Raw genomic sequence first — 55,988 nt, 5'->3', positions numbered from 1 at the left:
GATCGTCAGGACCCATAGGGTCACGGAAACATCCACTGCGCCTCCGGCAGTCGTAACGGCAAATGTCAGCGTCGTCGCTGCCGGAGGTCTCTTCCACCCAAGGATGGGCCGACGCCCCGGGATCTGGCCTGATCCGTATTGACGGGTACGCCGCAGCAGACAGGGAGTACTCCCCTCCGTGCCGTCAACAGTACCCAATCACCAAGAATAGGTAAAGCGTCTGGCAAAAGAAGGATCAAAATCCCTGGTCAGAGGGCTTTACATGAACTTGGTGCGTGCGGCGGCCACCTGGCTGAGAACCTGCTGGAGGACCTGGCTGCCGGGTGGCACGAGCGTCGGCTCGTACGTCCACGCATGACCGACCCACGGGTCGGCGAGGTGATCGTCCGCCACCGGCGTCAGTCGCAGCAGCGAACGCCACAGGGGGTCGAGCAAAGGCCCGTAACCGGAGGAATCCTCCCGGTCGGCCACCATCATCAGGTGGACGCCGAAGGCCGGGCCCTCGTCGGCGAGGTAGCGCAGCTGGTTCACGGCCCGGTCGTCGAAGCCGTGCGGGAAGTCGTTGACGATCAGGAGCTGCTGGGAGGTGTCGAAGCCGGGCGGGAGGGAGTCGGCGGCGCCGCCCCGGACCGCCATCTGCACCAGGTCGACCCGCTGGGTGAGCCGGCCCAGCACGTCCGCCACGCCGGCGGCTCCGCGCGCCGGCGGGGCCGCGAGCACGCCCGCCTGCACGAGGGGCGCCAGTGCCTGCGCCCCCGAGCCCGCCGCGTCGATGACGTGGACGGTGAACTCGCCGGCCGGGTAGACGGCGAGCAGCCGGGCCGCGTGCGCGACCGCCGTCTCCATGGCGAGACGGCTCATGGCGTGGGAATCGGTGAACGAGCCGTCGGACGAGCCGGCCGCTCCGCTGTCGATCCACAGGCCGCGCTCCAGCGGCAGCCGGACCAGCATCGGGATGCGGATCCGGTCGGCCTCGGGAAGGTGGAGGTCGCCCAGGCGCAGGGCCATGGGGATCTCCATCGGCACCCGGTAGGCGTGCCACACCGGGTTGTCCCAGCGGGCGTACGCCGGCGGCAGGGCCGGTTCCACGACGTCGGCCTCGGCGGCGAGCTGGCTCACATCCCGGTCGAGGGCCTCCTGGGCCTGGGCGACGAGTTCTGCGTGCCGGGTCCGGGCCGCCTCGCGGGCGGCGTCGCCCTGCCCGCCGATCCGGCTGCGCGGGTCGGACAGGACCTGCTCCAGCTCCTTGTCCATGCGCGACTCGGCGAAGTCGACGGCGCTGCGGTAGGCGGCGGTGGTGCGGGCCAGGTCCTCGAACATGCCCCACACCTGGTTGTAGAGCCGCTCTTCCATGGACCAGCCGGTCGCGTCGCCCGCCACGGGCTGTGCGGGCTGCCCGGGGGCGGCCGGGGGCGCGACCGGCGGGGGCGGCGGCGGAGCGGCGTTCTGGCGGCGCGGGTGGCTGTAGTCGATCGGGCCGCCGGCCGTGGGCGCGGACGTCTGGGTGACGGCGTTGGGATCCGGCGCGGCGCCCGGGTACGACGGCTGCTGCGGCCCGGGCTGCCCGGGACCGCCGGGCGTCTGACCGCCGTACGGGGACATCGGTGGGACGGGACCGGGCTGAGGCGCGGTGCCGCCCTGGTCCGGACCGAGGGCGGGGGCCGCTGCCTGGCGGGAGCGGTCACCGTCCGCGGTGCGGGGCGGGGGCGCCTGCACCGAGCGGGCCAGCCCTTGGGCCACCGCGTCGTTGATGCCGCCGGCGAGCTGCTGGGCCTGCGGAAGGCCCTGGTCGGTGAGGAGTTCGGCGAGGCCGCCCGCGTAGCCCTGGCCGACGGCTCGCACCTTCCAGGCGCCCTGCCGGCGGTAGAGCTCCAGGGCCACGACGGCCGACTCGGCCTCCAGACCGGTGATGGTGTAGCTGGCGACCTCCCCGCCGTCGAGACCGGTGACGGCGACGAAGGGGGCCGCCACCGTGCCGAAACGGACCGGTCCCGGCCCCCCGACGGGCAGGGCGAGCAGCACGCCGACCCGGTGGACGGCCTCCGGCACGGCGTCGAGATCCACCGCGAGACGGTGGTCGGCGGCGGCCTGCCGGGGGACCTCGAGACCCGGCTGGGTGGGTGCGCCCGGGTGGGCCACCCACTCCACGCCGTGGATCCGGCCGTTCTCGTCGCCGAGTGCGGCCACGGCCACGACCGGCGTACCGGCCGAGATCCGGATCTCGAGACGGACCTGGGAGAGCGGGTGGTTCTGCCCCCGCACCAGCTCGGCCGTCATCGCCTTGGTCCCCCTGTGTCGTTGTGTGGAGTCGGGTGCTGCTCGCCGGGCCCCGCGACTCCGGGGCCCGGGTGCGCTCAGAGGACCGGCAGGATCGCCGGCATCAGGTCCTGGAACGTGCGGCCGTTGGCCGGGTTGCCCAGGGCCGTCATCGTCCAGCCCTGGCCGGAGCGGTGGACCTTGGCCATGATCTGGGCCGTGTACTGGCCGCCGCCGGCGAGCGTGTAGCGGGCGAGCTCCTGGCCGTTGGTCTCGTCGACCAGACGGCAGAAGGCGTTCTGCACTTCCTGGAAGGTCTGGCCCGTGAAGGAGTTCACGGTGAAGACGATCTGGTCGATGTGGACCGGGACCCGGGCGAGGTCGACGAGGATCGCCTCGTCGTCGCCGCCCTGGCCGACACCGCCGACGAGGTTGTCACCGGTGTGGCGCACCGAGCCGTCGTCGCTCACCAGGTGGCGGAAGAAGACGACGTCGACCGGCTGCTTGTCCGCGAACAGGACGGCGGAGGCGTCGAGGTCGATCTCCCGCGTGCGCGAACCGAACAGGCCGCGCCGGGGAGCCGCCTGCCAGCCGAGACCCATGCGAACCGCAGTCAGGCTGCCGCCGTCGTTCTTCTGCAGACTGATGGCCTGACCCTTGGTCATGTTGACGGTCACGCGCTGATTCCCCTCTCAACGTCCCCTGTTGCCGCGTGGTCGCGGTTGACCAGAACCCTACGCAGGGGCACTGACAGTGACGTACCCCGATCCGCACTTTGTGTCGGTCTTGCAACACTGCGCGTACGCGGCTCGTTGTCAGGCCAGGCCCGCCTCCTTCATCTGGCGCAGTTCCTTCTTCATCTCGGAGACCTCGTCGCGCAGCCGGGCCGCGATCTCGAACTGGAGCTCCGCGGCGGCGGCCCGCATCCGCGCGGTCAGCTCCTCGATCTGCCCGGCCAGTTCGGCCGCGGGACGGTCGGTCGGCACGGTCTCCGCGGCCTTGCCCTTGCCCTTGGCGGACTTGGCGCTTCCGGCCGCCTTGCCCAGGGACGGCACGGGCGCCTTGGTGCCCCCGCCGTCCTTCTTGGCCTTGCGGTAACCCGAGCCGAGCAGTTGCTCGGTGTCGATGTCCTCGCGGGCGATCTGGGCGACGATGTCGTTGATCTTCTTGCGGAGCGGCTGGGGGTCGATGCCTCGTTCCGTGTTGTACGCGATCTGCTTCTCGCGGCGCCGGTTGGTCTCCTCGATGGCCTTCTCCATCGCCGGGGTGATCTTGTCGGCGTACATGTGGACCTGGCCGGAGACGTTGCGCGCGGCGCGGCCGATGGTCTGGATCAGGGATGTGCCGGAGCGCAGGAAGCCCTCCTTGTCGGCGTCCAGGATCGCCACCAGGGACACCTCGGGCAGGTCGAGGCCCTCGCGCAGGAGGTTGATGCCGACCAGCACGTCGTACTCACCGGAGCGCAGTTCACGCAGCAGTTCGACCCGGCGCAGGGTGTCGACGTCGCTGTGCAGATAGCGGACCTGGATGCCCAGCTCCAGGAAGTAGTCCGTGAGGTCCTCGGCCATCTTCTTGGTGAGCGTGGTGACCAGGACGCGCTCGTCCTTCTCGGTGCGCTGCCTGATCTCGTGCACCAGGTCGTCGATCTGGCCCTCGGTGGGCTTGACGACGACCTCGGGGTCGACGAGGCCGGTGGGGCGGATGATCTGCTCGACGTAGCCGTCCGAGCGGGACATCTCGTAGGTGCCCGGGGTGGCCGACAGGTAGACCGTCTGGCCGATGCGCTCCTGGAACTCCTCCCACTTCAGGGGGCGGTTGTCGAGGGCGGAGGGCAGCCGGAAGCCGTGGTCGACGAGGGTGCGCTTGCGGGAGGCGTCGCCCTCGTACATGGCGCCGATCTGCGGGACGGTGACGTGGGACTCGTCGATGACGAGGAGGAAGTCGTCCGGGAAGTAGTCCAGCAGGGTGTTGGGCGGGGAGCCGGGCGAGCGGCCGTCGAAGTGCATCGAGTAGTTCTCCACGCCGGAGCAGCTGCCGATCTGGCGCAGCATCTCGATGTCGTAGGTGGTCCGCATACGCAGGCGCTGGGCCTCCAGCAGCTTGCCCTGCTTCTCCAGCTCCGTGAGGCGCTCGGCCAGTTCCTTCTCGATGTCGTTGACGGCCCGCTCCAGGCGCTCGGGTCCTGCGACGTAGTGGGAGGCCGGGAAGACGTACAGATGCTCGTCGTCGCTGATGATCTCGCCGGTGAGCGGGTGCAGGGTGGACAGCGCCTCGATCTCGTCGCCGAACATCTCGATGCGGACGGCCAGCTCCTCGTAGACCGGGAAGATCTCGATCGTGTCGCCGCGCACCCGGAAGGTGCCGCGGGTGAAGGCCATGTCGTTGCGCGTGTACTGGATGTCCACGAAGCGGCGCAGCAGCTCGTCGCGGTCGATCTCCTCGCCGACCTTGAGGGGGACCATGCGGTCCACGTACTCCTGCGGGGTGCCGAGGCCGTAGATGCAGGAGACCGAGGCGACCACGACGACGTCACGACGGGTGAGCAGCGAGTTCGTCGCGGAGTGGCGCAGGCGCTCGACCTCCTCGTTGATCGAGGAGTCCTTCTCGATGTAGGTGTCCGACTGCGGGACGTACGCCTCGGGCTGGTAGTAGTCGTAGTACGAGACGAAGTACTCGACGGCGTTGTTCGGGAGCAGCTCGCGGAACTCGTTCGCCAGCTGGGCGGCCAGCGTCTTGTTCGGCGCCATCACGAGCGTGGGGCGCTGGAGCTTCTCGATCATCCACGCGGTGGTGGCGGACTTGCCGGTGCCGGTCGCACCGAGCAGCACGACGTCCTTCTCGCCCGCCTCGATGCGCCGGGCGAGGTCGGCGATGGCTGTCGGCTGGTCGCCGTTCGGCTGGTAGGGGCTGACGACCTCGAAAGGCGCCACCGTGCGTTCGATCTTTGAAACGGGCCGCATGGGTTCCACCGTACGACCCCGCACTGACAATGGGCTCTGATCAGCGGTTCTGCGGCGCCCGGGACCCCCGGTGCTCCACGGTGCGACGGGGGCGGAAGCGCAGTCGGTGGGCGGAATGGCGGACGTGAGCGTGGGCGGGGATGCCCGGCTTGTGCTCGGCGGGGACGACGGTGGGCTTCCCCATGACCATCAGCGGGTCGAACATCACCACCACCCCAGCGAGGAGCAGGAAGGCGAGCGGGCCGATCAGCATGGGCGCGAGCAGTGTCGCGGGCGAGTCCCCCGTGGTGGGTTCGGCACTGCCGTGCAGGTGGACGCTGAGGGCGGCCATGCCCGTGTAGTGCATGCCGCTGACGGCGAGCCCCATGACGAGGCTTGCGCCCACGCTCCACAGGAAACCCCTGACCTGGCCGGCGGCCCACAGGGCGGCGGTGGCGGCGCCCATGGCGATGGCGACGGATATGCCCACGGTGACGGTGTTGTACTCCAGCCGGCCGTCGAGGCTCATGCTGGCCATGCCCAGGTAGTGCATCGACGCGATGCCCAGCCCGGTGATGGTGCCGCCGGTGAACAGGGCCGTACCGCGCGCGCCCCGGTAGCCGACGATGAAGATCCCGATGCCCACCATGATGATCGCGACCGCCAGGCTCGCGAAGGTCATCGCCTTGTCGTAGTGGATGGGGGTGCCGCGGACCGTGAACCCCATCATGGCGACGAAGTGCATGGTCCATATGCCGGAACCGATGGCGGCGGAGCCGAGGGCGAGCCAGCCGGGGCGCCAGGACTGGGCGACGAGCATGGATCTCGTGGTGCACCGCAGGCCCAGCGCGCCACCGAGGCAGGCCATGAAGTAGGCCACCAGGGGTGTGACCAGGCCGTAGCTGAATCCGTCGATCGTGCCCTGCATGCGCGGCTGCCCTTCCCGCCCTCGTACGTCCCGGAATTCCTGATGTGCGCCCCCTCCCAGGACCGCACGAGCGGTCAGGGTTGACGCAGAGAGTATGACCCCCACCGGAATGGTCGAACGACTTTCCGGCAAAGAAACACGGGCTTGCCGCAGTTGTGCGGTACCAGTGAGCGGAGTTGGGCGACCTCCGTTCGACGTGTGGCCATCCCGCATCCCTCTCGAGTTGACCCTCTGCTGTCACAGTTGTGCTGTCTGTGACATTGCCGTTCGCTCGTCGCGAGGAGTACGCATGCACGCGCGCGCTGTTGCCGCCTCGATCACCGCACTCCTGGGGACCGCCGCTCTCCTGTTCCCCGTCTCCCCCGCGCACGCCGCGGATGATGGCACGCCCCCGCTGGTCATCGGGCACCGGGGGGCCTCCGCGTACGCGCCCGAGAACACCCTGGCCTCCCTCGACAGGGCTGCGGAGCTGGGCATCCGCTGGGTGGAGAACGACGTGCAGCGAACGAGGGACGGAGAGCTGGTCGTCATCCACGACGACGACCTCCGGCGCACCACCGACGCCGAGGAGGTGTTTCCCGACCGGGCCCCCTGGAGGGTGGAGGACTTCACCGCCGCGGAGATCGCCCGTCTGGACGCGGGCAGCTGGTTCGATCCCGCGTACGCGGGTGTGCGCGTGCCGACGCTGGAGCAGTTCGTGCACCGTCTGGAGCGTCATCGCCAGAGGCTGCTCCTGGAGATCAAGAATCCGGAGCTGTATCCGGGCATCGAGCGGCAGACGCTGAAGGTCCTCGGCAACGAGGGCTGGCTCGACCGGTCGCACCTGACGGGCCGGCTGATCGTGCAGAGCTTCAGCGCGGACAGCGTGCGGACGGTGCACGAGCTGAAGCCCGGCGTGAAGACCGCCCTCCTGGGGACGCCACGGGTGGCGGAGCTGCTCGACTGCGCCGAGTTCGTCGATCAGATCAACCCCTCCTCCAGCTCGCTCACCCCGGCATACGTGTCCTCCGTGCAGGCGTTCGACGGGCCGCACGGCAAGCCGATGAAGGTCTTCACCTGGACGGTCGACGACGCGAAGACGGCCCGGCGGGTCGCCGGCTACGGGGTCGACGGCATCATCACGAACAGGCCGGACGTGGTGCGAGCGGCCCTGGGCGGCTGATCCGGCGTTCCGCACCGGCGGCGTTGTCAGTGGCGGGTCCTACTGTGGTCGCATGGAGAGCCGGAAGCAGATCGAGCCGCACGTCGTGTGGGCGGTCGTCGACAGCGGGATCGGGCCGTTGCTGCTCGCCGCGAGCCGGGGCGGGCTGGTCAACGTCGTGTTCCACGCCACGGAGGCGGTACGGGACCGGGCCGTCGAGCGGCTGGCGTCGCGGCTGGGCACCGAGCCCGTCGAGGCACCCGGCTCCCCGCTGCTGACCGAGGCGATACGTCAGTTCCGGGCGTACTTCGCGGGTGAGCGACGCGACTTCGACCTGCCTCTGGACTGGTCGTTGATCTCCGGTTTCAACCGGGCGGTCCTGCGCGAACTGGCCTCGGGCGTGCCGTACGGCCAGGTCGTCGGTTACGGCGACCTGGCCGGGCGCGTCGGCCAGCCGGGTGCCGCCCAGGCCGTGGGGATGGCGATGGGTGCCAATCCGCTGCCGGTGGTGGTGCCCTGTCACCGAGTGGTGGAGAGCGACGGCGGCATCGGCGGCTTCGGGGGCGGTCTGGAGACCAAGCGGAAGCTGCTCACCCTGGAAGGAGTGCTTCCCGAGCCGCTCTTTTGAAACTGCCGGCCCAGTGCAAGCCGATGGGTTCCGGGCTTGATCAGTCGTAGTGCCGGGCCTCGAAGACGTTGCCGTCCGGGTCGCGGAAGTAGAAGCTGCGCGTGGCCTTGCCCCGGGCGCCGAAGGAGCCCTGCGCGAGGTCCGACACCGGCACGGAGCGTTCTTCGAGACGACTGAGGAGCGCGTCGAAGTCGCCTCGGGGCAACGACAGGCAGACGTGGTTGACCGGGTGCCCCGCGCTGTCGGCGGAGCCGGGCAGCATCGTCATGTGTTCCGCGTAGCTCAGCGGCATGAGGTCGAGGATGGTCCCGCCGTTGACGCGCACGGAGGGGAACGGCGCCTCACCCGCCGTGAATTCCTGGAGCCGGACCGCCTCCAGTCCGACGGCCTTCTCGTAGAAGTCGGCGGCGGCGAGCGGGTCGCGCACCCAGAGGACGACATGGTCGAGACGAGGTGTGTGGTCCGTCATGTCCCCAGGCTCGTTGCCCACTCCGGCCGCCCGCAAGGGTTTGGCCCGGTCCGCCGCTCGCCAGAGATGAGGGAAGACGACCGACCGACTGGCAGGAGGCATGCGCGTGGTGCTGGTGGTGTCCGAAGAAGTGCGGGAGGCGATCGACGCGCGCCGCCCCGTCGTGGCCCTGGAATCCACGATCATCGCCCACGGGCTGCCGCGACCGCGCAACCTCCAGGTGGCGCTGGAGCTGGAGACGGCCGTACGGCAGGAGGGCGCTGTGCCCGCCACGATCGCCGTGCTGGACGGGCGCCCTTGTGTGGGCCTGGACAAGGAGCAGCTGGAGCGGGTCGCCAACGAAGACGGCATCCGCAAGCTCGGCCACCGCGACCTGCCGCTCGCGGTGGCGTCCGGGGCGAGCGGGGCGACGACGGTGTCGGCGACGGCGCTGCTGGCGGCGCTGGCGGGTGTACGGGTCTTCGCGACGGGTGGGCTCGGCGGGGTGCACCGGGAGTGGACGGCGACGCAGGACGAGTCGGCCGACCTGGGGCTGCTGGCGCGCACCCGCATCACGGTGGTGTGTGCCGGAGTGAAGTCGATCCTGGACGTGCCGGCGACCCTGCAGCGGCTGGAGACACTGGGGGTCGCCGTGGCCGGTTACGGCACCGACCGGTTCCCCGGCTTCTACCTCTCGGACTCCGGGCATCCGGTGGACTGGACGCTGGAGACGCCGGGGCAGGTGGCGGACGTCATGCGGGCCCAGGACGCGCTCGGCGGGCCGGAGTCGGCGCTGATCGTCGCCAACCCCGTGCCCGAGGACGAGCAGCTGGACCCGGACCTGCACGCCCGGGTGCTCGCAGAGGCGCTGCAGGCGTGCGCGGAGGAGGGCATCACCGGCCAGGCGGTCACTCCCTTCCTGCTCGACCACCTGGTGCGGCACACGGACGGCGCCTCCCTGAGCGCCAACCTGGCGGCGGTCCGGGGGAACGTACGCCTGGCGGCGCGCATCGCGGCGGCCTGGGCCCGGGGATGACGGCGGGCGGCGGCGCGGGGCCGGGAACGGGCTCCGGGAGCACGGGCGCCGCGGCGGGCCGGGGGCTGCTGGTCGTCGGTGACGTCATCACGGATGTCGTCGCGCGGCATCGGGGGCCGCTCGCCGCCGGCACGGACACGGCCGCCTCGATCCGGACGGTGGCCGGCGGGGCGGGCGCCAACGTGGCCTGCTGGGCGGCCCACCGGGGAGCGGCGGACGTACGGCTGCTCGGACGGGTCGGGGCGGATGCGGCGGCGTGGCACGAGCGGGAACTGGTCGCCCAGGGAGTGCGTCCGCGGCTCGTCGTGGACGCGCTGGCGCCGACCGGCACGGTGATCTGCATGGTCGACGGGGGCGCATCGTCGGAACGGACGTTCCTCACCGACAGCGGAGCGTCGGTGCGGCTCGGACCCGCGGACTGGTCGGACGTGCTGCTCGACGGCGTGGCCCGGCTGCACCTCTCGGGCTACCTGCTGTTCTCCGACCCGAGCCGGGCCCTGGTCACGGTGGCACTCGCAGCCGCACGCGCGCGGGGCGTGCCGGTGAGCCTGGACCCGGCGTCGGCCGGCTTCCTGGCGGAGCTGGGCGCCGAACGGTTCCTCGGTCTCGTCGAGGGCGTGGACGTGTTGCTTCCCAGCCGGGACGAGGCGTGCCTGCTGACGGGGCTGGCGGACGCGGCCGAGGCGGCGGCCGAGCTGAGCCTGCGGGTGCCGCTGGTCGTCGCCAAGCAGGGCCACGAGGGGGCTCTCGTGGCCCGCTCGGGGAAGGTGAACGCTCACGTCCCGGCCGTACCCGCGACCGCACGGGACACCACGGGGGCGGGTGACGCCTTCACCGGCGCGTTTCTCGCCGCCCTGCTCACGGGGGCCGGGCCGGAGGACGCGGCCGCGGAGGGTTGCAGGGCGGGCGCGCGAGCGGTGGAACAGGTGGGCGGCAGACCGCCCCTGCCGGGCTGACGACCCCGCCGGCTACTGCTCCTGCTTTCGCCCCCACGCCGAGATCATCGGTGCCGTCGTCAGATCGAGCGCACCGGACGCGACGTTCTCCAGGTGCCGGTCGATGTCCTGGTCCGTGGCGAGGCCGGCGGTGACGAGCTGGTCACGGATCTGACGGATCGTGACGGACTCAAGGGCCGCGCAGGCCGGCGAGGCGAGGGGGAAGTAGGCATCGGCCTGGACCCGGGTCAGTCCGGCGTTGCGGAGCAGCCGCGGCAGGGTGCGGCCGCAGGGCAGGTCGGTCCCGCGGTCGGTGAGCAGTCGGCGAAAGCCCTGCCGCAGCCGGTTCGCGAGCTGCTGCTCGGGGCCGTACTCGTCGGGGCAGAGAAGGGGCTGCAGCGCGGGGTCGGCGTCCTCGACGAGGAGGCGCCCGCCGGGACGCAGCGCCTTGGCCATGGACCGCAACGCCCCTTCCCGGTCGGCCACGTGGACGAGGGCGAGGCGGGCGTGCACCAGGTCGAAGTCCTCCCCCGGCGGCTCCTGCGCGCCGAGGTCGTGGAGCCGTACCTCGACCGGCGGCCGGGGGGCGGGGGCGAGCCGAGAGGTGTCGGTGTGGGTCACGACGACGCGTCCCGTCGGGCCGACCTTCTTGGCCAGCCAGCACACCACGGAGGTGCCGGCGCCGACCTCCCAGCACCGCCAGCCGGATCCGATGCCGAGCGCTTCGAGGTGCCGGAACGTCGTGGGGTCGAAGAGGGCGGCGAAGGCACTGAAGTGCTCGGCCGCCTCGGTCTGCCGGTTGGCCAGGAGGTACCCGTCGGTTAGCGTCATACGGCGATCATCCCATTTGCCCGACTTGCCCTCAGTCGTCGACGCTCCGGCAAGAGCACCGCGTCGGATGCTTTCCCGGCGGAGAACCATCGCTTTCGTGGCGGAGAACCCTGGAGCCTCCGGACCAGACCCCTAGCCGGACATGCGCCCGAACAGCTGCCTCCGCACGAGAACCACCCGGTCCGGACATGCGTCCATACGACAGGACCGCGGCGCCTGCATGTCCTTCGTCCACAGGCGGGAACTAAGCGGAACCCACCTTGTCCACAGGCTTACCCGCAGCTCACGCGGGGCTGGCAGACTGGCGGGCCAAGGCGCAGGAACGGCGCGAGAAGTTCCACGCAAGGAGAGCCGGATGTCCATGGCAGGGAATCTGCGGAAGGTCACGAGCCTCGGCGGGGTCGGTGGCCTGCGCAAGGTGGCTCGGCTGGCCCGGCGACATCCGCGCGTCGACCTGAGTCACCCGGCCCGGTCCCCCCTGGGCTCCTCGGTGGTGAACTGCGTGACGTACCGGGACGGCGTGCGCACCTCCGCGCGCGGCGATCTGGTGGACACCGTGGAGCGGGTGCGCAAGAGCCGGGAGGGCTTCGTCTGGCTCGGCCTGCACGAGCCCACGGACCAGGAGTTCGCGGGCATCGCGGAGCTCTTCGACCTGCACCCGCTGGCCGTGGAGGACGCGATCGAGGCCCATCAGCGGCCCAAGCTGGAGCGCTACGGCGAGACGCTCTTCGCGGTGTTCAAGACGGTCTGCTACGTCGAGCACGAGGAGCTGACGGCCACCAGCGAGGTGGTGAACACCGGCGAGATCATGGTGTTCGTCGGCGCGGACTTCGTGATCACCGTGCGGCACGGCCGGCACGGCTCGCTGGGCCCGCTGCGCGAGGAACTGGAGTCCGACCCCGGCCAGCTCGCCAAGGGCCCGTCGGCGGTGCTACACGCGCTCGCGGACCATGTGGTGGACGACTACCTGACGGTGACGGACTCCGTGCAGGCGGACATCGACCAGGTCGAGACGGACGTGTTCTCGGAGGCCGGTGCGCGCGCCGACCCGGGGCGCATCTACCAGCTCAAGCGTGAACTGCTGGAGCTGAAGCGGGCGGTCGTGCCGCTCAGCCGGCCGCTGGAGGATCTCGCCACCCGTCCGATCCGGGCGGTCGATCCGGAGATACAGGCGTACTTCCGCGACGTCTCGGACCATCTGCTGCGGGCGAAGGAACAGATCGCCGCCTTCGACGAACTGCTCAACTCCATCCTCCAGGCGCACCTCGCGCAGGTCACGGTCGCGCAGAACGAGGACATGCGGAAGATCACGGCGTGGGCCGCGATCGTCGCGGTGCCGACGATGGTCTGCGGGGTCTACGGCATGAACTTCGACCACATGCCGGAGCTGCACTGGCGGTACGGCTACGGCATGGTCATCGGCGTGATATCCGTCGCGTGCCTCGCCCTGTACCGGGGGTTCCGGCGCAGCGGCTGGCTCTGACACGTGCGTGCCTGCGAGGGTCCAAGGCTCGAGCGGGCGCCTGTGGAGCGATCCGGGCGGTCAGTGTCAGTGAGCGTGGTCAGTGGGTGCGGTCAGTGCATGGCGGTCGTCGCGTAGACGCTCTCCGCCCAGGAGGCGATCTGGTCCTTCGCCAGATGCCGGGCCAGGTCGGCTTCGCTGATCATGCCGACCAGGCGCTTGTCACGGATCACCGGCAGCCGGCGGATCTGGTGCTCCTGCATCTCGTGCAGCACCTCGCCGACATCGGCGTCCGCGTCGATCCAGCGGGGCGTGCCCTTGGCCATCTCGCCCGCGGTGATCCTGGCGGGGTCGTGGCCCACGGCGACGCAGCCGACGACGATGTCGCGGTCGGTGAGGATGCCGCAGAGCCGCTCGTTCTCGTCGCTGATGGGCAGGGCACCGACATTGAGCTCGCGCATCAGCTGGGCTGCGCGGTCGAGTGTCTCGTGAGCGGGGATCCACTGGGCGCCGCGGTGCATGATTTCTCCGGCGGTGGTCATGGAGTACCTCCCGGGGCCGGACGGCCGGCGCGGAGCGGGACGCACCGCGAGTCCCGGCGCCCTTCATTCTCGCCGCGCAGCCGGACGCCCGCACACGGAAGCCGACGACCGCCGGGCCGGCACCGGACAGAGGTCAGCACCTGACCCGAGTCGCCGGGGAACACCGGTCGGCACAGAACAGTTCGGCGCCGGGCACCGGCCGCGCCTCAGCCGTTCCACGCCGGATGACGCGGGTCGTCGGCCCGTACCAGGACGTCCGCCGTCCCCACCGGGTCCGTCTCGTGCTCGTAGCGCTCGAAGGCGGGGAGGGTCCAGTGCTCGGCCTCGGGGGTGCGGCGGCGCAGGGCGCCCCGGGAGAGGAGGACGTGGACGCTCAGATCGAAAGGGAACCAGTGCCGAAGGAGGAAGGGCCCGTGCATCAACAGCAGACCGCCGGGCTGGAGTTCGGTGTAGGGGCTGCGAGTGGCGCGGTCGGTGGCCGGGTCCCACAGGTCGGGCAGGACGCGGCCGTCACCGTCGGCTTCGAGCGGGCCGAACACCTCGCGCCACAGGGCGCCCGTGTCGTACCAGCCGCTGTAGTAGGCCTCGACGTCCTGGTGGCCGTACTCCAGCCGTACGGAAGCGGAACGCAGGAAGCCCTCGGTGCCGACGACGAGCGAGGAGCGGCCGCGCACACGCAGCGCCTCCGAAACCCGGTGGGCGAGGTCTCCGGGGCGGGCGGCCGGGGCGCCGTCGAAGGCGATGCGGGGCCAGGGACCGCCGTCGGCGGGCTTCAGATCGAGCAGGCGCTCGGCGAGCAGGTCGCCGAGCCGTTCCCAGGTGATCGCTTCGAGTCGCACACGACCCATGATGCGTCAGGCCGGAACAGGAGGCGTCCGGCCGGCCGACCTCTCGGCGGAGCAGCGGCCGGATCGCCTGGGTCCGTCCTGAAGTGCGCAGTTCGGGCTGCCGTCACGGGGAATGAATCAGGTATGGTCCCCCGCGCCTCGCTCCCGCCCCACACCGGACTCCTCGTCTTCCAGCCTCTCAAGCGGCGGTACTGCGCCGAGTGCCGACGGGGGCCACTGCCCCTGCTGGTCCTGGAGGACGGTGCCCCACGCTGCCTGGACTGCGCCGACCTGGCGCATCTGGTGTTCCTGCCGAGCGGCGACACCGCGCTGACGCGCAGATCGCGGGAGGAGAGCGCGCTGTCGGCGGTGGTCGTGCGGTTCGACCGGCGCAGGAGCCGGTACGAGCGGCAGGGTGTTCTGGTCGAGGAGGCGGCGCTGGCGCGGGCCGAGCAGCGGTGCCTCGCGGACGCCGAGGCGAGACGGCGACGCCGGGTGCGGGACGCGCGGCGGCGGGCGGCCCAGGACGCCTTGTTCGCCCAGGCGTTCGCGACGGAGATACTCCGGCTCTTTCCGGGGTGCCCGGCCGATCGGGCGCGGGCCATCGCCCTGCACGCCTCGGAGCGGGGCAGCGGACGGGTGGGCCGCAGCGCGGCGGGGCGTGCGCTGACCGAGGGTGCGGTGACCTCGGCGGTCGTGGCGTCCGTACGGCATGTGGACACGCCGTACGACCGGTTGCTGATGAGCGGTGTGCCGCGACACGAGGCGCGGCGGCGGATCGCGGCGGCGGTGGCGACGGTGCTGGGGGGATGGACCCGGGCAGGACTCGGTTCGACGGGGTGAGGTGCCCCGGCCCGCAGGAGCTGCCGCGCGTCCGCCCGGGCTGTTCTGCGGGCCGTGAGAAGAGGGCCGTGGGGGGAGGGCCGTCCGGTGGAGCTGGGACGTGTGCTGATGACCCCGCGCCGCTCGGTCATGGTCACTGTCCTCGTACGGAATTTCACTTGTGGCGAGGAAGAGCGCCGGGCAGGCTCCGGCTCGACGGGCGGGAGAGGACATGATCGACGGACCGTACTTCGTGCTGACGGTGCTGGGCGTGCTCGGGACCGGCCTGGTGGCCGGGGTGTTCTGCGGGTTCTCGACCTTCGTGATGCGGGGCCTCGGCATGTTGCCGCCCGCGCAGGGGGTGGCCGCGATGAACGCGATCAATGTGGCCGCGGTGGCTCCGCCGTTCATGATCGTGTTCCTCGGGTCGGCCGTGCTGTGCGCGGTGATCGCGGTGGTGACGTTCGTGCTGTGGCCGGACGAGGGAACGGTGGAACTGCTGGTGGGCAGCGCCCTGTACCTGTTCGGGTCGTTCGGGCTGACCATGGTCGCGAACGTGCCGCGCAACGACGCGCTGGCCGGGCTGGAGCCGGACACTCCGGAGGCGGCGGCGTACTGGCCCGTGTATCTGCGGGAGTGGACGCTGTGGAACCACGTCCGCACCGCCGCCTCGGCCGGGGCTGCGGTGGCCTACGTGCTGGCGCTCACCTGACGCCGGTGACTCACCGCATCCGGCGCCACGCGGCGACAGGCACCGGCCGGGAGGCGGACGTATCGTGGCGAAAGGAGTCCCGCAGGACACCACGCACGGCGCACGAAGCACGACCCACGACGCACGACCCACGACGCGACGCGCGAGGGGAGTGCGACCCGACGACGTACGGCCCGTCACACGCGCACGCAAGGAAGACGGCCATGGCCGATCCCAAGGGTTTCATGACCACGCCCCGCAAGGACTGGCCGCGCAGGCCGGTCGAGGAACGGGCACGGGACTGGGACGAGGTCTACGTCCCCGGGGCGCTGCTGCCGATCATCAGCGAGCAGGCTGACCGCTGCATGGACTGCGGCATCCCCTTCTGCCACGACGCCTGCCCGCTGGGCAATCTGATTCCCGAGTGGAACGACCTGGTCTCCCGCGAGGACTGGCGGGCGGCCTCCGACCGGCTGCACGCGACGAACAACTTCCCGGAGTTCACCGGCCGGTTGTGCCCGGCTCCGTGCGAGGCGGGGTGTGTGCTGGCGATCAACCAGCCGGCCGTCACCATCAAGAACGTCGAGTGCGCGATCGCCGACCGGGCGTGGGAGGAGGGCTTCACGCCGGCGAGGCCGCCGGAGCGGCTGTCCGGCAAGACGGTCGCGGTGATCGGTTCTGGGCCCACCGGGCTGGCGGCGGCCCAGCAGCTGACGCGGGCGGGGCACACGGTCGCCGTGTACGAGAGGGACGACCGGCTGGGCGGGCTGATGCGGTACGGCATCCCGGCGTTCAAGATGGAGAAGCACCATCTGGAGCGGCGGCTGGAGCAGATGCGGGCCGAGGGGACGAAGTTCCGGACGTCGACGGCGGTCGGGCGGGACATCGGCGCCGAGGAGTTGCGCACCCGCTACGACGCCGTCGTGCTCGCCACCGGGGCCACCGCCTGGCGTGAGCTGCAGGTGCCCGGGCGGGAGCTGACGGGGATCCACCAGGCGATGGAATACCTGCCGCTGGCCAACCGGGTGCGTGAAGGTGATCTGGAGACGTCTCCGCTGTCGGCCGCGGGGAAGCACGTGGTCATCGTCGGTGGCGGCGACACGGGGGCGGACTGTCTGGGTACGGCGGTCCGCGAGGGCGCGGCGTCCGTGACCCAGCTGGACATCTACGCGCTGCCGGACGTGGAGCGCGACGAGGACACCGAGCCCTGGCCGACGTACCCGATGCGGGTCTACCGGCTGTCCGCCGCTCATGAAGAGGCCCGTGACCTGCGGACCGCCCCGGTCGCGAACGCGGACGCGCGGCTGTTCGCGGCGTCCACGCTGCGCTTCGACGGCGACGCCCAGGGGCATGTGCGGTCGCTGCACCTGGTCGAGGTGGACGCGCGGCGCCGCCCGGTGGACGACACCGGGCGGACGCTCCCCGCCGACCTCGTGCTGCTCGCCCTCGGCTTCTCCGGGCCCGACCGGGGGGACGGGCTCGTCGACCAGCTGGGGCTGGAGATGGAGCCCCGCGGGACGATCGCGCGGGACTCCGGCTTCGCCACGAACGTGCCCGGGGTCTTCGCCGCGGGCGACGCGGCGCGGGGGCAGTCGCTCATCGTGTGGGCGATCGCCGAGGGGCGGGCGGTGGCGGCGGCCGTCGACCGTCATCTGACGGGCAGTTCGAGGCTGCCGGCGCCGATCGGACCGTACGACCGGCCCATGGCGGTGTAACGCGCCCGGCCTCCTCGGCCGCCCGGCCGTTCAGCCCCCGCAGGCTTCACCGCTCGTCCGTCCCCGCGACCTTCCCCGTCGACAGCGCCACCCGGTTCCACGTGTTGATCGTGCAGATCAGGGCGATGACCTGGGCCAGTTCGCGCTCGTCGAACCGCGCGGCCGCCTGCGCGTAGACGTCGTCCGGGACGCCGGCGTCGGCGACGAGCGTCAGCGCGTCCGTGAGGGCGAGGGCCGCCTGCTCCCGCTCGGAGAAGAAGTGACGGGCCTCGCGCCACACGGCGACCATGTGGAGCCGGTCCTCGCTCTCACCGGCCTTGCGGGCGTCGTTGGTGTGCATGTGGAGGCAGTACGCGCAGTGGTTGAGGTGCGAGGAACGGATCTGGATCAGCTCGACCAGGGCCGGGTCGAGGACGTCGCGGGCGGCGGCGTCGAAGGCGATGAGGGCCCGGAAGGCCTTGGGGGCCGAGGCGCCGAAATTCAGGCGGTTCGCGGCCACTTGAGTCTCGTGCGTGCTCGTGTTCGTCGTCATGTCCTTCAACCTACGAGCCGGAAAGACCCGCTGTAGGGTGCATTTCCATGGTGGATTCATGGGTCAATGCGGCGGAGCGGATCGGGTCCGACCTGCATCTGGAGCTGAGGGGGCCGGGCGGCCGCCGGGCTGCGCTGACCAGGGCCCTGCGCGAGGCCGTCCGCAGCGGGCGCCTCGCCCCGGGCACGCGGCTGCCGCCGTACCGATCCCTCGCGGCGGACCTCGGCGTCGCGCGCAACACGGTGGCGGACGCCTACGCGGAGCTCGTCGCGGAGGGCTGGCTCACCGCACGGCAGGGCTCGGGTACGCGAGTCGCGGAGCGCGCGGAGCCGTTGCGGCCGGCCGCTCGGGTGCCCGTGAAGGCACCTCCACGCGCGCGTGGTCCCCGGCACGACCTGACGCAGGGCACCCCGGACGCCTCGGCCTTCCCGCGCACCGCCTGGCTGACCTCCTACCGGCGGGCTCTCCAGCAGGCGCCCCGCGAGGTGTTCGGGCCGGGCGACCCCGCGGGGCGACCGGAACTGCGGGAAGCGCTCACGGAGTACCTGGCACGCGCGCGGGGGGTGCGGACCGCGCCGGACCGGATCGTGGTCTGCTCCGGTTTCGCGCACGCGCTGCGGCTGCTGTTCGGCGGCGGCGTCCTGCGCGGGCCTTTGGCGGTGGAGGCGTACGGGCTCGGGTTCCACCGGGACATCCTGCACACGGCCGGGGTGCGGACCGTGCCGCTCCCCCTTGACGAGAACGGTGCACAGGTCGACCGGTTGGGGCGCGAGCGGACCGTACTGCTCACGCCGGCACACCAGTTCCCGACCGGCGGTCCGCTGCACCCCGCGCGCCGGGCCGCCGTGATCGACTGGGCACGCGCGCGGGGCGGGCTGGTCCTGGAGGACGACTACGACGGGGAGTTCCGCTACGACCGCAAGCCGGTCGGCGCGATGCAGGGGCTCGACCCCGAGCACGTGATCCACGTCGGTTCGGTGAGCAAGAGCCTGTCGCCGGCGATCCGGCTGGGCTGGATGGTGCTCCCGGAGCGGTATGTCAGTGCCGTACTGGACGCCAAAGGCGAGCGCGAGGCGTGGGCGAGCGTCCTGGACCAGCTGAGCCTGGCGGACTTCATCGCCTCGGGGGCGTACGACCGGCACGTGCGGCGGATGCGGCAGCGCTACCGCGGCCGCCGGGACCGGCTCGTCGCGGCGCTCGCCGAGCACGCGCCGCACATCGAGGCCACCGGCATCGCGGCCGGACTGCACGCGGTGCTGCGGCTGCCGGCCGGCACCGAGGCGTCCGCGGTCAAGGCCGCCGCCTGGCAGGGCGTCGCCCTCGACGGTCTCGCGGCGTTCCGGCACCCGGAGACCGGCATGCCGGTGGGCGACGGGCTCGTCGTGGGGTACGCGACCCCCTCCGAGCACGCCTACGGGCCGGCCCTGGAGGCGCTGTGCGGTGCACTGCCGCCGCCGTGACCGGCCCGAAGCGGAAACCCTGGCGGACCCGGACGAGGCCTAGGCTTTGCGACCGATCGCCCCGTAGCCCGGGATCACCCCGTCGTCCTGTCCGGGCACGGGTTCGCCCAGCTCGGGGTGCCAGCGGTGGGGCACCTCGACGCCGGGCTCGACGAGTTCGAGGCCGTCGAAGAAGCGGGTGAACTCCTCGCGGGAGCGCAGGGCCAGCGTGACGCCGGCGGCGCGCAGCTTCTCGGTGGCCGCCTTCGACTCCTCCGGGGTGAAGTCGGCGGTGGCGTGGGTCATCACCAGGTAGCTGCCGGAGGGCAGTTCGGCGAGCAGCCGGCGGACCAGGTCGTGGGCGCCGTCCTCGTCGGAGACGAAGTGCAGCAGCGCGACCAGCGACAGCGCGACAGGGCGGCTGAAGTCCAGGACCTTCCTCGCGCCCTCCAGGATGGCGTCCGGATCGCGCACGTCGGCCTGGAGGTACTCGGGCACACCCTCGTCCGTGCCGCGCAGCAGGGCCGCCGCGTGGGCGAGGACGATGGGGTCGTTGTCGCAGTACACGACCCGGGCGCCGGGCGCCGACTCCTGGGCGACCTGGTGCAGGTTGGGCTCGGTCGGGATGCCCGTGCCGATGTCCAGGAACTGCCCTACGCCGTTGCGGGCCAGCCAGCGTGTGGCGCGGTGCATGAAGGCGCGGTTGACCCGGGCCATCACCGGGACCCTGGGGTCGAGGGTGAGCATCTGCCGGCCCATCTCCTCGTCGACCGGGTAGTTGTCCTTGCCGCCGAGGTACCAGTCGTACATCCGCGCGGGATGGGGTCTGGTCGTGTCGATCTGGACGGCCGACGTGGGGTCCTGCCCGGTCATGAGGCACTCCGTAAGGCGCATTGGGTGGTCAATTCAGCACCAGCGTAGGAAAGTCGAGGGCGAAGAACGGCGGGTACGCATCAGGACAGCAGGAAGTCCGCCGCGCCCGACTTCGCCCCCTCGATGAAGGCCGTCATCTCGTCGGTGGTGTAGATCAGCGCCGGTCCGTCGGGGTCGGTGGACTGGCGGAGGGCGATCCGGCCGTCGGCGAGTTTCATCGCCTCCAGGCAGTTGCCTCCGTTCCCGCCGCTCCACGGCTTGTGCCAGCCTTCGCTGCCCAAGTCGCGCGCGGGCATGCCGTTGTAGACCTGTTTGCGCGGCTTGATGCGATCCATTCACAGCTCCTTGCGGAGATCCCGGAGGATCTCCTTCGTGCGATGTGCCGTAGCGGCCTGCGCCGCCATGCGGTCCATGACCTCGAGGTGGGTCGCCACCTCGGTGCGCGCGTCGAGATAGACCGCGCCGGTCAGGTACTCGCTGTAGACCATGTCCGGAAGTTCGGGCATGGCGAATCGGAACAGCACGAACGGCCCGTACGTGCCCGGGTGCGGCCCATTGGCGAACGGGGCGATCTGCAGCGTCACGTTGGGCAGGTCCGTGGCGTCGAGCAGCTTGTCGATCTGGGCACGCATCACCTCCGGGCCGCCGGCCGGGCGCCGCAGCGCGGTCTCGTCCATCACGACCCACAGCCGCGGCGCGTCCTCGCGGGTGAGCAGGTCCTGGCGCTGCATGCGCAGGGCGACATGGCGCTCGATGTCATCGGGCCGGGTCTGGCCGATGGCGCCCGAGCGGAGCACCCCGCGCGCGTAGTCCTCGGTCTGCAGCAGCCCGGGGACGAAATGGGGCTCGTAGCTGCGGATGACGCTGGCCGCGCCCTCCAGGCTCACGTACATCGAGAACCAGCCGGGCAGGATGTCGTGGAAACGCTGCCACCAGCCGGGCCGGTTGGCCTCCTCGGCCAGCAGGACGAAGGCCTCGGCCTCCTCGTCGGAGATTCCGTAGGCCTTGAGGAGCAGTTGCAGGTAGGGGATTTTGAGCGCGACCTCGGCCATTTCCATGCGGCGGACCGTGGCGGGGGCGACGCGGAGGATGCGCGCGGCCTCTTCGCGCTTCATCCCGGCGCGTTCCCTCAGGTCCAACAGGCGGCGGCCGAGAACGACCTGACCGACCGTCGGTGCGGACCGCGGTTCACTCACGCTCCACCTCCAGGAAAGAGTTCTGACGAGCCGGTCACAAAAGAACGCTGACAGCCCGGCGACGCCATTCGAGGCCCTCTCGAAGAACTGATTCGAACAAAGGTTTCGAACGAATCTTCGATGGTCTCAACTGGCGTCGCGCGGGGTGCTGTTGCGAGCAGTGTGCCACGGCCTTCCAGACCGTCACACAGCACTCTGCAATTTTCAGAGTGACACTTGCCAAGTGTTCGCGGCGAGGCGATAGTGGCAAGCGTGATTCCGTCCGCGCCCTTAGGAACAGACGCCGCCTCAGGCCCTCCCGGGCTTGACGCCGCCACGGAAGAGGTCCCCCTCGGGGCCGCTGCCGAGCGCCGGTTCCGTTTCGAGCTGGCCGCACATCCGGGTTCTCCGGCGCAGGCCAGACGCCTGACCCGAGCCCGGCTGACGGGCTGGTCGGTGTGCGAGGACACGTGCGACAGCGCGGCCCTGGTGGTTTCCGAGCTGGTCACCAACGCCATCGTGCACACGGCGAGCACCCACATAGTGTGCGAGCTGCACGACGGTGACGACCTGGTGCGGATAGCCGTGCGCGACGAGGGCTGCGCCCCTGGCCAGCCCCACGCCGCCAGCCGGACACGGCCCGAGGAGGAGCACGGGAGGGGACTGCTCCTCGTCGACGCCCTGTGTCATTCCTGGGGTGCCCACGAGAACGGCCCCGGGCTGCTGGTCTGGGCCGAGCTGCCACGCACGGCGGACCTGTCGAACGATCCGGCCGGGCCCTGTGCCGACCTGGGCTGGGGCGCCCGCCCGAAGCGCGGCCCGTCCGACGACCCGGACGACGACGGAAGCCGCCAGGAGGCCCGCCACACGCGCGGAGCCCCGGAGGTCCCCCCGCAACAGCGCCGCCCGAAGCGGGGGCACGCATGAGTCCCGGGCCGGGAGGTCGCGTGCTGAACCTGGACACGCTGCTGCGCGTCCGCAGAGGGCTGCGGACACCCGGTCCGGCCCTGCGGCTGCCCGTGCCCGACGGCATGACGGCCCCGCTGGGCTGTGACGCGGTCGCCGTGCCCGCCGCTCTCGGCCCGCTGGTCATGCCGCGGCTGCCCCGCGTGGGCTGTGTCTACGCCGACGAGACGCACTGGTGGTGGCTGGTGCCGTCCGACTCCGACCACGCCCTGGAGTGGCCCGCCCCGGCGCGGTACGTCACCGGCGCGGCCGTCCCGGACCTGCCGGAGATCCCCGCCCTGATCCACCGCCCGGACGGCACCCTTCCGTACACCCCGCCCATTCCCCTCTATCTGGCCCTGTGCCGCGCGACGGGAACGGCACCGTCCTGGTCCCGTCCGGTCAGCGCGTAGACGGACCCGCCCGACCCAGCACGACCGACGTCGGCCCCACCGCTGTACACACGGCCCCGCACGACCGACCGTCACCCACTCCCCTCCGCGCCCCTGACCCGCACGACCGGCCTCCGCATCGCCGGCGTGCGCCTCCCTCGGGCTCCGGCCGCTCCCCTCGCCCCAGCGCATGGCCCCGGCCCCCCACCACCCCACACCCCCGCGCCGCCCCGCACCTCCCTCCGGCCGGGTCGTGCGCCCGCGCGCCTCCGGCGCCCCGGGCTACGCCCTGCCCGGGGTGGCGCCCGCCCCGCGATAGTGGCCGTTCGTTCAGGAGCGGGCCCGAGCGGGGGAGGTCGGTCGACCGTGGGGAAGAAGCGGACCGCGCCGGAGGTGTCCGAGTCGGAGCGGCTGCTCTTCGGCGGGCCGCTGCGCTACGACATGGGCTGGAACAGTCACGCCGACGCGTTCCTGGAGCTGAACTTCCGCGCCATGATCACCCGGTTGCCGTCCCTGCTCGCGGCCAGCCTCCGGCTCGCCCGGCAGGCAGACCGGGGCGCCGCGCGGATCGTGCTGGCCGCCGAGGCGGGCCGGGGCGTGGCGCAGGCGGTGAGCCTGCTCGCGGTGAACAGCGTGCTCGCCCGGCTGATGGGCGGCGGCCCGATCGACGAGAGGCTGCGCGGAGCCGTCCCCGCCCTGGTGACGGTGGCCGTCGTGATGTTCCTCGCGGCCCTGCTGCGGGCCGCGAGCACCTACGCCACCGGCCGGCTGGAGCCCAAGGTGGAGCGGGTGGCGACCGAGCAGTATCTGGAGCGGGCCGCGGCCGTGGAGCTGGCCGCGATCGAGGACCACGCCTTCCACAAGCTGCTGGACACCGCGCAGTACGGCGCCGCTTCAGCGCGCCGGATGATCTCCTACGGGACGCGCGTGATCAACGCGATGATCTCGCTGGTCGCGGCGGCGGGCGTACTGACCGTGCTGCACCCCGCCCTGCTGCCGCTGCTGATCACGATGGTCCTCCCGAGCGCCTGGAGCGCGCTGACCGTGGCCCGGCGCCGCTACGAGTCCTTCCACGCCTGGGTGCAGCACGCCCGCGCGGGCCGACTGCTCGGCAGCCTGCTGATCGAGCCCGAGGCGGCCCCGGAGATCCGGGTGCACGGGGTGGGATCCTTCCTGCTGCGGCACTTCCGCGCGATGTCGGAGACCGCCGAGGCCGAGCAGGCCCGCCTGGCGAGGCTCGCCGCGCGCACCGGTCTGATCGCGGCGGCGTGGACGGGCGTGGCGACGGTGGCGACGTACGCGACGCTGGGCGGGCTGCTGCTGGCGGGCGCGATGGCCCTGTCGGTGGCGGGTACGGCCGTGATCGCGATCCGGACCGGTTCGCAGAGCCTGGACACCCTGGTGGTGGAGGTCAACGCGCTGCACGAGGAGGCGCTCTTCGTCGGCGATCTGCACCGGCTGTACACCGAGGCGGACCAGTGGGCGATTCCGGCGGGCGGCACGCGGCTGCCGGAGGACCCGCGCGAGATCCGCTTCGAGAACGTCACCTTCCGCTATCCGGGCGAGTCCGCCCGCCCCGCCCTCGACGACGTGACGCTCACCCTGCCGCTGGGCCGGATCGTGGCCCTCGTCGGGGAGAACGGCTCCGGCAAGACCACCCTGGTCAAGCTGCTCGCCGGGCTCTACACGCCGGAGCGGGGGCGGATCCTGTGGGACGGCGTGGACGCGGCTGCCGCGGACCGGCACCTGCTGGCCGAGCGGATCGCGATGGTGGCGCAGGACTTCAAGCGGTGGCCGTTCACGGCCCGGGTGAACGTCGCCCTGGGACGTACGTCGGTGCCCGTGAGCGAGGACCGGCTGGCCGCGGCGATCGCCGAGGCCGGGGCGGAGCCGGTGGTCGCGGACCTGCCGCGCGGGCTGGACACGCTGCTCGCCCGCAACTTCAGCGGCGGGCACGAACTGTCGGGCGGCCAGTGGCAGCGGCTGGGGATCGCCCGGGCGGCCTACCGCAGGGGCCGCATCCTGATCGTGGACGAGCCGACGGCGGCCCTGGACGCCCGGGCCGAGCTGGAGGTCTTCGAGCGGATCCGCGCCCTGGCCGACAGCGGCCAGACGGTCGTACTGATCACGCACCGGCTGGCGTCCGTGCGGCACGCGGATCTGGTGCACGTCCTGGACCAGGGCCGGCTCGTGGAGTCGGGGACGCCGGACGAGCTGCTGGCGACCGGCGGGCTCTACGCCGAGCTGTACGCGCTCCAGGCGGAGCAGTTCGCCTCGTCACCCGCGCCGGTCAGGAAGGTGCCGGCCCCGAAGGCGGGCTGACGGCACGTGTCAGGCCACATGTCAGGCCGTGGCGTCGGCCGCGTCACCGCTGCGCACGATCACCAGGAACATGTCCGTGGCGAGGTCCATGACGACCTCGGCAGGCAGGCCCTCGCTGCGCCGCGCTTGCGCGAACTCCTCCGCAGGCCAGGAGCCACGCGGCCCACCGGCGGGAAAGCGCTCGAGCACCGTTCGCCCGTTCACCCTGCACCTCCATGTAGCGCTGTACTCGTAGAGTTAAACGCCAACCATGGGGTGAACGGCTCGCGAAGTGACGGTTCTGAGACGTACTTGACACGCGTTCACCGCCAAGTGTGACCAACCTCTCAGCCTCTTGGCGCATGTGTTCACTTTCCGTATCAGTCGTCGCACGGGTCGTGATACCGAAATGCTCACGTCCCACAGGCGCATCACAGCCGACGCGCGCCTCTCGGGTGCTGCGGGTGCCGTCGGGTGTCGTACCGCTGGATGCGTCGACCGTGGCCGCGGTCGACGAGCGCGGGCAGCCGGTCAGGTCGACCAGGGTGATGTCCGCCTTCCGGCCCGGCGCGATGCTGCCGATGCCGTCCCCGAGGCCCACGGCCCGGGCGCTCTGCAGGGTGGCGTGGTGCAGCGCCTGGCGGGAGGTCAGCCGGCAGGGATCGCCCTCGGCCGACTTCCGGACCAGCGAGAAGAGGGCCATGGACTTGCACACGTCGAGGTCATTGTCGGAAGCGGCGCCGTCGGTGGCGAGTCCGACGTCCACGCCGATGTCACGCAGGGCGTACGCGGGAGTGGTGTCGGGCCAGGCGAACTCGAGCCAGCCGCGGGGCGCGCTGGCGACGGCCACGCCGTTGCGTACGACGATCGCGGCGTCCTCCGCGAACCCGATCCGTTCTTGATCGTCGTGCACGAGGACGGTACATGCGCTGATGATGAGCTCGGCGGGACCATCCGCGGCAGAAGGCGTCACCACGCCGACGTACGACGACGTCGTAGGGCGGCATGAGCCGAACCGCACATCCCGTCACGGCTCTGTCGTGGGGCGGGCCGGGCGCGCACCCTGGCCTCACCACCCCGACTGTCGGCTTCTGAAAGGAGCCCGGCATGCTCCTCGGCACCTGGAACCTGGAGAATCTCTACCGGCCCGGCGGCCCGTACGGTCCGCAGGACGAGGCCGGGTACGAGGCGAAGCTCGCCGCGCTCGCCGCCGTGATCACGGAACTCGATCCGGCCCTGCTGGGCGTGCAGGAGGTCGGGGACCCGGAGGCTTTGAAGGATCTGGCCGGGATGCTCGACGACGACTGGCATGTCGCCGTGTCCGAGCACGCGGACATCCGGGGCACCAGGGTCGGGTTCCTCAGCCGTGTCGCGATGACGGTGGTCGCCGACTCGCGGGCGTTCCCGGCGGAGCTGCGTCCCGTCCAGGCGGACGATTCGGGGCTGACCGTGGGGGAGGCAGGGCGGGGCGTCCTGGCGGTCGAGATCGAGGGCGGGGACGGGCCGCTGCGGGTGGCCGTATGCCATCTGAAGTCCAAGCTGCTGTCGTACCCCAACGGCCGTTTCCAGCCCCGCGACGAGGGCGAACGTGCCCGCTACGGCGCCTACGCCCTGTACCGGCGGGCGGCCGAGGCGACGGCCCTGCGCGCCCTCGCCGACGAGCTGCTGGCCGGGGACGGGCAGGGGCGTGACGTGGCGGTACTGGGCGACCTGAACGACGAGGTGCAGGCGGCGACCACGCAGATCCTGCTCGGCCCGCCCGGCTCGGAGCTCGGCGCAGCGGGCCACGACCGGCCCGACCGGGGCGATGCGGCACGGCTGTGGGACGTGGCCCCGCTCATCCCGCCCGGGCAGCGCTGGTCCCGGGTGAACTCCGGGCGGCGCGAGCTGATCGACCACGTTCTGCTGAGCCACCGCCTGGTGCGCAGGGCGACGGCGGCGGGCACGGGTCTGCCGGGCGAGTGCCCGCCCGGTCTGCCGTCGGTCGGCCCGGACCCGGCGGAGCGGCGGGGCGCACCGGGTTCCGACCACGCTCCGGTGTGGGTGCGGGTCGGCGGCTGAGCACCGGACCGCACCGGGGGTGCTAGCCGGCGAGGGATGTCCGGGGCGGCCGGAGGCCCAACCGCTCCCCTCGTCCGGCGAGTTCGGCGAGGACGGCCGCGAGGCGCTCCTGGTGGCGGGGCCCGATCCGGCCCGTGTCGTCGAGGTGCACCGCGCAGGCGGTCGTGGTGTCGACGAGGCGTTCGAGGAGGTCGGCCACCTCGTCCGCGCCTTCGGCGTGCCGGGCGAGGGCGGGCAGTTCGTGGGCGGCGCGGGAGATGGCCGAACGGGCCTCGGCCAGGGTGCGGTAGGCCTCACGGCGCAGGGTCCAGCGGGTGGCGCGGTGGTCGGAGGGCGTGCCGGAGTTCCCGATGCGCGGGGCGTCGGCCTCGTCGAGCACGTGCGTGAGGTAGGCGTACGCGGCCTCGTTCGCCGCCACGAGCCGGGCGCGTACTCCCCCGCCTCGCCGGCCGGGCATCGGCAGGTGCCCCACGATCAGCACGATCGCACAGGCCAGCAGCGTCTCGCCGATCCGGCCTGCGGAGGCCTGGGGCTCGCCGCCGACCATGACGAGCGCGAGGACCAGGACGGTGACGACGGCGGTCTGGGCGGCGAAGTGCCGGGTGGCCACGGGTATCAGCGCTCCGCTGAGGGCGACGAGCGCGATGAGCCCTTCGGGACGGGGCAGGACGGCGGCGAGCCCGGCGAACAGCAACGCCCCCAGGACGGTCCCGGCGGCCCGGTTCAGCACGCGCGAGGCCAGCGGACCGAGGTCGGGTTTGACCAGGAAGACGGCCGTGGCGGGCAGCCAGTACCAGTGCGCGTGCTGCCCGTACCACTGGGCTCGGTGCAGCGCCTGGGCGACCGCGCAGGCGGCGCCGAAGCAGAGGGCGACGCGCAGCCCGTACTCGCGTCCGGCGCTGCCGAAGACGGCGCGCAGCCGGTCCCGGGCGCTGCGGGACCGGGTGTGCAGATCGCCGCCCCGGCCTTGGTCGAACGCGTCGGCGGCGTGCAGGAGGGCGTCGTCCAGGGCGCGTAGCGCGGGCGCCGAACGGGAGGGTGCGGGCAGCGGCCCGGTGTGGGTGTTGCCGCGCACGGCGGCGGCGAGTCGCCGGGGGCCTTCGGAGGCCCGCTCGGCGACGGGCTCCTCGGCCCAGGCGAGGGCGGTGGCGGCCTCCGCGAGGGGCAGGGCCGCGGCGTACTGCGCGTGCAGACGCCGCTCGGCGGACGAGGAGGCGTACTTTCGCAGCCGGGGCCCGGCGAGGGCGTCCTGGGCGTGGTCGAGGGCGGCGGTGAGCGCGGCCCGGCGGCGGAGGGCGTCCGGCCCGCCGACGGCGTCGAGCAGATCGGCGACGGCCTCATACACAGCCGCCACGGCGTGCCGTTCCCCGTCGAACCGGAAGTCACCCGCGAGGGAGCCGGGCGTGGGCAGGACGAGCCGCAGCACGAGCAGCCACCCCGCGCCGGCGAGGAAGGCGAGCGCCCGCTCCCATCCGGGCTCCGGCAGGGGCATCCCGGCACCGATCGCCGCGCCGACCAGCACCTGTGTTCCGGTGGCGGACGCGACGGGCCCGACGGCACTGATCCCCCCGGCCACGAGCCCGACGACGGTGAGCACCACGGTGAGGACGACCGCCCCGGTCTCCTGCCCGGTGTACGTCCCGATCACGAGGCCCGCCGCACCACCCAGGGCGGGCACTCCGATCCGCTCGACCGACAGGCGCCGGCTCCCGGGCCGGTCGTTGATCCCGGCGAGCATGGCGGCGACGGCTGCGACGACTCCGAGCGAGGTGAGACCGGTCTGCACGGCCACGAGCAGGACGGGCCCGGCGGACAGGGCCCCCCGCGTCACCGCGTTCCAGGGCACCGGCCCCCGCTGGGCACGCAGGGCGTGCGCGAGCCAGGGCGGAAGCTCGGGGGCGATACGGCGGGACACGGAGCTCCTGTCGTCTCGTCGCGGGCAGGGGTGAGCCTTCGGGCGGCGGCGGCCGGGGCGGTGCTGTTCACGGTAGGCGGGGTTTGGGGAGGGCAGGTTTCCGGAACGTGTCGGACGGCTGGGAACCGGCGTTCTTTATGTACGCAATCAAGCAGTGGGCGATGTGCACGATCCAGAGAGGGGCGGCAACCTTTTCGGGCCCGGCGGCCACTGGTGGGTCGTAAGCGCGCGTTCTCCCGAACCCCGCAAGGACCCGAAGGACTCATCCGTGGCATCACCGTCCCACCGCCGTCCCGCTCGCAAGCGGCGCACGGCCCTCGTCCTCACCGTCGCCGCAGCAGCCGTGGGCCTCCTCGTCTGCCTCGTGATCGCCCTGCGCCCCGGCGGCGAGGCGGACACGGTGCGCACCGCGGCGCAGGACACCGCCGGCGCCCGGCCGACCGCCCCGCCGACGACACACAAGGCCACGCCTGCGTCGAAGGCGTCCAAGGCACCCAAGGCCTCCAAGAGCCCCCGGACACCCAAGCCCGCCGCGACCACTCCTTCGGCACGGCCCTCGGCCACCGCCACCCGGACGCCCGCGCCGCGTCCGGCGTCCGGCACGGCACCCCTGGCGGGGAGGATCAAGCCCGGCACGACCTACAACGGCGTCGCCACCCACTACGACGCCAAGGACGGCGACGGGGCCTGCCTCTACGGCCCGAGCCCCGACCTGATGGTCGCGGCGATGAACCACACCGACTACGAGACGTCACAGGCGTGCGGGGCGTACATCCTGGTCCGCGCGGCGAACGGCGCCTCCGTCACCGTCCGGATCACCAACGAGTGCCCCCTGCCGTGCGCTCCCGGGCAGATCGACCTCAGCAAGGAGGCGTTCGCGAAGCTGGCCGGACTCTCCGCGGGCCGGATACCGATCACCTGGAGCCTGCAGAGCCCCGCCACGTCCCCGGCCCTCTCGATCCGCTACAAGACCGGCTCCAGCAGCCACTGGTGCGGCATCCAGGCACTGGGCCACCGCAATCCGCTGGCCCGGCTGGAGGTCAGGACCGGCGGCGGCTGGACCCGGCTGACCCGAACCGAGTACAACTACTTCCTCTCCCCGAACGGCACCGGCTGCGGCGGCCCCCTCAGGCTCACCGACATCTACGGCGAACAGCTCACCGTCGACGGCATCGCGATCCGCCCGGACACCGTCCAGCCGACCCGCGTCCAGTTCACCCGGCGGTGACGGCTTCCACGGCCCGGGCGAGGAGGGTCTGCGTGTCGGTGACGGCCCGGATGAGTGCCGACCGCGCGGAGGTGGCCGGGTCGAAGGCGCCGCGGTAGTAGACCGCGAGATCCCAGTCGCTGTCGGGCCGTTCGCTGCCCTGAGCCCGGGCCCCGCCGAGGGTGACGGCCTCGACGGCGGGCAGGGCGGCCAGGCGGACGGCGGTGGTGGCGAGGAAGGTGTGGTCCGGGAGGAGGGGAAAGGCGGAAATACGGGTGCGTCCATGGGCCGGGACCCGCATGATCGGTGGTCGTCGTGCCGTCGCCCGCAGATCGGAGCCCTCACCGTGATCCGCCGCGTCACCGTCCCGAGCCTCTTCCCGCCGCCCACCTACTCGCACGCGTCCGTCGTGGAAGCCGGCACACGGCTGGCGTTCCTCGCCGGATCCGTACCGCTGGGCCCGGACGGCACGCTCGTGGGACCCGGCGATCCCGTACGGCAGGCGCAACAGGTCATCGACAACCTCCGCGAGCAACTGGCGGCCGTCGGCAGCGACCTGGGACACGTCGTGGCGACCGACGTGTACGTGGTGAGCGGCGAGCCGGCCGTGCTGTCCGCCGTGTGGAGCGTGGTCGAGGCGTCCGGGCTCAGCGCGGGTCCGCACTCGTCGACGCTGATCGGCGTGGCCTGTCTCGGATACACCGGGCAGTTGGTGGAGATCACGGCGACAGCCGTCGTTCCCGGGTAGCAAGGACCGCCCTGCTGATCGAGCACCGCGGGCGGCGCCCCGCCGGCAAGACGGATCCACGGCCGACGCACATCGATTCCGTGCTGCCGCCCGGCACATTCCTGCCCATCTGCTGGATCGCGGCGGACGGACGGCCCCGACGGCCCGGCATGAGCTACTGTCCGGCAGGCCTCCCCCACAGCCTCCGCTTCGGCAGTGGCCCGGCGTAGCTGCCCACGCGGCTCGTCGTCAGGCCCAGTGCCACGAGCGACTCCGCCAGTCTGACCGCCGCGGCGACCCCGTCGACGACCGGCAGGCCCAGCTTCCGGCCGACGACCCGCTGCAGCCCCGTCATGCCGGCGCAGCCCAGGACGAGCACCTCCGCCCCGGCCGCGCAGGCCCGTTCGGCTGCGGCCAGGAACGCCGTCTCGGTCCGCTCCTCGTCACCTAGGTCGAGCACGTTCAGGCCCGTGCCGACGATCGCCGCGCAGTTGCGCGCCACGCCCGCCGTCTCCAGGCTGTCCTCGATCTGGCCGCACGAGCGCTCCAGGGTGGTCACGACGCCGTAGCGGCGGCCCAGGAGGCAGGCCAGGTGGGCGGCGGCCTCGGTGATGTCGACGACCGGTACGTCGACCAGTTCCCGTGCGCCCTCCCTGCCGTGCTCCCCGAATCCGGCCATGACCACGGCGTCGTACTGCGGCCCGTCGTAGGTCCGCAGCGTGTCCAGGACGGCGGCGGCGGACAGGTAGCTGTCGAGCCAGCCCTCCGCGGACGCCGGTCCCCACGCGGGGGTCAGTCCGGTCACGGTGGTGCCCGGACCTGCGGCGGCCCGGGCACCTCGTACGATCTCCCCGGTCATCTCCTGCGTGGTGTTGCAGTTGGTGACGACGATCCGCACGTCTCTCAGACCTCCGCGGTGGCGCGCTCGGGGCGGCACAGGACCGCGTACAGCCCGGCGGCGAGCGCCGTGCCGATGAACCAGGAGTACGGGGCGACGTCGCTGAAGGTCTTCACCAACGCCAGCACGGCCGCGACACCGGCCGCGGGCAGGAACGCCCACAGGGCCTTGGGGTTGAAGCCCTTGCGGTAGTGGTAGCGGGCGCCAGGAGAGGCGTCGAACAGCTCGTCGACGTTCACGCGGCCGCGCTTGACCCAGTAGTAGTCGACCATGATCACGCCGAACAGCGGCCCGAGGAAGGCGCCGAGGCCGCCGAGGAAGTAGTTCACGACGGTCGGGTTGGAGAAGAGGTTCCAGGGCGTGACCAGCAGCGCCGCGACGGTGCTGATCATGCCGCCGACCTTGAAGGTGATCTTCTGCGGCCAGACGTTGGCCAGGTCGTACGCCGGTGAGACGAAGTTGGCGACGATGTTGACGCCCATGGTGGCGATGGCGAAGGTCAGCGCGCCGACCACCAACACCCAGGTGTTGCCGATCTCGGCGACGAGGTAGGCGGGGTCGGTGATCTCCTTGCCGAAGACCTCGAACGCGCCGGCGGTGACGATGACCGACACGATCACGAAGGCCGTGGAGTTGACGGGCAGGCCCCAGAAGTTGCCGCGCCTGACGGACCTGTAGTCGGGCGCGAAGCGGGAGAAGTCGCAGAAGTTGAGCATCAGGGTGCCGTACGTGGCGAGGACCAGGCCGATCGCGCCGAACCACTGGCGCCACTGCTCGCCGACCGACACCGGGTGCGGGGTGGAGGTCAGCGAGATCGTCCAGCCGGCCTTGGCGAGGATCCAGACGGCCAGCGCGATCATCACGAGCCAGATCGCGGGGCCGCAGAAGTCCTGGAACCTGCGCACCGACTCCATGCCCCTGCTGATGATCGCCGCCTGGACCAGCCACAGGGCGATGAAGGAGACCCAGCCGAGCGCGTCCAGGCCGAGGAAGGAGTTGTGCGTCCACGACTCCAGGCCCGGCCAGGCCGCCAGCAGCATCACGTTGACGGCGACGGAGGCGAGGTAGGTCTGGATGCCGTACCACATGATGGCGATCACGGCCCTGATCAGCGCCGGGATGTTGGCGCCCCAGATCCCGAAGGCGATGCGGCTGACCACCGGGAAGGGCACTCCGTGGCGCTGGCCGATCTTCCCCATCCAGTTCATGCCGATGTAGATGATCACGAATCCGACGAGCAGCGACGTGAAGATCTGCCAGACGTTCATGCCCAGGAAGAGCAGTCCGGCGGCGAAGGTGTAGTTGCCGAGGTTGTGGACGTCGGACATCCACATGGCGAAGAGGTCGAAGACCTTCCAGTTGCGCTTGCCGACGGGCGCGAGGTCTTCGTTCGTGAGCCGGGGATCGGGGACGAACGCGGGGGTGTCGGTTGGCGCGGCACGATCGGCGAGGGACACGGGGCCTCCAGAACAAGGGGACGACGGAGGGCTGCGCTGCAGGGGCTGCTCCGCGAGCGTGTTTGGTATACCAAAGTGCCGCCATGGTCTCGCCGTCAACCGTTCTGACGGATATCGCTCCTGTTAACGCTCCGTAAAAGACCTCTCCGGTCGGCGAAGATGGGCTGCATGACGAAGATCGAACCCCTGGGAGCGGTGCGCGAACGGGTCACGTCCGAGCTGCGGCAGCAGATCATCGCGGGCAGCCTGCTTCCCGGCGACCGCCTGGTCGAACGCGAGCTGGCGGAGCGTTTCGGCGTCTCGCGCGTGCCGGTCCGGGAGGCGATCCGGGCGCTCGTGGCCGAGGGCTTCGTCCACTTCGAGACGCCCCGCCGCACGGTGGTACGCCGTCTCACCCCGACCGACGTCAAGGAACTGTTCGAACTGCGAGAGGCCCTGGAGGTCTACGCCGCGGGCCTCGCCGCGTCCCGCGCGACCCCGGAGGACCTGGCCGCGGTCCAGGAGCTGATCGACCGCGCGGCCGCCGCCACCGAGGCCGCGGACGCCGAGGCGATCACCGACCTCAACAGCCGGCTGCACGACCGCATCGTGGCGATGGCCGGCAACAGCCTGCTGACCGAGGCCCTGGAACCGGTCGCCGGCCGGTTGCGCTGGATGACCCGGCGCAACGAGGAGTGGCCCCAGCTCCTCGTGGAGCACCGCGAGCTGTACGAGGCCATCGCCTCGGGCGACCCGGACCGGGCCCGCGCGCACGCGCTGGCGCATGTGCGGACCAACTACCGTTCCACCGTCCGCCACCTGTTCGGCGAGGAGGCCGCTCCTCAGGCGCCTGGGGAAGAGTCCGCTGACTGACCGCCCCGGGTCGGCAGCCCCGCCGCCTGCCCAGCCGTCCGCAGGACGTCGCGCAGCATGGCGGGGGTGAGCCGGCCGGTGAAGGTGTTGCGCTGGCTGACGTGGAAGCAGCCGAAGAGTTCCAGGCCGTCGAGGGGGAACCGGGCACCGTGGGAGAAGGCGGGGCGTGGCCGGGGCACGGACCAGCCCGCCTCGGCGAACGCGGGCAGTGCGGCCTGCCAGCCGAAACCGCCGAGCACCACCACGGCCCGCAGCGTCGGGCGCAGCAGCCGCAGTTCCTGCACGAGCCAGGGCCGGCAGGTGTCCCGCTCCTCGGGGGTCGGCTTGTTGGCCGGCGGGGCGCAGTGCACGGGCGAGGTGACCCGCACGCCGTGCAGCTCCAGGCCGTCCTGGGCGTCCACGGCGGTCGGCCGGGAAGCGAGGCCCACGTCGTACAGCGCCTCGTACAGCACGCTCCCGGAGCGGTCGCCCGTGAACATCCGGCCGGTGCGGTTGCCGCCGTGCGCGGCCGGGGCGAGTCCGACGATCAGCAGCCGGGCGTCCGCGGGCCCGAAACCGGGCACCGGCCGGCCCCAGTACGTCCAGTCCGCGAAAGCGGCCCGTTTGGTCCGGGCCACCTCCTCGCGCCAGGAGACCAGCCGCGGGCAGGCCCTGCAGTCAGCGATGCGCCGGTCGAGGAGGGGAAGGCCGCTGGCGTCCATCACTCCACGGTAGGGGCGGCGGTGCCCCCTTCCGTCACCGGGGCCGCGCACTCAGGACGAGCCCGCACGCGATCCCGAGGCGATGGTCGTGCCCCGCGCGGGCCGTGCGTCGAGGCGGCGCAGCCAGAGCAGGGCCCCGGACAGCAGCAGCGCTCCGGTCAGCAACCAGGGCAGCGGGCCCGGCCGCAACGCCCCGACGACGAGGCCGACGAGCGCACCGGCCAGCTGCAGGGCGAGCGACTGGACGGACAGGGCGGTGGCCCGGCCCGCGCCGGCGACGCCGCGGTGCAGGAGGTCGTTCTGGTTGGGGGACGCGGCGCCGATGCCGAGGTAGAGCAGGCGTTGTGAAAATTCTTCGGCAGTGTGGGTTCCTCGGCGGCCGGGGTGCGAGGAGCCATCCCCGCGGGCCGATGTGGAGAAGCTCTCGAAGGATTCACGCGGGCGATTGGAGGGCCTCCGCTAAGCGGTCCCGGAGGGCTAAGGTCGGGGGCATGGCTTCTCTGGGTGCGCGGCAGGACAGGACGGACGGGACGAAAGACTCGGCGCCCGGATCGCCCACGCCCGTCGGCGCCTCCGAGGGCGGCGAGGCGCAGCCCTTGGACCCGAAGGTCGCCGCCGCGATCACCGCTGCCGAGGCCGCGGGTCCACAGGCGGGCACTGTCCGCGTCGACAGTTGGATCTGGTCCGTACGCCTCGTCAAGAGCCGCTCCATGGGAGCCACCGCCTGCCGGGGCGGCCACGTGCGTGTCAACGGCGAGCGGGTGAAGCCCGCACACGCCGTGCGCGTGGGTGACGAGGTGCGCCTGCGGCACGAAGGCCGCGAACGGGTCGTCATCGTCACGCGGCTGATCCGCAAGCGGGTCGGCGCCCCTGTGGCCACCCAGTGCTACATCGACAACTCCCCGCCGCCCCCGCCCCGCGAGGCGGTCGCCCCCGCCGGCGTCCGCGACCGCGGCGCAGGCCGCCCGACCAAGCGGGACCGTCGCGAAATGGAACGCCTCCGCGGCTCGACGGGCCCCGGCAGCGTGTCGGGCCCCGGGCCTGTACCCGGCGCCGGAGCCTTCGGCGGCGGCTCGGGCAAAGCGAGGCCCTGAGGGGCGGCAGGGGCGGGCCGGCCCGGGGCGGGGCAGCGGGGAAGGCCAGCGGGGCGCCACGGGCGAGCCGACCCTCAGGGCGAGGCCGTGGCGAGGGCACCATGGGCGAGCCGGGACGCGGCCGGGTCACCTCCGACGCAGCAGCCGGAGCAGATCCGCAGTGTGCCGCCGCCGCGCCCACGCTATGAGGGTGAGCGGCAGGAGCAGGATCACCGGCGTCGCCGCGTACTGCCCGTCGAAGACGGTTGTCTGCACGATGAACGCGCCCACCATCAACGCGCCCAGCGCCATCGCCGCCACCGACTGGAGCATCGGGATCAACAACGCGATGGCTCCGGCCAGTTCGAGCGCGCCGATGGTGTACATCCCCGCGCTGCCCCAGCCGAGCCGCTCGAACGACTCGGCGGCCGACTCGTGTCCGATCAGCTTGGGCAGGGCGCTCGCGATCGCGTAGAAGAGGGCGAGCAGCACCTGCACAGCACGCAGGGCGATTCGCGCACGCCGCCCGCGAGCGGTCGCGGACTCGGCGATGACGACGCCGGTCGGGGTGGAGCCGGTACGGGCGGAGTCGGTCGAGGTTGAGCCGGTCGGGACGGCAGCGGTGATCTCAGACATGAAGGTCTCCTGGTCAGACGGTGCGTGGTGGTGTCGGAGAGGTAGACCGGCACTCGCTCCGGAACTCATCGCTGCCGGGGAATGCGAGCGGAATGGTCACCGTGCGCGGCGCTTCAGTCCCCGCCCGACCCGTCCCGAACCGTCCCGACCGATCGCGACCGGTCACGGACGGAGCTGGTGGAGCCTCTCCCTCGGGTAAGGAGTCCTCCGGCTTGCCTCCTGGAGGGTGCGGTAGAAGTCGGTCATGACAGCGGCGACCGGTGCGTTGCGGGCGAGGACCTCGGCTGTTCCTGGCGGCACTCCGGCGGGTGCCCTCCCCTGGGCCCACGCCTGTATCAGCTCTCGACGAACCTCCCAGTCTCCGCCGTGCAGCGCGGTGATCAGCCAGTTGACGAGGTAACTGGCCGTGTAGCAGCGGTCGTAGGCGTCGTGCTCGGCGTAGAAGTCCGCCTCGGCCGGCGTCAGGTCGAAGCGGGTGGACAGGGCCAGGCCGTAGTCGGCGAAGTACAGGCGTCGGCCGTCGGTGAGGATGTTCTCGAAGTGAGCGTCGAAGTGGAGCAGCCCACGGCTGTTCATGAAGGACGTGCCCGACGTCAGTTCCTGCTCCACGAGGACACACGCCCGGTCGAGCGCCTCGTCACCGGCCCGCATCTGTTCCGTGAGCCAGGCGTGCAGGGTCCGGGGTATGTACTCCAGGAAGAGCGCGACGCTCGCCGAGGACTGCTGCAGGGCCTCGACCCGCCGCCTCACCGCCGCGCTCCCTCCCCAGTAGGCCACGACCTTCTCCACATCTGCGAGCTCCTCCGCCCGGTGGGGTGCCTCGTCCGGCAGCACCCGCCAGTGGTACATCAGCGGAGAGCCCTGGAACTGTCCGGACAGCGCCCAGTTCGTGGTCATGGTGTGGGCGGCGACCTCTCGCCACGCCCCGAACCCGGGCCCGCCGATGCCGTACTGGCAGACCATGGGCAGTCCGAACACGTTGGCCGTCGAGCGAAGATGCTCCGGCCGCTGCTCCAGGTCCGTGAGGGGGACGCGCTTCACGAAGACCGGTGTACCGGACACCTCGAGCCGGGCCGACTTCCCGCCGATGCCGGTGCCCAACGGCTGGGCCGTGTCCACCAGTTCGCGCAGCTCGGCGTCCCCGAGCAGCGCCAGCAAGGTCGCGACCGTGGCGTACCGGCTCAGGCGAACTGGTTCCACTCCCCCTGGCCGGCGCTCACGCACACCCGGTGGCCTCGCCCGTCGGCACCGCCCGTACCCATATTCGGTCCTCCGTCAGATAGCGGTCCACCTTCAGCCCCGCTTCCTCCAGCGCCTCCTCGAACTGCTCCTTGGTCAGGGGGCGCGCGCGGAACGTCTGGGTCCAGACCGCGTCCGGGAACTCGTATTCCGCGCGCACCGAGTTGACTCCGTCGCCGACCGGCTCCGACGACGTGATCCGCACGGTGAAACCGCTGGGGTCCTTGCGCTCCCGCGGCACGTTCTCGTGGTAGTCCTCGCCCTCCCGCTGGATCAGCACGCAGCCGCCCTTCGCCACGTGGCGCACGCAGGTGCGCAGCATGCCGCGCCGCACCTCGGCATCTCCCGCGTGCACGAGGAACGACGCCAGCAGCACCACGTCGAACGTCTCGCCCAGAGCCAGCTCCTCGATCGGGCCGCATATCGTCCGCGCGCCGCGCACACGCTCCAGCATGGGGGCGGACTCGTCCACCGCCGTGACCGTGAATCCCCGGTCCAGCAGCGCGTGGGTCATGCGTCCCACCCCGCTGCCGAGCTCCAGAATGCGGGCGCCCTCAGGGACCGCCGCCGCGATGACATCCGGTTCGTCCCCGATGGGCAGGCGGGAGTACAGCTCCACCGCGCAGCCGTCCGGGGTGATCGCCCCGGGCCCCGTCCCCTCGTACCCCTCACGCATTTTCATCTCCATGCCCGCCCAACGGACCGCGTCCGCACGCGCGTTCCCGCCGACCTCCACCTTCACCCGACCGAGTGACGAGCCCGCGGGGGCTCGGAGACCTTGGTGGACCGTCGCCACGAGGAGTACGTTGCAAACAGGAGTGGTGATCGACGATGCGTACAGGCAGTGAACCGAGAACCGCACGCAGTGCCCTGCGGGCGCGCTTCTGGCTGAGCCTGTGGGGGCTGGTCTGGGCGCTCTTCGGCACGGCGGCGTTCGCCATCGCCGGGCGGACAGGGTGGGCGATCGCCTGCGGGGTGCTGTTGCTGATCGTCACGATCGATCTGACCGTCGTCCTGCGGCACATCCACCAGGGCCCGCACTACCAGCCGGGCCCCGACATCCCGCCCTACCGACCGCCGGACGAACGCTCCTGAACCGATCGGCGGACAGGCCCGCTCATGGAGACTCCCGAAGGCCCACAGCGGACAGGGCCCGCTCACGGAGACTCCCGAAGGCCCACAGCGGACAGAACAGGCCCCCTACGAACACCCCTGAGGCACACGAGGCAGGCCGCTCACGAGTCGAAGCGTGCGGCCTTCAGAAACTCCGGGTTCGGGTCGAGCGCCGCCGCCAGGCGGAAGTGGCGCTTCGCCTGGTCGGGACGGCCCTGACGCTCATACGTACGGGCGAGCGCGAAGTGCGCGAACGCGTTGTCCGGCTCCCGCTCCAGGACGATCTGGAACTCCAGCTCCGCCGGCCGCAGCTGCGCCGCTGCGAAGAAGGCGCGAGCCCGCAGCAGTCGCGCCGCGGTGTTCTCCGGGTGCGTGGCGATGACGCCGTCGAGCAGCTTCACCGCGCCCCTGGGGTCCCGAGCGGCGAGCAGTTGCTCGGCGGCACGGAAGTCGATGACATGCGTCTCCGGGGTACGTCCGGTCGGACCGCTGGTCTCGGGCACGGCTGAGTCCTTCCCTCACTGCACGGCTTCAACGCCCCCGCGGGGTGCCGCTATTCCGTGGGAGACGGCCGAGGCGCCCGCGACCTGCGCACCAGCTCGGCCCACACGTCCCGCACGCGCTGCTCCAGCCGCTCCAGCGGGACGTCGTTGTCGATCACGATGTCGGCGATCTCGCGGCGCTGCTCGCGCGTCGCCTGGGCGGCCATCCGCGCGCGGGCGTCCTCCTCGGTCATGCCGCGCAGGCGTACGAGTCGGTCGAGCTGGGTCTCGGGGGCCGCGTCGACGACGATCACCAGGTCGTACAGCGGCGCCAGGCCGTTCTCCGTGAGGAGCGGGACGTCGTGGAGGACGACCGCGTCCTCGGCGGCGGCCTCCTCGAGCTCGCGGGAGCGGGCGCCCACCAGGGGGTGCACGATCGAGTTCAGAACGGCGAGCTTCTCCGGGTCGGCGAAGACGATGGCGCCGAGGCGGGGCCGGTCCAGGCTGCCGTCGGCGGTGAGGATCTCCTCCCCGAACGCCTCGACGACCGAGGCCAGCCCCGGCGTCCCCGGCGCGACGACCTCCCGCGCGATGCGGTCCGCGTCGATCAGCACGGCCCCGCACGCGACGAGCAGCCGTGACACCTCGCTCTTGCCGGCGCCGATCCCGCCGGTCAGACCCACCTTCAGCATGCCCCGCAGCTTAGGCCCTGCCACTGACACGCCCCTCGCCCGGGCCGGACCCGCCCGGGAATCAGCTGTCGCCTTCTCGCTCCGCCAGGAACTTCTCGAACTCCTGGCCGATCTCGTCCGCCGAGGGGATGTCCACCGGCTCGGCGAGCATGTTGCCCCTGGTCTCGGCGCCTGCGACGGCGTCGTACTGGTGCTCAAGGCCCTCGATGAGCGCGGTGAGGTCCTCGTCGCCCTCGCGGATCTGCCGGTCGATCTCCGTCTGGGTGCGGTGGGCGCCCGAGCGCAGGGCGTGGGCGATGCCGGGCAGGACCAGTCCGGTCGCCGCCGTGATGGCCTCCAGGACCGTCAGGGCCGCGTCCGGGTACGGGGAGCGGGCGATGTAGTGCGGGACGTGCGCGGCGACGCCCAGGACGTCGTGCCCGGCCTGGAGCAGGCGGTACTCGATGAGGGACTCGGCGCTGCCGGGCACCTGTGCCTCCTCGAAGGGGCTGGGGTGGCCCGGGACGAGGTCGGTGCGGTTGCCGTGCGGGGTGAGGCCGACGGGCCGGGTGTGCGGGACGCCCATCGGAATGCCGTGGAAGTTCACGGAGAGGCGGACGCCGAGCCGCTCCACGATCTGCTTCACGGCGGCGGCGAAGCGCTCCCACTCGACGTCCGGTTCGGGACCGGACAGCAGCAGGAAGGGCGCACCGGTGGCGTCCTGCACGAGCCGCACCTCGAGCGCGGGGTCCTCGTAGTCGCTCCAGCGGTCGCGCTTGAACGTCAGCAGCGGGCGGCGGGCGCGATAGTCGACAAGCCGGTCGTGGTCGAAGCGGGCGACGACCTGATGGGGCAGGGAGTCCAGCACCCGGTCGACGATCTGGTCGCCCGTCTCACCCGCGTCGATGTATCCGTCGAAGTGGTAGAGCATGACAAGTCCGGCCGACTCCTGGGCCAGCGCCATGTCGACGACGGCCAGCCCCTTCGGCTCCCAGGCGTACAAATCCTGCGGATCAAGCACAGTGACCACTCCTCCTCGTGTTCACACCGCACAACGCCGTTGTGGGCGTGGGCATTCCCGCAGGAGGAGATTCATGATCTTGGCAGTGGGAGAAGCGCCCCGTCAGGGGCGCGGGGAACTGCGCGACGAACCCCCACGGCCCGCAGCCGGACGATGAGCCCGAAAACACCGAGGGGCCGCACCTCGAAAGGTACGGCCCCTCGATCAGGAGCTACAGCTCAGTGGGCGTTCAGCTCTGCCCACCGGCCAGCTTCTCGCGCAGCGCGGCCAGCGCCTCGTCCGAGGCCAGCGCGCCGGAGTTGTCCGGGCCCTCGGAGGAGTACGAACCGCCACCACCGGACGCGGCCGGAGCGGCAGCCTCGCCACCCTCGGCAGCGGCCTTCTCGTCCGCCTCGCGGGACTTGATGACCTGCGCCTGGTGCTGCTCGAAGCGCTGCTGCGCCTCGGCGTACTGGGTCTCCCACGCCTCGCGCTGGGTCTCGTAGCCCTCGAGCCAGTCGTTGGTCTCGGGGTCGAAGCCCTCGGGGTAGATGTAGTTGCCCTGGTCGTCGTAGGACGCGGCCATGCCGTACAGGGTCGGGTCGAACTCGACCGCGGCCGGGTCGGCACCGAAGGACTCGTTGGCCTGCTTCAGCGAGAGGCTGATGCGACGGCGCTCGAGGTCGATGTCGATGACCTTGACGAAGATCTCGTCGTTGACCTGGACGACCTGCTCCGGGATCTCCACGTGGCGCTCGGCCAGCTCGGAGATGTGAACCAGACCCTCGATGCCCTCGTCCACGCGGACGAACGCACCGAACGGAACCAGCTTCGTGACCTTGCCGGGCACGACCTGGCCGATCTGGTGGGTGCGGGCGAACTGCTGCCACGGGTCTTCCTGGGTCGCCTTCAGCGACAGGGAGACACGCTCGCGGTCCATGTCGACGTCGAGGACCTCGACGGTGACTTCCTGGCCGACCTCGACAACCTCGGACGGGTGGTCGATGTGCTTCCAGGAGAGCTCGGAGACGTGGACCAGACCGTCGACGCCACCCAGGTCCACGAAGGCACCGAAGTTGACGATCGAGGAGACGACGCCGGAACGGACCTGACCCTTCTGGAGGGTCGTGAGGAACGTCTGGCGGACCTCGGACTGGGTCTGCTCCAGCCAGGCACGGCGGGACAGGACCACGTTGTTGCGGTTCTTGTCCAGCTCGATGATCTTCGCCTCGAGCTCCTTGCCCACGTAGGGCTGGAGGTCGCGGACGCGGCGCATCTCGACCAGGGAGGCCGGGAGGAAGCCACGGAGGCCGATGTCGAGGATGAGACCACCCTTGACGACCTCGATGACGGTACCGGTGACGATCCCGTCCTCTTCCTTGATCTTCTCGATGGTGCCCCAGGCACGCTCGTACTGGGCGCGCTTCTTCGAGAGGATCAGGCGGCCTTCCTTGTCCTCCTTCTGAAGGACGAGGGCCTCGATCTCGTCACCGACGGCGACGACCTCGTTGGGGTCGACGTCGTGCTTGATCGAGAGCTCGCGGCTCGGGATCACACCTTCGGTCTTGTAACCGATGTCGAGCAGGACCTCGTCCCGGTCGACCTTCACGATGACGCCGTCGACGATGTCGCCGTCGTTGAAGTACTTGATCGTCTCGTCGATCGCGGCGAGGAAGGCTTCCTCGTTACCGATGTCGTTGACCGCTACCTGCGGGGTGGTGGCGGTGGTCTCGGTGCTGCTCGTCATGTGGGAAAGGGCTCCGGTACGGACATTGAAGTCGTAGGTACTGCTACGCCGGGAGCCCGTTTCGCTCTGCAGAAGCCGGACAGCCAAGGAAGCGCCACTCAGAAACGGTGGCGCCTCGACAACCGAGGGGACATACATACAGATGCGAGCGCAGCCTGCTACGTCTGAGGTGCGCAGGCCCGCAGCGCAACTTGTAGCATACGGGGGCAGCCGGGCAGGGTCAATGCGCGAAGCCGCCCACGCGGGGCGAACGCCGCATATCCGGCACAAGTCGTGTCGTACGAGGCCACGCGCGGCGCGCGACGCCCCCCTTTGCGACACCGCCGGCACCGGCCGGACAGCAGAGCCCGCACACTAGTACGAGGGAGCCGATCATCCAAGAGTCCGAAGCGTCCGAACCCGAGGCCACCCGGCGCGACGCCGATGTCACGGAAAGCTCCCGGGCCAATCGTGGCTGGTGGGACCGCAACGCGGACGAGTACCAGGTCGAGCACGGCACCTTCCTCGGGGACGACCGCTTCGTGTGGGGCCCCGAGGGTCTGGACGAGGTGGAGGCGGAACTGCTCGGCCCGCCGGAGGAGCTGAAGGGCCGGGACGTCCTGGAGATCGGCGCCGGCGCCGCCCAGTGCTCGCGCTGGCTGACCGCCCAGGGAGCGCGCCCGGTCGCCCTGGACATCTCGCACCGGCAGCTCCAGCACGCGCTGCGCATCGGCGGTTCCTTCCCCCTGGTGTGCGCCGACGCGGGTGCGCTCCCCTTCGCCGACGGCTCGTTCGACCTGGCCTGCTCGGCGTACGGGGCGCTGCCCTTCGTCGCCGATCCGCGTCAGGTCCTGCGCGAGGTGCGCCGGGTGCTGCGGCCGGGGGGACGCCTCGTCTTCTCGGTGACGCACCCGATCCGCTGGGCCTTCCCGGACGAGCCGGGGCCCGAGGGGCTGTCGGTGTCGGCCTCGTACTTCGACCGCACGCCCTACGTCGAGCAGGACGAGGAGGGCCGGGCGGTCTACGTGGAGCACCACCGCACCCTCGGCGACCGCGTCCGGGACGTCGTCGCGTCGGGCTTCCGGCTGGTCGACCTGGTGGAGCCGGAGTGGCCCGCCTGGAACTCCTCGGAGTGGGGTGGCTGGTCGCCGCTGCGCGGGAACCTGATCCCCGGCACGGCGATCTTCGTGTGCGAGCGGGACTGAGCTGGACCGAGGCACGCGCGCGTGGGACCCGTTCCCCGGCGTACGACACTGAGGGCGTGATCCGTTACGACGCCCTGGAAGCCCTGCCCGTCCGCGGTGCCCTGCCCGCCCTGACCGAGGCGCTGGAGGGGCACGGCACCGCCGTCCTCGTGGCGCCGCCCGGCACCGGCAAGACGACCCTGGTGCCGCCGGCGCTGGCGGGCTTGCTCGGGGAGGGGCCCGCGCGGCGGGTGATCGTGGCCGAGCCGCGGCGGATCGCGGCCCGGGCGGCGGCGCGGCGGATGGCGTGGCTGCTGGGCGAGAAGCCCGGCGAGAGCGTCGGCTACACCGTGCGCGGGGAGCGGGTCGTCGGGCGGCACACGCGCGTGGAGGTCGTCACGACGGGTGTGCTGGTGCAGCGTCTGCAACGGGACCAGGAGCTGGCCGGTGTCGACGTGGTGCTGCTCGACGAGTGCCACGAGCGCCACCTGGACGCGGACACGGCGGCGGCGTTCGTGTGGGACGTACGGCAGACGCTGCGCCCCGATCTGCGGCTGGTGGCCGCCTCGGCGACGACCGACGCGCAGGGGTGGGCGCAGCTGCTGGGCGGGGCGCCGGTGGTCGAGGCGCAAGGAACCGCGCATCCGGTGGAGACCGTGTGGGCGCCTCCGGCACGGCCCGTACGCCCGCCGCACGGGATGCGGGTCGATCCGGCGCTGCTGACGCACGTGGCGTCCGTGGTGCGGCGTGCGCTGGCGGAGCGGGACGGGGACGTGCTGTGCTTCCTGCCGGGCGTGGGCGAGATCGCCCGGGTCGCCGGGCAGCTCGGGGGGCTCGGGGACGTCGAGGTCCTCCAGGTGCACGGCAGGGCACCGGCGGCCGTGCAGGACGCGGTGCTGGTGCCTGCGGAGCGGCGGCGGGTCGTGCTGGCCACGTCGGTCGCGGAGTCGTCGCTGACGGTGCCCGGGGTGCGGGTGGTCGTGGATTCGGGACTGGCGCGCGAGCCGCGGGTGGACCACGCGCGCGGGCTGAGCGCGCTGACGACCGTACGGGCGTCGCAGGCCGCCGGGCGGCAGCGGGCGGGCCGGGCCGGGCGTGAGGCTCCGGGAGCGGTGTACCGCTGCTGGGCGGAGGCCGAGAACGCCCGTCTGCCGCGGTATCCGTCACCGGAGATCAAGGTGGCCGACCTGACGGCGTTCGCGCTGCAGGCGGCGTGCTGGGGGGATCCGGACGCGTCCGGGCTGGCGCTGCTGGACGGGCCGCCGAGCGGGGCGATGGCGGCGGCGCGTGACGTCCTGGCGGCGGTGGGGGCGGTCGACTCCGGCGGGCGGGCCACGGAGCGGGGACTCGTACTGGGCCGGGTGGGTGTGCATCCCCGTCTGGGGCGGGCCCTGGTGGATTCCGTGCCGCTCGTGGGGGCCGAGCGGGCCGCGGAGGTCGTCGCCCTGTTGAGTGAGGACGCTCCGCGGGAGTACGGCGATGATCTGGCGGGTGCGTTGCGTCGTGCCCGGCGTGGGGGCGACGCCTACGCGTCGCGGTGGCGCGGTGAGGTCCGGCGGCTGCGGGCCGCCGTTTCCGGCGTTTCCCCCTCCCCCACCCGTAACCGGCCGCACGATGCCGGCGCCGGGGCCTGGGCGGACATCTCCGAGGAGCGTCAGGTCGGGGTCGTTGCCGCTCTCGCCTTTCCCGAGCGCATCGCCAGGAGTGACGGCGGGTCGTACCTCATGGTGTCCGGGACCCGCGCCGAGGTCGGCGACTCCAGCGCGCTGCGGGGCGTCCCCTGGATCGCTTCCGTCGTCGCCGACCGGCCCGTAGGGAAGGGGCACGCGCGGGTGCGGCTCGGGGCCGCGGTCGATGAGGACGTGGCCCGGCTCGCCGCGGGAGCCCTGCTGGAGGAGCGGGACGAAGTCCGCTGGGACGGCGGGGACGTCGTGGCACGTCGGGTGGAGCGGCTGGGGGCCGTGGAGCTCGCGGTGCGGGCGCTCGAGGAAGCCGATCCGGGCCTGGTGCGCGCCGCGTTGCTCGACGGGCTGCGGCGGGAGGGGTTCGGGCTGCTGCGATGGTCGGCGGAGGCCGGCGTTCTGCGGCAGCGGCTCGCGTTCCTGCGGTTGCATCGCGGTGAGCCCTGGCCTGACGTGTCCGACGAGGCGCTGCACGCGCGCGTGGAGGAGTGGCTGGAGCCGGAGCTCGGCCGGGCACGGCGGCGGGCCGATCTGGCGCGCATCGACGCCGGGGAGGCGCTCGCCCGGCTGCTGCCCTGGGCGTCCGGTCAGGCGGGGCGGCTCGACGAGCTGGCCCCGGAGCGGTTGACGGTGCCGAGCGGGTCGAGGATCCGGATCGACTACTCCCGGCCCGAGCAGCCCGTGCTGGCGGTGAAGTTGCAGGAGATGTTCGGGCTCCAGGAGTCGCCCCGGGTCGCCGGGGTGCCGCTGCTGGTGCATCTGCTGTCCCCGGCCGGGCGGCCGGCCGCCGTCACCGCCGACCTCGCGTCGTTCTGGCGGGACGGCTACAAGGGGGTACGGGCGGAGCTGCGGGGGCGGTATCCCAAGCACCCCTGGCCCGAGGACCCGGCGGGGGCCGAGCCGACGCGGCACACCAACGCGCGGCTCAGGCGCTGACCGACGACGGTTCCTCGGCCGCCGTGGACGCCGGGCCGCGGCGGCGGCGGCCGCGGGCCTCCAGGTACAGCGCGAGGACCAGCAGCAGGACGCCGAGGGCCAGGAAGCCCCACGGCAGGTAGGACGTCATCAGCAGGATGGGCAGACGCTGGGACTTCACCAGGTCGACCGTGTGCGTGAGGTAGTCCTCGCGCATCTTCACGTGTCCCGCGAAGGCGGTCACCTTGTCGCGGTCGCCGAGGAGGGCGCCGCCGCGCAGTTCCTCCCGGTGGATCTCCTCGCCGTACACGGGGGCGCCGGTGAGGGGTTCCACCCAGAACTTGCGGACCGTGGTGTACCAGCGGGTCGTGCCGGTCTGCGCCACCGCCTCGGGGGTGAGGCCTTTGACGGGCAGGGTCTTGGGGATCTTCACCTTGGTCCAGGGGATGGTCTGCTCGAAGTAGTAGACCTCCAGGCCGCGGAAGTCGCGGGTGCCCTTGTAGGCGATGGGGGCGGTGACGCGGGCCTGGGCGTCGAAGTACTCGTAGTCCCGTTTCTCGGTCAGGAAGGGCCACTTGAACTCGATGCCCCGGCGGCGCACCGGGTCGCCGTCGACCATCTCGCCGGTGGCGTGGACGGGCTGCTGGGTGTGGGCGTCGAAGATGTAGCGCTCGGGGATCTTGGAGACCATCCTGCCGTCGGGGCCGACGACGTAGGACAGGCCGTCCCAGACGACGACGTCCCGGCCCGCCGACTCCTCGATCCGCTCGGAGGCCTCCACGTCGCCCTTGAGGGTCTGGACGATGGTGACCTTGGAGACCTTCTTCGCCTTCATGGTGCCGTAGTCGAGGAGGGTGGCGTTCTTCACCTCCAGGACCATGTCCTGGTACTGGTTCGCGGGGACCTTGGCCAGGCGCGGGAAGGCGTACCAGCGCAGCAGCGGGGACAGCGCCGCGAAGAACACGGCGAGGGCGAGCAGGACCAGGCCGGCCTTGCGGCGCATCTCGGCCTCCCTCCCGGGCGGGCGGTCAGGGGTGTGCGGGCACGGTCGTCAGCAGCGGTTTCGGGGACGTCCCGCCTGACGGGGAGCCGAGGGCGGTCAGCGTCAGGACCACGGCGAACGCGAGGGCCAGACCGGTGGCGGCGGCGATGAGAGCGCGCATGTGAACCTCCCCACGGGTCGCGACGGGCGGAACTGATGCTCCGTCAGGTTCTTCGGCACCGTAGCAACGCGCGACGGAGATGAGAACACGTTGCACACACAACGACGCCCCTCCTTGTAAGAGGGGCGTCGTCTGTCGTACCTGAGAGCTACGCGCTCGGCTCGGCCGAGGGGCTCGGCGAGGACGTCTCGGCCGCGGCCACGGTCAGTTCGACCGTGAGTGTCGCCCCGCCCGCCGTGGTGATGCGGAGCAGGAACGTGCCGGTCGTGTCGTCGGCATACAGCCTGGGCAGCTTCAGCAGGCCCTTCGCGTCCGTCTTCAGACCCGTGAGGGTGCGGAGGGCCTTGCCGTCGGCGTCCTTGAAGTAGGGGCCCTTGTCGTCGGCGGTCGGGTCGTCCGCCGACTTGACCAGTGTGGCGGTGGCCGCGACGCCGTCGGCGACGGCGCCCTTGTAGGTGGCCTTCACCGTGACCTGGTCGAACTCGCCGCCGGGGGCGCAGGTCAGCGCGGCGTCACCGGTGCGGACGAGGGCGTCGGCCGCGCGCTCGGTCACGGTGGCCTTGTAGTCGAGGCCCGGGAGGGCACGCCCCACCACGGTGGCGCGGACGGTGACGGCGCCGGTCTTCTCCCCCGCCTCGAGGGCGGGCGCCACGGCCACGCCGGAGCTGTTGGTGGCGACGGTGGCCACGCTCTCGCCGCCGGTGAAGGTCGTGTCCGTGTCACCCACGATGGTGAAGCGCACCCTGACCTTGGCGACGGCCTTGCCCGCCTCGGTCTCGGCGCGGGTACTGATCCGCCGGTCGAACGCGTCGCCGGCCATGGCGGCGAGCTTTCCGGTGCCGGCGTCCTCCAGGTGGTCCACCGTGTCGGTGGGCGTGGGGGGTGCCGTGGGCGGCGGCGACGGGGTGTCGCCGGGCGGCGTGGTGGGCGGCTTCGGGGTCGTCGTACCGCCGTCGCCCGGCTTCTGGGGCCTGTCGGAGGTCGGGGGCTTGGGTGCCGGGCTGCCGGGAGCGGTGGTGCCCGGTGCGGTGACTCCCGGTGTGGTGGGCGTCGGGCTCGCGCCGGCGCCGTCGTCGCTGCGGTTGTCGGGCAGCGTGCCCGTGCCGTCCGGGACCTCGTGGGTGCCCTTGCGGTAGTACTCCAGCCACCTCATGACCAGGTTGAGGTAGTCCCGCGAGTTGTTGTAGCTGAGGATCGCCCGGTCGAGGTCGCCCTGCTGGGACAGGTCCCAGTTGTTGCGGCACAGGTAGTGGGCGGCGGCGAGCGCGGCGTCGTAGACGTTGTTGGGGTCCTTCTTGCCGTCGGCGTTGCCGTCGCGACCGGCCCAGGCCCAGGTGGAGGGGATGAACTGCATGGGGCCGACGGCCTGGTCGTAGTTGCTGTTGCCGTCGTACGCGCCGTCGTCGGTGTCCTTGATGAGGGCGAAGCCGTTGCCGTCGAGCTCCGGGCCCAGGATCTTCTTGATGGTGGTGCCGTCGGCGTCGACGCGGCCGCCGCGTGCCTGCCCCGACTCCACCCGGCCGATGGCCGCGAGGAGTTGCCAGGGCAGGTTGCAGCCGGGCTTGGCCTCGCGCAGCGCGGCCTCCGCCTTCTTGTAGGCGTCGAGGACGGTCGCGGGGATGCCGGCTTCCGTCGTGCCCGTGCCGCCGGGGCCGGGGCCCGTGGTCGGTGACGGGTTCGGGCTCTTCAGCGGCGGCAGGTCGGTGTAGTACGGCGAGTTGCCGGTGGCGCTGCCGTGGGATTCACTCGCTTCGGGGGAGGGCATGGCGTCGGCGGCGGTCTGTCTGCCGTGGTCGTTCACACCCGGAGCCTGGGAGGCGGACAGGGCCGCGACCGCCACCGCGGCCACAGCGGTCGTCGCCGCCCCCTTGCGCAGCCTCCTGCCGAATTGCGCCGCCATAGAGTGAACCCCTCCCGTGGACGCCCGAGCGTCCGTCTACGTCTGCAGTGTTCGCCCTGTTGTGACGATCCAACCGCCCGAGGGGTTGCCCTCCGACAGCCACAACTCTGTTCTCGTGCGTGCTCTGCTCTCAACCGCCGTCGCACATTCGACGCGCTCCCCGCGCGACGACTCTGGCGACCCTACGACAACTTCTTTTGCGCGGGCACCCGTTCGTGACCGTTTTTCACCAGTTGGTCATGGGCGCTGGTGACGTCGGGTGCAGGGCGGCATCCCGCATACTGGGCCACTCACCGCCGAGACCCCGGCCTCGGTGCAACGACCGTCGCGAGGAGCCGAGTTGCCGTTCACCCTGAGCCATGCGGCAGCCGTACTGCCCGCCGTCCGCACCGACGGCACCGGCCGGGGCCCGCTGGTGCCGGCCGTGCTCGTCGCGGGTTCCTTCGCGCCCGACATGACCTACTACGCGGCGAGTGTCTTTTCCGGGGCGATGGAGTTCGGTGACGTCACGCACGGGTTCCCGGGTGTGTTCACGGTCGATGTGCTCATCGCCTGGGCGCTGGTGGGGTTGTGGCTGCTGATGCGTGAGCCGCTCGTCGCGTTGCTGCCGGGGGCCCGGCAGGGGCGGGTGGCGGCCCTGCTGCGGTGCGGGGCGCCCCGCGCGCGGGTACGGCTGTCGCTGGTGGCGCGGTGGTACGGGTCCGCGGTGCTCGGCGCGGCGACCCATGTGGTGTGGGACGCGTTCACGCATCTCGACCGGTGGGGAATGCGGCTGTTCCCGGTGCTGGGCCGGGAGGTGGCGGGCTCACCGCTGTACTGGTACCTGCAGTACGGCGGTTCGGCGGTGGCCGCGGTCGTGATCGCCGTGTTCGTGGCGCACGCGCTGCGGCGGGCGTCCGTGGGCGAGCCGGTGGGGGTCCCTGTGCTGGCGGTGCGGGACCGGTGGGCGGCCGCCGCCCTGATCTGCGGCTTCGCCGCGGTGGGGGCGGTGCAGCGGGCGTCGCGGTGGTGGGCGTACTGGGGCTCGGCCGCGAAGCCGTGGGAGATCATTCCGACGGTGTGCTTCGGCGCGGGCGCGGGACTCGTCCCGGCGCTGCTGCTCTACGCCGTGGGGGTTCGCGTGCGGCGTCCGGTCGCGGTCCCGGTCGATCCCGCGCCTGCCGCGGCTACGGAGCCGAGCCGCCCGGCCGCTCGCTGACGACGCCGTCGGTCGTCGTGATGTAGACGGTGATGGTGGTGTGCGCGGGGCGGGGGGCCGGGAGCAGCGTGCGGACCAGGGTCAGACAGCCGCGGGCCAGCCGGGCCCAGGGACGGGAGGGCTTGCCCTGCGCGCCGGGGGTGCCGGGGAGCCGTACCTCGACGGGTACGGGGCCGGTGACGGGGAGCGGACCGCTACCGGCCGTCGTGGTGTCGGCACCGACAAGACCGGTCAGAGCAGCCACGGCGTCACTGCCGACGAGACCGGTCAGGGCGGTCAGAACGGCCAGAGCGTCGGTACCGGCGAGGGCTGGAGCGTCGGTAGCGGCCAGGGCTGGAGCGGCGGTAGGGCCGCCTGTCCCCGGGAGAGCCGTGGCCGCAGCCACGTCGGTGGAGGCGGCAGAGGTGGCGGAAGTGGCGGACCGTCGCCCGTCGGTGGCCAGACGCCGACGGAGGTCCGCCGTCGCGCGGCGCAGGGCCGTGCCGAAGGTGGCGGGCACGCGAACCGTACTCGCGGCGGCCTCGAACGCCGGGACCGGCTGCGGTGCCCCGCCTGGACCCGTGCGACTAAGGAACGTTCGTATACCCATGCCCCGCATCCTTGCGACCGGCGGGGGCGGGGGCGCCTTCTCGGCGGCCACGCGAGTGACGGTTTCCGTGGGAGGGCTCGGCAGATGGGCCGGGCAGGTGGGTGGCCGAACACCCGGCACCCGTCCAGGACGGAAACCCGGGAAACCCCGCCCCATGAGGGGACCCCGGGAAACCCCGCCCCATGAGGGGACCCCGGGAAGCCCCGCCCCATGAGGGGACCACCCCGGAAAGCCCTGCCCAAGACGCAGCCCCGCGAAGCCCGACCCAAGACGCAAAGGCGGGAAGGCCCCGCCCCCAGACGGCCCGCCAGCCCCTGCCGAAGCAGGACCCCGGGCCCTGGTCGAGGAAGAACCGGCGGGCGGGTGCCGGTCGCCCACCCGGCCCCGCCCCCTCGGATCCTGTCGGCCCTGGCCGAGGGACACCCTGCGGGCGGCGGCGGTCCGGCCGCCCAGCTCCCTCGGATCCTCGGCCCTGGCCGAGGGATGCGGGCGTACCGGTCCGGCCACCCAGCCCGCCCCCTCAGATCCCGGGCCCTCGCGCCTCCCCGGCCGAGCCGCGCAGCGCCTAGTGTGCTGCCGACTCCCAGTCCGCACCCGAGCCCACCGAGACGCCCAGGGGCACGCGGAGGTCGACGGCGTTCGCCATCTCCCTGCGGACCAGTTCCTCGGCGGCGGCCCGCTCCCCGGGGGCGATCTCCAGCACGATTTCGTCGTGGACCTGGAGAAGCATGCGGGAGGCGAGGCCGGCGTCCTTCAGGGCGGCGTCGACCTTGAGCATGGCGATCTTGACGATGTCGGCCGCCGTGCCCTGGATGGGCGCGTTGAGGGCCATCCGCTCGGCGGCCTCGCGGCGCTGGCGGTTGTCGCTGTTGAGGTCGGGGAGGTAACGGCGGCGTCCGAAGAGCGTCGCCGTGTATCCGGTCGCCCGGGCCTCGTCGACCGCCCGGCGCAGATAGTCCCGTACGCCGCCGAACCGCTCGAAGTACGCGTCCATCAGGGCACGGGCCTCGGCCGCCTCGATGTTCAGCTGCTGGGAGAGGCCGAAGGCGGAGAGGCCGTACGCCAGGCCGTACGACATGGCCTTGATCTTGCGGCGCATCTCGGCGTCCACCGCGGTCGGCTCCACCGCGAAGACCTGGGAGGCGGCCGTGGTGTGCAGGTCCTCGCCGGAGGTGAACGCCTCAATCAGGCCCTCGTCCTCGGAGAGGTGGGCCATCACGCGCAGCTCGATCTGGCTGTAGTCGGCCGTCATCAGCGACTCGAAGCCCTCGCCGACGACGAAGCCGCGGCGGATGGCCCGACCCTCGTCGGTACGGACCGGGATGTTCTGCAGGTTCGGGTCGGTCGAGGACAGACGGCCGGTCGCGGCGACGGTCTGGTTGAACGTGGTGTGGATGCGGCCGTCCGCGGCGATCGTCTTGATCAGGCCCTCGACGGTGACGCGGAGCTTTGCCTGCTCGCGGTGGCGGAGCATGATCACCGGGAGCTCGTTGTCCGTCTGTGTGGCGAGCCAGGCGAGGGCGTCGGCGTCCGTGGTGTAGCCGGTCTTGGTCCGCTTGGTCTTGGGCAGGGCCAGCTCGCCGAACAGGACTTCCTGGAGCTGCTTGGGCGAGCCCAGGTTGAACTCGTGCCCGGCCGCCGCGTGGGCCTCCTTGACCGCCTGCTGGACGGCACCGGCGAACATCTGCTCCATGGCCTCCAGGTGAGGCCGGTCGGCGGCGATGCCGTGCCGCTCCATGCGGGCGAGCAGTGCGGACGTGGGCAGCTCCATGTCGCGCAGCAGGTCGGCGGCGCCGACCTCCTCCAGACGGCCCTCGAAGGCCTGGCCCAGGTCGAGGACGGCACGGGCCTGGATCATCAGGGCCTCGGCCTCGGCGGCGTCGTCCGCGCCGAAGGCCAGCTGGCCGTCTGCCGCGGCGGCCGGGGTCAGCTCGCGGTGCAGGTACTCCAGGGACAGCGCGTCCAGGTCGAAGGAGCGGCGGCCCGGCTTGACCAGGTACGCGGCCAGGGCCGTGTCCATGGTGACGCCCTCGACGCTCCAGCCGTGCTCGGCGAAGACACGCATGGCGCCCTTGGCGTTGTGGAAGACCTTGGGCCGCCCGGCGTCGGCGAGCCAGGCCGCGAAGGCCTGCTCGTCGGCCTCGTCCAGCTGGGAGGGGTCGAACCAGGCGGCGGGGCCTGCGGGCGCGGCGAGGGCGACCTCGGCGACGGAGCCGGTGCCGAGGGCCCAGGTGTCGACCGTGGCGACACCGAGGGGCTGGGTGCCGTGCTCGGTGAGCCAGGCGGGCAGCTCGCCGGTGCCCAGCACCGTGCCGTCCAGCTCCACGCCCTCGGCGCTGATCGGGGTGGTCTCGGCCTCCTCGGCGCCGGGGTCGACGGCGAAGAGCCGCTCGCGCAGCGACGGGTTGCGGATCTCCAGGGTGTCCAGGACCATCGCGACGGCCTTGCGGTCGTAGGCCGCGCGCTCCAGCTCGGTGACGCCCTTGGGCAGCTCCACCCGGCGCTCCAGCTCGGTGAGCCTGCGGTTGAGCTTGACGGACTCCAGGTGGTCTCGGAGGTTCTGGCCGGCCTTGCCCTTGACCTCCTCGACGCGCTCGACGAGCTCCGCGAAGGAACCGAACTGGTTGATCCACTTCGCGGCGGTCTTCTCGCCGACGCCGGGGATGCCGGGGAGGTTGTCGGAGGGGTCGCCGCGCAGGGCCGCGAAGTCGGGGTACTGCGCGGGCGTCAGCCCGTACTTCTCGAACACCTTCTCCGGGGTGAAGCGGGTCAGCTCGGAGACGCCCTTGGTCGGGTACAGCACGGTGGTGTGCTCGCTGACCAGCTGGAAGGAGTCCCGGTCGCCGGTGACGATCAGCACCTCGAAGCCCTCGGCCTCGGCCTGCGTGGCCAGCGTGGCGATGACGTCGTCCGCCTCGAAGCCGTCCACGGCGAAGCGGGCCGCTCCCATCGCGTCCAGCAGCTCGCAGATCAGATCGACCTGGCCCTTGAACTCGTCGGGGGTCTTGGAGCGGTTCGCCTTGTACCCCGTGAACTCCTGGGACCGCCAGGTCTTGCGGGAGACGTCGAAGGCGACGGCGAAGTGCGTGGGCGCCTCGTCGCGCAGCGTGTTGGCCAGCATCGACGCGAAGCCGTAGATCGCGTTCGTCGGCTGGCCCGTCGCGGTGGTGAAGTTCTCCGCGGGCAGCGCGAAGAACGCGCGGTAGGCCAGCGAGTGCCCGTCCATGAGCATCAGTCGCGGCCGGCTGCCGCCGGAGGTCTGGTCGGTCGTCTTCGATGCTGTCTCTGCCACGCCCCCGATCCTGCCACGCCCCACTGACACTCCGCCCCGGCCCCACGGGTGCCGTGCCCGGCCGTACCGGGCGGGGACAGTGCCCGCCCCGCGCCATCGACGCCCCACCCGGCCCGACCGCCCCGTGCAAGCGGCGCCCCACCCAGCCCGTCCGCCCCATGCCATCGACGCCCCACCCGGCCCGTCCGCCCCATGCCATCGACGCCCCACCCGGCCCGTCCACCGCGTGCCGCCACCGCCCCACTCCGCCCGTCCGCCCCGTGCCGCCGGCGCCCGCCCTGCCCGCCCGCAACCGCTGTCACCACCGCGTGCGAGGATTCGGAGGCTTACCTCACAGCGCAGTCGAAGGGGAGTGTGCGATGGCGTCGAAGCCGCCCAAGAGTGACCCGGTTCAGGACGCGCCGCAGGTCGCCGGGCCCAAGCACGCGGCCGCCGGGCTCCCGGCGATCGGGCACACGCTGCGGATCGCCCAGCGGCAGATGGGTGTGAAGCGCACCGCGCTGACGCTGCTGAGCGTGAACCAGAAGGACGGCTTCGACTGCCCCGGCTGCGCCTGGCCCGAGCCGGAGCACCGGCACAAGGCCGAGTTCTGCGAGAACGGCGCGAAGGCCGTGGCCGAGGAGGCCACCCTGCGCCGGGTCACCCCCGAGTTCTTCGCCGCGCACCCGGTCGCCGACCTGGCCGGCCGCAGCGGCTACTGGCTGGGACAGCAGGGCCGGCTCACCCATCCCATGTACCTGCCCGAGGGGGGCTCGCACTACGAGCCGGTCACCTGGGAGCGCGCCTTCGACATCATCGGCGAGGAGATCGACGCGCTCGCCTCCCCGGACGAGGCCGTCTTCTACACCTCCGGCCGCACCAGCAACGAGGCGGCGTTCCTCTACCAGCTGTTCGCCCGCGAGTTCGGCACGAACAACCTGCCCGACTGCTCGAACATGTGCCACGAGTCGTCCGGTTCGGCCCTGGCGGAGACGATCGGCATCGGCAAGGGCAGTGTCCTGCTGGAGGACCTCCACAAGGCCGACCTGATCATCGTGGCCGGGCAGAACCCGGGGACGAACCACCCGCGCATGCTGTCCGCGCTGGAGAAGGCCAAAGCGGGCGGCGCGAAGATCATCAGCGTCAACCCGCTGCCCGAGGCGGGCCTGGAGCGCTTCAAGAACCCGCAGACCCCCCAGGGCATGCTCAAGGGCGCCGCGCTCACGGATCTGTTCCTGCAGATCCGCATCGGCGGCGACCAGGCGCTGTTCCGGCTGCTGAACAAGCTGATCCTCGAGACGGACGGCGCGGTCGACGAGGCGTTCGTGCGGGAGCACACGCACGGCTACGAGGAGTTCGCCGATGCCGCCCGCGCCGCCGACTGGGACGAGACGCTCACGGCGACCGGCCTGACCCGGGGAGAGATCGAGAAGGCCCTGGGGATGGTTCTCGCCTCGCAGCGCACCATCG

52 protein-coding genes and 2 pseudogenes (2 of these 54 running past the window's edge) are annotated in these 55,988 nt (G+C 72.0%); 22 read left to right on the top strand and 32 right to left on the bottom strand.

Annotation, left to right across the window (positions count from 1 at the left end):
- From AB0B29_RS22605 to AB0B29_RS22585, 5 genes are all read right to left on the bottom strand, one after another.
- On the bottom strand, positions 1–36 hold the 5' portion of the coding sequence (locus AB0B29_RS22605) for a TerC family protein (RefSeq protein WP_362242549.1). Its footprint begins 966 nt before the window's first position; only the first 36 of its 1,002 coding nucleotides appear in the window; its start codon is at positions 34–36; its stop codon lies off the left edge, out of view.
- Positions 37–258: 222 nt separating this feature from the next.
- The gene (locus tag AB0B29_RS22600; protein WP_362242546.1) at positions 259–2,277 is read right to left on the bottom strand and encodes a TerD family protein; all 2,019 of its coding nucleotides are present in this window, start codon (positions 2,275–2,277) and stop codon (positions 259–261) included.
- 77 nt (positions 2,278–2,354) lie between these two features.
- The gene (locus tag AB0B29_RS22595) at positions 2,355–2,933 is read right to left on the bottom strand and encodes a TerD family protein (protein ID WP_104779480.1); all 579 of its coding nucleotides are present in this window, start codon (positions 2,931–2,933) and stop codon (positions 2,355–2,357) included.
- Positions 2,934–3,071: 138 nt separating this feature from the next.
- Positions 3,072–5,216: an excinuclease ABC subunit UvrB gene (gene uvrB / locus AB0B29_RS22590; RefSeq protein WP_362242544.1), complete on the bottom strand. Its 2,145-nt coding sequence runs from the start codon at positions 5,214–5,216 to the stop codon at positions 3,072–3,074.
- Positions 5,217–5,256: 40 nt separating this feature from the next.
- Positions 5,257–6,123 (bottom strand): MHYT domain-containing protein, encoded by an 867-nt coding sequence (locus tag AB0B29_RS22585; RefSeq protein WP_362242541.1) that lies wholly within the window; start codon positions 6,121–6,123, stop codon positions 5,257–5,259.
- Positions 6,124–6,412: 289 nt separating this feature from the next.
- On the opposite strand from AB0B29_RS22585, the gene AB0B29_RS22580 reads away from it, so the two are divergent.
- Both AB0B29_RS22580 and AB0B29_RS22575 read left to right on the top strand, forming a co-directional pair.
- The gene (locus tag AB0B29_RS22580; RefSeq protein ID WP_362242538.1) at positions 6,413–7,285 is read left to right on the top strand and encodes a glycerophosphodiester phosphodiesterase; all 873 of its coding nucleotides are present in this window, start codon (positions 6,413–6,415) and stop codon (positions 7,283–7,285) included.
- 52 nt (positions 7,286–7,337) lie between these two features.
- Positions 7,338–7,892: a methylated-DNA--[protein]-cysteine S-methyltransferase gene (locus AB0B29_RS22575; RefSeq protein WP_362242537.1), complete on the top strand. Its 555-nt coding sequence runs from the start codon at positions 7,338–7,340 to the stop codon at positions 7,890–7,892.
- Positions 7,893–7,932: 40 nt separating this feature from the next.
- On the opposite strand, the gene AB0B29_RS22570 is transcribed toward AB0B29_RS22575, so the two are convergent.
- Positions 7,933–8,361 carry a VOC family protein gene (locus AB0B29_RS22570; RefSeq protein ID WP_362242534.1) on the bottom strand — a complete coding sequence of 143 codons (429 nt, stop codon included), beginning with the start codon at positions 8,359–8,361 and terminating at the stop codon, positions 7,933–7,935.
- A 100-nt stretch (positions 8,362–8,461) separates the two neighbouring features.
- On the opposite strand from AB0B29_RS22570, the gene AB0B29_RS22565 reads away from it, so the two are divergent.
- Both AB0B29_RS22565 and AB0B29_RS22560 read left to right on the top strand, forming a co-directional pair.
- Positions 8,462–9,376, top strand: coding sequence for a pseudouridine-5'-phosphate glycosidase (locus AB0B29_RS22565; RefSeq protein ID WP_362242531.1), 915 nt, complete (start codon positions 8,462–8,464; stop codon positions 9,374–9,376).
- On the top strand, positions 9,373–10,332 hold the full coding sequence (locus AB0B29_RS22560; RefSeq protein ID WP_362242528.1) for a carbohydrate kinase family protein: 960 nt from the start codon (positions 9,373–9,375) through the stop codon (positions 10,330–10,332). Before AB0B29_RS22565 ends, AB0B29_RS22560 begins: the two co-directional genes overlap by 4 nt.
- A 12-nt stretch (positions 10,333–10,344) precedes the next feature.
- Here AB0B29_RS22560 and AB0B29_RS22555 read toward each other — a convergent pair whose 3' ends face one another.
- Entirely contained in the window at positions 10,345–11,142 is a 798-nt protein-coding gene (locus AB0B29_RS22555) for a methyltransferase domain-containing protein (RefSeq protein ID WP_362242526.1), read from the bottom strand.
- A gap of 355 nt (positions 11,143–11,497) precedes the next feature.
- Here AB0B29_RS22555 and AB0B29_RS22550 point away from each other — a divergent pair, with 355 nt between their 5' ends.
- On the top strand, positions 11,498–12,625 hold the full coding sequence (locus AB0B29_RS22550; protein WP_362242523.1) for a magnesium and cobalt transport protein CorA: 1,128 nt from the start codon (positions 11,498–11,500) through the stop codon (positions 12,623–12,625).
- A gap of 92 nt (positions 12,626–12,717) precedes the next feature.
- Here the strand turns inward: AB0B29_RS22550 and AB0B29_RS22545 are convergent, their stop codons facing one another.
- Both AB0B29_RS22545 and AB0B29_RS22540 read right to left on the bottom strand, forming a co-directional pair.
- A complete protein-coding gene (locus tag AB0B29_RS22545; protein ID WP_104779471.1) occupies positions 12,718–13,146 on the bottom strand; it encodes a CBS domain-containing protein in 429 nt (142 codons plus the stop codon).
- Between the two features lie 206 nt (positions 13,147–13,352).
- Entirely contained in the window at positions 13,353–13,994 is a 642-nt protein-coding gene (locus AB0B29_RS22540; protein WP_362242520.1) for a uridine kinase, read from the bottom strand.
- Positions 13,995–14,117: 123 nt separating this feature from the next.
- Here AB0B29_RS22540 and AB0B29_RS22535 point away from each other — a divergent pair, with 123 nt between their 5' ends.
- From AB0B29_RS22535 to AB0B29_RS22525, 3 genes are all read left to right on the top strand, one after another.
- On the top strand, positions 14,118–14,816 hold the full coding sequence (locus AB0B29_RS22535; protein WP_362242517.1) for a DUF2293 domain-containing protein: 699 nt from the start codon (positions 14,118–14,120) through the stop codon (positions 14,814–14,816).
- 211 nt (positions 14,817–15,027) lie between these two features.
- On the top strand, positions 15,028–15,507 hold the full coding sequence (locus AB0B29_RS22530) for an anthrone oxygenase family protein (protein WP_362242514.1): 480 nt from the start codon (positions 15,028–15,030) through the stop codon (positions 15,505–15,507).
- Positions 15,508–15,710: 203 nt separating this feature from the next.
- Positions 15,711–17,201, top strand: a complete 1,491-nt coding sequence (locus AB0B29_RS22525; protein ID WP_362242512.1) for a glutamate synthase subunit beta — start codon at positions 15,711–15,713, stop codon at positions 17,199–17,201.
- 46 nt (positions 17,202–17,247) lie between these two features.
- On the opposite strand, the gene AB0B29_RS22520 is transcribed toward AB0B29_RS22525, so the two are convergent.
- Complete coding sequence (locus tag AB0B29_RS22520) at positions 17,248–17,733, bottom strand: carboxymuconolactone decarboxylase family protein (RefSeq protein ID WP_362242509.1); 486 nt, start codon at positions 17,731–17,733, stop codon at positions 17,248–17,250.
- Between the two features lie 47 nt (positions 17,734–17,780).
- Between AB0B29_RS22520 and AB0B29_RS22515 the strand changes: the two genes are divergently transcribed.
- Complete coding sequence (locus tag AB0B29_RS22515; protein ID WP_362242506.1) at positions 17,781–19,193, top strand: PLP-dependent aminotransferase family protein; 1,413 nt, start codon at positions 17,781–17,783, stop codon at positions 19,191–19,193.
- Between the two features lie 39 nt (positions 19,194–19,232).
- Here AB0B29_RS22515 and AB0B29_RS22510 read toward each other — a convergent pair whose 3' ends face one another.
- The 3 genes from AB0B29_RS22510 to AB0B29_RS22500 all read right to left on the bottom strand — a co-directional run bounded on the left by AB0B29_RS22510 (position 19,233) and on the right by AB0B29_RS22500 (position 21,241).
- Positions 19,233–20,045, bottom strand: coding sequence for an SAM-dependent methyltransferase (locus tag AB0B29_RS22510; RefSeq protein ID WP_362242503.1), 813 nt, complete (start codon positions 20,043–20,045; stop codon positions 19,233–19,235).
- 80 nt (positions 20,046–20,125) lie between these two features.
- Entirely contained in the window at positions 20,126–20,380 is a 255-nt protein-coding gene (locus tag AB0B29_RS22505; RefSeq protein ID WP_362242501.1) for a DUF397 domain-containing protein, read from the bottom strand.
- Positions 20,381–21,241: a helix-turn-helix domain-containing protein gene (locus tag AB0B29_RS22500; protein ID WP_362242498.1), complete on the bottom strand. Its 861-nt coding sequence runs from the start codon at positions 21,239–21,241 to the stop codon at positions 20,381–20,383.
- 216 nt (positions 21,242–21,457) lie between these two features.
- Here AB0B29_RS22500 and AB0B29_RS22495 point away from each other — a divergent pair, with 216 nt between their 5' ends.
- From AB0B29_RS22495 to AB0B29_RS22485, 3 genes are all read left to right on the top strand, one after another.
- On the top strand, positions 21,458–22,147 hold the full coding sequence (locus AB0B29_RS22495) for an ATP-binding protein (protein WP_362242495.1): 690 nt from the start codon (positions 21,458–21,460) through the stop codon (positions 22,145–22,147).
- Complete coding sequence (locus AB0B29_RS22490) at positions 22,144–22,578, top strand: hypothetical protein (RefSeq protein WP_362242492.1); 435 nt, start codon at positions 22,144–22,146, stop codon at positions 22,576–22,578. Before AB0B29_RS22495 ends, AB0B29_RS22490 begins: the two co-directional genes overlap by 4 nt.
- A gap of 345 nt (positions 22,579–22,923) precedes the next feature.
- Positions 22,924–24,879, top strand: coding sequence for an ABC transporter ATP-binding protein (locus AB0B29_RS22485; RefSeq protein WP_362242489.1), 1,956 nt, complete (start codon positions 22,924–22,926; stop codon positions 24,877–24,879).
- Positions 24,880–24,900: 21 nt separating this feature from the next.
- Here AB0B29_RS22485 and AB0B29_RS22480 read toward each other — a convergent pair whose 3' ends face one another.
- Together AB0B29_RS22480 and AB0B29_RS22475 are read right to left on the bottom strand one after the other, a co-directional pair.
- Complete coding sequence (locus tag AB0B29_RS22480) at positions 24,901–25,083, bottom strand: hypothetical protein (protein WP_053671240.1); 183 nt, start codon at positions 25,081–25,083, stop codon at positions 24,901–24,903.
- Between the two features lie 271 nt (positions 25,084–25,354).
- A pseudogene (locus tag AB0B29_RS22475) lies at positions 25,355–25,708 on the bottom strand (amidohydrolase family protein); the annotation flags it as partial.
- Positions 25,709–25,965: 257 nt separating this feature from the next.
- On the opposite strand from AB0B29_RS22475, the gene AB0B29_RS22470 reads away from it, so the two are divergent.
- Positions 25,966–26,919, top strand: coding sequence for an endonuclease/exonuclease/phosphatase family protein (locus AB0B29_RS22470; RefSeq protein WP_362242486.1), 954 nt, complete (start codon positions 25,966–25,968; stop codon positions 26,917–26,919).
- A 22-nt stretch (positions 26,920–26,941) separates the two neighbouring features.
- Here AB0B29_RS22470 and AB0B29_RS22465 read toward each other — a convergent pair whose 3' ends face one another.
- Positions 26,942–28,834, bottom strand: coding sequence for an FUSC family protein (locus tag AB0B29_RS22465; protein WP_362242483.1), 1,893 nt, complete (start codon positions 28,832–28,834; stop codon positions 26,942–26,944).
- 268 nt (positions 28,835–29,102) lie between these two features.
- On the opposite strand from AB0B29_RS22465, the gene AB0B29_RS22460 reads away from it, so the two are divergent.
- Positions 29,103–30,062 carry an expansin EXLX1 family cellulose-binding protein gene (locus tag AB0B29_RS22460; protein WP_362242480.1) on the top strand — a complete coding sequence of 320 codons (960 nt, stop codon included), beginning with the start codon at positions 29,103–29,105 and terminating at the stop codon, positions 30,060–30,062.
- Between the two features lie 76 nt (positions 30,063–30,138).
- Here AB0B29_RS22460 and AB0B29_RS22455 read toward each other — a convergent pair.
- Positions 30,139–30,342, bottom strand: a pseudogene (locus AB0B29_RS22455) (hypothetical protein); the annotation flags it as partial.
- A 45-nt stretch (positions 30,343–30,387) separates the two neighbouring features.
- Between AB0B29_RS22455 and AB0B29_RS22450 the strand changes: the two are divergent.
- Complete coding sequence (locus tag AB0B29_RS22450) at positions 30,388–30,789, top strand: RidA family protein (protein ID WP_362242478.1); 402 nt, start codon at positions 30,388–30,390, stop codon at positions 30,787–30,789.
- 154 nt (positions 30,790–30,943) lie between these two features.
- Here AB0B29_RS22450 and AB0B29_RS22445 read toward each other — a convergent pair whose 3' ends face one another.
- Positions 30,944–31,666 (bottom strand): aspartate/glutamate racemase family protein, encoded by a 723-nt coding sequence (locus tag AB0B29_RS22445; RefSeq protein WP_362242475.1) that lies wholly within the window; start codon positions 31,664–31,666, stop codon positions 30,944–30,946.
- Positions 31,667–31,671: 5 nt separating this feature from the next.
- Complete coding sequence (locus tag AB0B29_RS22440) at positions 31,672–33,123, bottom strand: NCS1 family nucleobase:cation symporter-1 (protein WP_362242472.1); 1,452 nt, start codon at positions 33,121–33,123, stop codon at positions 31,672–31,674.
- Between the two features lie 168 nt (positions 33,124–33,291).
- Here AB0B29_RS22440 and AB0B29_RS22435 point away from each other — a divergent pair, with 168 nt between their 5' ends.
- Entirely contained in the window at positions 33,292–33,975 is a 684-nt protein-coding gene (locus AB0B29_RS22435; RefSeq protein WP_362242470.1) for a GntR family transcriptional regulator, read from the top strand.
- Here AB0B29_RS22435 and AB0B29_RS22430 read toward each other — a convergent pair.
- Complete coding sequence (locus AB0B29_RS22430; RefSeq protein WP_362242467.1) at positions 33,945–34,676, bottom strand: uracil-DNA glycosylase; 732 nt, start codon at positions 34,674–34,676, stop codon at positions 33,945–33,947. The two genes, AB0B29_RS22435 and AB0B29_RS22430, sit on opposite strands and share 31 nt — an antisense overlap.
- A gap of 491 nt (positions 34,677–35,167) precedes the next feature.
- Between AB0B29_RS22430 and AB0B29_RS22425 the strand changes: the two genes are divergently transcribed.
- Positions 35,168–35,770, top strand: coding sequence for an RNA-binding S4 domain-containing protein (locus AB0B29_RS22425; RefSeq protein ID WP_362242464.1), 603 nt, complete (start codon positions 35,168–35,170; stop codon positions 35,768–35,770).
- A 126-nt stretch (positions 35,771–35,896) separates the two neighbouring features.
- Here AB0B29_RS22425 and AB0B29_RS22420 read toward each other — a convergent pair whose 3' ends face one another.
- From AB0B29_RS22420 to AB0B29_RS22410, 3 genes are all read right to left on the bottom strand, one after another.
- Complete coding sequence (locus AB0B29_RS22420) at positions 35,897–36,385, bottom strand: DoxX family protein (RefSeq protein WP_362242461.1); 489 nt, start codon at positions 36,383–36,385, stop codon at positions 35,897–35,899.
- Between the two features lie 162 nt (positions 36,386–36,547).
- Positions 36,548–37,585 (bottom strand): protein kinase family protein, encoded by a 1,038-nt coding sequence (locus tag AB0B29_RS22415; protein WP_362242459.1) that lies wholly within the window; start codon positions 37,583–37,585, stop codon positions 36,548–36,550.
- A 16-nt stretch (positions 37,586–37,601) separates the two neighbouring features.
- Positions 37,602–38,300: a class I SAM-dependent methyltransferase gene (locus tag AB0B29_RS22410; protein WP_362242457.1), complete on the bottom strand. Its 699-nt coding sequence runs from the start codon at positions 38,298–38,300 to the stop codon at positions 37,602–37,604.
- A gap of 155 nt (positions 38,301–38,455) precedes the next feature.
- Between AB0B29_RS22410 and AB0B29_RS22405 the strand changes: the two genes are divergently transcribed.
- Positions 38,456–38,719 carry a DUF6343 family protein gene (locus AB0B29_RS22405; protein ID WP_362242455.1) on the top strand — a complete coding sequence of 88 codons (264 nt, stop codon included), beginning with the start codon at positions 38,456–38,458 and terminating at the stop codon, positions 38,717–38,719.
- A gap of 140 nt (positions 38,720–38,859) precedes the next feature.
- Here the strand turns inward: AB0B29_RS22405 and AB0B29_RS22400 are convergent, their stop codons facing one another.
- From AB0B29_RS22400 to rpsA, 4 genes are all read right to left on the bottom strand, one after another.
- The gene (locus tag AB0B29_RS22400) at positions 38,860–39,240 is read right to left on the bottom strand and encodes a tetratricopeptide repeat protein (protein ID WP_104779441.1); all 381 of its coding nucleotides are present in this window, start codon (positions 39,238–39,240) and stop codon (positions 38,860–38,862) included.
- 50 nt (positions 39,241–39,290) lie between these two features.
- Positions 39,291–39,911, bottom strand: a complete 621-nt coding sequence (gene coaE, locus AB0B29_RS22395) for a dephospho-CoA kinase (protein WP_362242452.1) — start codon at positions 39,909–39,911, stop codon at positions 39,291–39,293.
- A gap of 61 nt (positions 39,912–39,972) precedes the next feature.
- Positions 39,973–40,911: a PAC2 family protein gene (locus AB0B29_RS22390; protein ID WP_104779439.1), complete on the bottom strand. Its 939-nt coding sequence runs from the start codon at positions 40,909–40,911 to the stop codon at positions 39,973–39,975.
- Between the two features lie 229 nt (positions 40,912–41,140).
- The gene (gene rpsA / locus AB0B29_RS22385) at positions 41,141–42,637 is read right to left on the bottom strand and encodes a 30S ribosomal protein S1 (protein WP_361928368.1); all 1,497 of its coding nucleotides are present in this window, start codon (positions 42,635–42,637) and stop codon (positions 41,141–41,143) included.
- A gap of 371 nt (positions 42,638–43,008) precedes the next feature.
- On the opposite strand from rpsA, the gene AB0B29_RS22380 reads away from it, so the two are divergent.
- Entirely contained in the window at positions 43,009–43,821 is an 813-nt protein-coding gene (locus AB0B29_RS22380; RefSeq protein WP_362243077.1) for a class I SAM-dependent methyltransferase, read from the top strand.
- Between the two features lie 56 nt (positions 43,822–43,877).
- Complete coding sequence (hrpB, locus tag AB0B29_RS22375) at positions 43,878–46,418, top strand: ATP-dependent helicase HrpB (protein ID WP_362242449.1); 2,541 nt, start codon at positions 43,878–43,880, stop codon at positions 46,416–46,418.
- On the opposite strand, the gene AB0B29_RS22370 is transcribed toward hrpB, so the two are convergent.
- The 3 genes from AB0B29_RS22370 to AB0B29_RS22360 all read right to left on the bottom strand — a co-directional run bounded on the left by AB0B29_RS22370 (position 46,408) and on the right by AB0B29_RS22360 (position 49,460).
- Positions 46,408–47,400: a DUF3068 domain-containing protein gene (locus tag AB0B29_RS22370; protein WP_362242446.1), complete on the bottom strand. Its 993-nt coding sequence runs from the start codon at positions 47,398–47,400 to the stop codon at positions 46,408–46,410. The genes hrpB and AB0B29_RS22370 overlap by 11 nt on opposite strands.
- Before the next feature lie 25 nt (positions 47,401–47,425).
- Positions 47,426–47,560 carry an SPW_0924 family protein gene (locus tag AB0B29_RS22365; RefSeq protein ID WP_107426737.1) on the bottom strand — a complete coding sequence of 45 codons (135 nt, stop codon included), beginning with the start codon at positions 47,558–47,560 and terminating at the stop codon, positions 47,426–47,428.
- Positions 47,561–47,708: 148 nt separating this feature from the next.
- On the bottom strand, positions 47,709–49,460 hold the full coding sequence (locus AB0B29_RS22360) for a lytic transglycosylase domain-containing protein (RefSeq protein ID WP_362242443.1): 1,752 nt from the start codon (positions 49,458–49,460) through the stop codon (positions 47,709–47,711).
- Between the two features lie 340 nt (positions 49,461–49,800).
- Between AB0B29_RS22360 and AB0B29_RS22355 the strand changes: the two genes are divergently transcribed.
- Positions 49,801–50,658, top strand: a complete 858-nt coding sequence (locus tag AB0B29_RS22355; protein WP_362242440.1) for a DUF4184 family protein — start codon at positions 49,801–49,803, stop codon at positions 50,656–50,658.
- Here the strand turns inward: AB0B29_RS22355 and AB0B29_RS22350 are convergent.
- Together AB0B29_RS22350 and polA are read right to left on the bottom strand one after the other, a co-directional pair.
- Positions 50,627–51,157: a hypothetical protein gene (locus AB0B29_RS22350; RefSeq protein WP_362242437.1), complete on the bottom strand. Its 531-nt coding sequence runs from the start codon at positions 51,155–51,157 to the stop codon at positions 50,627–50,629. The two genes, AB0B29_RS22355 and AB0B29_RS22350, sit on opposite strands and share 32 nt — an antisense overlap.
- A 655-nt stretch (positions 51,158–51,812) precedes the next feature.
- Entirely contained in the window at positions 51,813–54,539 is a 2,727-nt protein-coding gene (polA, locus tag AB0B29_RS22345; protein WP_362242435.1) for a DNA polymerase I, read from the bottom strand.
- Positions 54,540–54,898: 359 nt separating this feature from the next.
- On the opposite strand from polA, the gene AB0B29_RS22340 reads away from it, so the two are divergent.
- Positions 54,899–55,988 carry the 5' end (the start) of an FdhF/YdeP family oxidoreductase gene (locus AB0B29_RS22340; protein ID WP_362242432.1) on the top strand. The gene runs 1,190 nt beyond the window's last position, so 1,090 of the gene's 2,280 nt are visible here — the first part of the coding sequence; the start codon lies at positions 54,899–54,901; its stop codon lies off the right edge, out of view.

The sequence above is a fragment of the Streptomyces tibetensis genome, from assembly GCF_040647715.1.
In the GTDB taxonomy this organism is placed as follows: Bacteria; Actinomycetota; Actinomycetes; order Streptomycetales; family Streptomycetaceae; genus Streptomyces; species Streptomyces tibetensis_A.
The sequence above is the reverse complement of the archived record's forward strand: the minus strand, read 5'-3'. Positions and strand labels throughout refer to the sequence as shown.

Excerpts from the sequence above, each read along its gene's own strand:
- AB0B29_RS22600 (WP_362242546.1), bottom strand. The coding sequence starts at position 2,277 with ATGACGGCCGAGCTGGTGCGGGGGCAGAACCACCCGCTCTCCCAGGTC.
- uvrB (WP_362242544.1), bottom strand. The coding sequence starts at position 5,216 with ATGCGGCCCGTTTCAAAGATCGAACGCACGGTGGCGCCTTTCGAGGTC.
- AB0B29_RS22585 (WP_362242541.1), bottom strand. The coding sequence starts at position 6,123 with ATGCAGGGCACGATCGACGGATTCAGCTACGGCCTGGTCACACCCCTG.
- AB0B29_RS22580 (WP_362242538.1), top strand. The coding sequence starts at position 6,413 with ATGCACGCGCGCGCTGTTGCCGCCTCGATCACCGCACTCCTGGGGACC.
- AB0B29_RS22575 (WP_362242537.1), top strand. The coding sequence starts at position 7,338 with ATGGAGAGCCGGAAGCAGATCGAGCCGCACGTCGTGTGGGCGGTCGTC.
- AB0B29_RS22570 (WP_362242534.1), bottom strand. The coding sequence starts at position 8,361 with ATGACGGACCACACACCTCGTCTCGACCATGTCGTCCTCTGGGTGCGC.
- AB0B29_RS22565 (WP_362242531.1), top strand. The coding sequence starts at position 8,462 with ATGCGCGTGGTGCTGGTGGTGTCCGAAGAAGTGCGGGAGGCGATCGAC.
- AB0B29_RS22560 (WP_362242528.1), top strand. The coding sequence starts at position 9,373 with ATGACGGCGGGCGGCGGCGCGGGGCCGGGAACGGGCTCCGGGAGCACG.
- AB0B29_RS22555 (WP_362242526.1), bottom strand. The coding sequence starts at position 11,142 with ATGACGCTAACCGACGGGTACCTCCTGGCCAACCGGCAGACCGAGGCG.
- AB0B29_RS22550 (WP_362242523.1), top strand. The coding sequence starts at position 11,498 with ATGTCCATGGCAGGGAATCTGCGGAAGGTCACGAGCCTCGGCGGGGTC.
- AB0B29_RS22545 (WP_104779471.1), bottom strand. The coding sequence starts at position 13,146 with ATGACCACCGCCGGAGAAATCATGCACCGCGGCGCCCAGTGGATCCCC.
- AB0B29_RS22540 (WP_362242520.1), bottom strand. The coding sequence starts at position 13,994 with ATGGGTCGTGTGCGACTCGAAGCGATCACCTGGGAACGGCTCGGCGAC.
- AB0B29_RS22535 (WP_362242517.1), top strand. The coding sequence starts at position 14,118 with ATGGTCCCCCGCGCCTCGCTCCCGCCCCACACCGGACTCCTCGTCTTC.
- AB0B29_RS22530 (WP_362242514.1), top strand. The coding sequence starts at position 15,028 with ATGATCGACGGACCGTACTTCGTGCTGACGGTGCTGGGCGTGCTCGGG.
- AB0B29_RS22525 (WP_362242512.1), top strand. The coding sequence starts at position 15,711 with ATGGCCGATCCCAAGGGTTTCATGACCACGCCCCGCAAGGACTGGCCG.
- AB0B29_RS22520 (WP_362242509.1), bottom strand. The coding sequence starts at position 17,733 with ATGACGACGAACACGAGCACGCACGAGACTCAAGTGGCCGCGAACCGC.
- AB0B29_RS22515 (WP_362242506.1), top strand. The coding sequence starts at position 17,781 with ATGGTGGATTCATGGGTCAATGCGGCGGAGCGGATCGGGTCCGACCTG.
- AB0B29_RS22510 (WP_362242503.1), bottom strand. The coding sequence starts at position 20,045 with ATGACCGGGCAGGACCCCACGTCGGCCGTCCAGATCGACACGACCAGA.
- AB0B29_RS22505 (WP_362242501.1), bottom strand. The coding sequence starts at position 20,380 with ATGGATCGCATCAAGCCGCGCAAACAGGTCTACAACGGCATGCCCGCG.
- AB0B29_RS22490 (WP_362242492.1), top strand. The coding sequence starts at position 22,144 with ATGAGTCCCGGGCCGGGAGGTCGCGTGCTGAACCTGGACACGCTGCTG.
- AB0B29_RS22470 (WP_362242486.1), top strand. The coding sequence starts at position 25,966 with ATGCTCCTCGGCACCTGGAACCTGGAGAATCTCTACCGGCCCGGCGGC.
- AB0B29_RS22435 (WP_362242470.1), top strand. The coding sequence starts at position 33,292 with ATGACGAAGATCGAACCCCTGGGAGCGGTGCGCGAACGGGTCACGTCC.
- AB0B29_RS22430 (WP_362242467.1), bottom strand. The coding sequence starts at position 34,676 with ATGGACGCCAGCGGCCTTCCCCTCCTCGACCGGCGCATCGCTGACTGC.
- AB0B29_RS22425 (WP_362242464.1), top strand. The coding sequence starts at position 35,168 with ATGGCTTCTCTGGGTGCGCGGCAGGACAGGACGGACGGGACGAAAGAC.
- AB0B29_RS22420 (WP_362242461.1), bottom strand. The coding sequence starts at position 36,385 with ATGTCTGAGATCACCGCTGCCGTCCCGACCGGCTCAACCTCGACCGAC.
- AB0B29_RS22410 (WP_362242457.1), bottom strand. The coding sequence starts at position 38,300 with ATGCGTGAGGGGTACGAGGGGACGGGGCCCGGGGCGATCACCCCGGAC.
- AB0B29_RS22405 (WP_362242455.1), top strand. The coding sequence starts at position 38,456 with ATGCGTACAGGCAGTGAACCGAGAACCGCACGCAGTGCCCTGCGGGCG.
- coaE (WP_362242452.1), bottom strand. The coding sequence starts at position 39,911 with ATGCTGAAGGTGGGTCTGACCGGCGGGATCGGCGCCGGCAAGAGCGAG.
- rpsA (WP_361928368.1), bottom strand. The coding sequence starts at position 42,637 with ATGACGAGCAGCACCGAGACCACCGCCACCACCCCGCAGGTAGCGGTC.
- AB0B29_RS22370 (WP_362242446.1), bottom strand. The coding sequence starts at position 47,400 with ATGCGCCGCAAGGCCGGCCTGGTCCTGCTCGCCCTCGCCGTGTTCTTC.
- AB0B29_RS22365 (WP_107426737.1), bottom strand. The coding sequence starts at position 47,560 with ATGCGCGCTCTCATCGCCGCCGCCACCGGTCTGGCCCTCGCGTTCGCC.
- AB0B29_RS22360 (WP_362242443.1), bottom strand. The coding sequence starts at position 49,460 with ATGGCGGCGCAATTCGGCAGGAGGCTGCGCAAGGGGGCGGCGACGACC.